General features: G+C 66.6%; 48 protein-coding genes and 1 pseudogene. 17 read left to right on the top strand and 32 right to left on the bottom strand.

From position 1 onward, the window contains the following. Positions 1-52 precede the first annotated feature (52 nt). Entirely contained in the window at positions 53-1,105 is a 1,053-nt protein-coding gene (locus D472_RS0113310; protein ID WP_239642966.1) for a tripartite tricarboxylate transporter substrate binding protein, read from the bottom strand. Between the two features lie 164 nt (positions 1,106-1,269). Here D472_RS0113310 and D472_RS0113300 point away from each other — a divergent pair, with 164 nt between their 5' ends. Together D472_RS0113300 and D472_RS0113295 are read left to right on the top strand one after the other, a co-directional pair. After that, positions 1,270-2,904, top strand: a complete 1,635-nt coding sequence (locus tag D472_RS0113300; RefSeq protein WP_017604978.1) for a sensor histidine kinase — start codon at positions 1,270-1,272, stop codon at positions 2,902-2,904. Continuing rightward, positions 2,882-3,670 carry a response regulator gene (locus D472_RS0113295; RefSeq protein WP_017604977.1) on the top strand — a complete coding sequence of 263 codons (789 nt, stop codon included), beginning with the start codon at positions 2,882-2,884 and terminating at the stop codon, positions 3,668-3,670. The genes D472_RS0113300 and D472_RS0113295 overlap by 23 nt, the downstream gene beginning before the upstream one ends. 204 nt (positions 3,671-3,874) lie before the next feature. On the opposite strand, the gene D472_RS25510 is transcribed toward D472_RS0113295, so the two are convergent. Both D472_RS25510 and D472_RS27160 read right to left on the bottom strand, forming a co-directional pair. Continuing rightward, positions 3,875-4,120 (bottom strand): hypothetical protein, encoded by a 246-nt coding sequence (locus D472_RS25510; RefSeq protein ID WP_033303765.1) that lies wholly within the window; start codon positions 4,118-4,120, stop codon positions 3,875-3,877. Between the two features lie 118 nt (positions 4,121-4,238). Further along, entirely contained in the window at positions 4,239-4,796 is a 558-nt protein-coding gene (locus D472_RS27160; RefSeq protein WP_017604974.1) for an HNH endonuclease signature motif containing protein, read from the bottom strand. 355 nt (positions 4,797-5,151) lie between these two features. On the opposite strand from D472_RS27160, the gene D472_RS0113275 reads away from it, so the two are divergent. Together D472_RS0113275 and fxsT are read left to right on the top strand one after the other, a co-directional pair. Beyond that, positions 5,152-7,038: a S1 family peptidase gene (locus tag D472_RS0113275; RefSeq protein WP_017604973.1), complete on the top strand. Its 1,887-nt coding sequence runs from the start codon at positions 5,152-5,154 to the stop codon at positions 7,036-7,038. A 320-nt stretch (positions 7,039-7,358) separates the two neighbouring features. Further along, positions 7,359-11,009 (top strand): FxSxx-COOH system tetratricopeptide repeat protein, encoded by a 3,651-nt coding sequence (gene fxsT / locus D472_RS0113270; RefSeq protein WP_161625106.1) that lies wholly within the window; start codon positions 7,359-7,361, stop codon positions 11,007-11,009. On the opposite strand, the gene D472_RS29520 is transcribed toward fxsT, so the two are convergent. Further along, positions 10,946-11,281, bottom strand: coding sequence for a DUF397 domain-containing protein (locus D472_RS29520; protein ID WP_083903468.1), 336 nt, complete (start codon positions 11,279-11,281; stop codon positions 10,946-10,948). The genes fxsT and D472_RS29520 overlap by 64 nt on opposite strands. Before the next feature lie 130 nt (positions 11,282-11,411). Here D472_RS29520 and D472_RS0113265 point away from each other — a divergent pair, with 130 nt between their 5' ends. After that, complete coding sequence (locus D472_RS0113265; RefSeq protein ID WP_026117657.1) at positions 11,412-11,732, top strand: CU044_2847 family protein; 321 nt, start codon at positions 11,412-11,414, stop codon at positions 11,730-11,732. A 431-nt stretch (positions 11,733-12,163) separates the two neighbouring features. Here the strand turns inward: D472_RS0113265 and D472_RS28180 are convergent, their stop codons facing one another. The 9 genes and pseudogenes from D472_RS28180 to D472_RS0113215 form a co-directional block, all read right to left on the bottom strand. After that, entirely contained in the window at positions 12,164-12,310 is a 147-nt protein-coding gene (locus D472_RS28180; protein WP_017604970.1) for an SAM-dependent methyltransferase, read from the bottom strand. Positions 12,311-12,398: 88 nt separating this feature from the next. Continuing rightward, a complete protein-coding gene (locus D472_RS28430; RefSeq protein WP_161625104.1) occupies positions 12,399-12,557 on the bottom strand; it encodes a hypothetical protein in 159 nt (52 codons plus the stop codon). Between the two features lie 454 nt (positions 12,558-13,011). Next, entirely contained in the window at positions 13,012-13,536 is a 525-nt protein-coding gene (locus tag D472_RS0113250; RefSeq protein WP_017604968.1) for a hypothetical protein, read from the bottom strand. A gap of 2 nt (positions 13,537-13,538) precedes the next feature. Then, positions 13,539-14,369 carry a hypothetical protein gene (locus D472_RS0113245; protein WP_152447949.1) on the bottom strand — a complete coding sequence of 277 codons (831 nt, stop codon included), beginning with the start codon at positions 14,367-14,369 and terminating at the stop codon, positions 13,539-13,541. Positions 14,370-14,770: 401 nt separating this feature from the next. Next, positions 14,771-15,286, bottom strand: a complete 516-nt coding sequence (locus D472_RS25495) for a hypothetical protein (protein ID WP_033303741.1) — start codon at positions 15,284-15,286, stop codon at positions 14,771-14,773. A gap of 289 nt (positions 15,287-15,575) precedes the next feature. Then, positions 15,576-16,378 (bottom strand): annotated as a pseudogene (locus D472_RS28175) (IS5 family transposase). A 163-nt stretch (positions 16,379-16,541) separates the two neighbouring features. After that, positions 16,542-17,798, bottom strand: a complete 1,257-nt coding sequence (gene fmdA / locus D472_RS0113225) for a formamidase (RefSeq protein WP_017604963.1) — start codon at positions 17,796-17,798, stop codon at positions 16,542-16,544. 27 nt (positions 17,799-17,825) lie between these two features. Next, positions 17,826-18,116, bottom strand: a complete 291-nt coding sequence (locus D472_RS0113220; protein WP_026117656.1) for an FmdB family zinc ribbon protein — start codon at positions 18,114-18,116, stop codon at positions 17,826-17,828. A gap of 211 nt (positions 18,117-18,327) precedes the next feature. Next, positions 18,328-19,440: a DUF4185 domain-containing protein gene (locus D472_RS0113215; RefSeq protein WP_017604961.1), complete on the bottom strand. Its 1,113-nt coding sequence runs from the start codon at positions 19,438-19,440 to the stop codon at positions 18,328-18,330. Positions 19,441-20,071: 631 nt separating this feature from the next. Here D472_RS0113215 and D472_RS0113210 point away from each other — a divergent pair. Then, on the top strand, positions 20,072-20,893 hold the full coding sequence (locus D472_RS0113210) for an alpha/beta hydrolase (RefSeq protein WP_275040600.1): 822 nt from the start codon (positions 20,072-20,074) through the stop codon (positions 20,891-20,893). Between the two features lie 68 nt (positions 20,894-20,961). Here D472_RS0113210 and D472_RS0113205 read toward each other — a convergent pair whose 3' ends face one another. The 4 genes from D472_RS0113205 to D472_RS0113190 form a co-directional block, all read right to left on the bottom strand. Beyond that, positions 20,962-21,177 carry a hypothetical protein gene (locus tag D472_RS0113205; RefSeq protein ID WP_017604959.1) on the bottom strand — a complete coding sequence of 72 codons (216 nt, stop codon included), beginning with the start codon at positions 21,175-21,177 and terminating at the stop codon, positions 20,962-20,964. A gap of 300 nt (positions 21,178-21,477) precedes the next feature. Continuing rightward, positions 21,478-22,296 carry a metallophosphoesterase family protein gene (locus tag D472_RS0113200; RefSeq protein WP_017604958.1) on the bottom strand — a complete coding sequence of 273 codons (819 nt, stop codon included), beginning with the start codon at positions 22,294-22,296 and terminating at the stop codon, positions 21,478-21,480. A 94-nt stretch (positions 22,297-22,390) separates the two neighbouring features. After that, positions 22,391-23,113 (bottom strand): HNH endonuclease family protein, encoded by a 723-nt coding sequence (locus tag D472_RS0113195; protein ID WP_017604957.1) that lies wholly within the window; start codon positions 23,111-23,113, stop codon positions 22,391-22,393. 306 nt (positions 23,114-23,419) lie between these two features. After that, positions 23,420-24,556: an AI-2E family transporter gene (locus tag D472_RS0113190; protein WP_083903469.1), complete on the bottom strand. Its 1,137-nt coding sequence runs from the start codon at positions 24,554-24,556 to the stop codon at positions 23,420-23,422. 406 nt (positions 24,557-24,962) lie between these two features. Between D472_RS0113190 and D472_RS0113185 the strand changes: the two genes are divergently transcribed. Further along, positions 24,963-27,242 (top strand): catalase, encoded by a 2,280-nt coding sequence (locus tag D472_RS0113185; protein ID WP_017604955.1) that lies wholly within the window; start codon positions 24,963-24,965, stop codon positions 27,240-27,242. A 101-nt stretch (positions 27,243-27,343) separates the two neighbouring features. On the opposite strand, the gene D472_RS25485 is transcribed toward D472_RS0113185, so the two are convergent. From D472_RS25485 to D472_RS0113150, 7 genes are all read right to left on the bottom strand, one after another. Beyond that, positions 27,344-28,288, bottom strand: a complete 945-nt coding sequence (locus D472_RS25485; protein ID WP_017604954.1) for an ABC transporter permease — start codon at positions 28,286-28,288, stop codon at positions 27,344-27,346. Beyond that, positions 28,285-29,211, bottom strand: coding sequence for an ABC transporter permease (locus D472_RS0113175; RefSeq protein WP_017604953.1), 927 nt, complete (start codon positions 29,209-29,211; stop codon positions 28,285-28,287). Before D472_RS0113175 ends, D472_RS25485 begins: the two co-directional genes overlap by 4 nt. 4 nt (positions 29,212-29,215) lie before the next feature. Next, complete coding sequence (locus D472_RS0113170) at positions 29,216-29,497, bottom strand: hypothetical protein (protein WP_033303736.1); 282 nt, start codon at positions 29,495-29,497, stop codon at positions 29,216-29,218. Between the two features lie 2 nt (positions 29,498-29,499). Further along, entirely contained in the window at positions 29,500-30,606 is a 1,107-nt protein-coding gene (locus D472_RS25480; protein ID WP_017604951.1) for an ABC transporter ATP-binding protein, read from the bottom strand. Then, positions 30,603-31,616, bottom strand: a complete 1,014-nt coding sequence (locus tag D472_RS25475; protein WP_017604950.1) for an ABC transporter ATP-binding protein — start codon at positions 31,614-31,616, stop codon at positions 30,603-30,605. Before D472_RS25475 ends, D472_RS25480 begins: the two co-directional genes overlap by 4 nt. Then, a complete protein-coding gene (locus D472_RS27155; protein WP_017604949.1) occupies positions 31,613-32,695 on the bottom strand; it encodes a class I SAM-dependent methyltransferase in 1,083 nt (360 codons plus the stop codon). The genes D472_RS25475 and D472_RS27155 overlap by 4 nt, the downstream gene beginning before the upstream one ends. A 79-nt stretch (positions 32,696-32,774) precedes the next feature. Further along, a complete protein-coding gene (locus D472_RS0113150) occupies positions 32,775-34,337 on the bottom strand; it encodes an ABC transporter substrate-binding protein (RefSeq protein ID WP_017604948.1) in 1,563 nt (520 codons plus the stop codon). Between the two features lie 344 nt (positions 34,338-34,681). On the opposite strand from D472_RS0113150, the gene D472_RS27150 reads away from it, so the two are divergent. Both D472_RS27150 and D472_RS0113140 read left to right on the top strand, forming a co-directional pair. Further along, positions 34,682-35,737 (top strand): class I SAM-dependent methyltransferase, encoded by a 1,056-nt coding sequence (locus tag D472_RS27150; protein ID WP_051045996.1) that lies wholly within the window; start codon positions 34,682-34,684, stop codon positions 35,735-35,737. Positions 35,738-35,791: 54 nt separating this feature from the next. Beyond that, complete coding sequence (locus D472_RS0113140) at positions 35,792-36,073, top strand: hypothetical protein (RefSeq protein WP_017604946.1); 282 nt, start codon at positions 35,792-35,794, stop codon at positions 36,071-36,073. A gap of 157 nt (positions 36,074-36,230) precedes the next feature. On the opposite strand, the gene D472_RS0113135 is transcribed toward D472_RS0113140, so the two are convergent. The 6 genes from D472_RS0113135 to D472_RS0113110 form a co-directional block, all read right to left on the bottom strand. Continuing rightward, positions 36,231-37,040 (bottom strand): IclR family transcriptional regulator, encoded by an 810-nt coding sequence (locus tag D472_RS0113135; RefSeq protein WP_017604945.1) that lies wholly within the window; start codon positions 37,038-37,040, stop codon positions 36,231-36,233. A gap of 365 nt (positions 37,041-37,405) precedes the next feature. After that, entirely contained in the window at positions 37,406-39,091 is a 1,686-nt protein-coding gene (locus tag D472_RS0113130) for a carbon-nitrogen hydrolase family protein (protein ID WP_017604944.1), read from the bottom strand. A gap of 37 nt (positions 39,092-39,128) precedes the next feature. Then, positions 39,129-39,872, bottom strand: a complete 744-nt coding sequence (locus tag D472_RS0113125; RefSeq protein ID WP_017604943.1) for a maleate cis-trans isomerase family protein — start codon at positions 39,870-39,872, stop codon at positions 39,129-39,131. Further along, positions 39,869-40,780, bottom strand: a complete 912-nt coding sequence (locus D472_RS25460; protein ID WP_017604942.1) for an isocitrate lyase/PEP mutase family protein — start codon at positions 40,778-40,780, stop codon at positions 39,869-39,871. Before D472_RS25460 ends, D472_RS0113125 begins: the two co-directional genes overlap by 4 nt. After that, complete coding sequence (locus D472_RS0113115) at positions 40,777-41,433, bottom strand: isochorismatase family protein (RefSeq protein WP_017604941.1); 657 nt, start codon at positions 41,431-41,433, stop codon at positions 40,777-40,779. Before D472_RS0113115 ends, D472_RS25460 begins: the two co-directional genes overlap by 4 nt. Next, on the bottom strand, positions 41,430-41,723 hold the full coding sequence (locus tag D472_RS0113110; RefSeq protein WP_017604940.1) for a Dabb family protein: 294 nt from the start codon (positions 41,721-41,723) through the stop codon (positions 41,430-41,432). Before D472_RS0113110 ends, D472_RS0113115 begins: the two co-directional genes overlap by 4 nt. A 140-nt stretch (positions 41,724-41,863) precedes the next feature. Here D472_RS0113110 and D472_RS0113105 point away from each other — a divergent pair, with 140 nt between their 5' ends. Together D472_RS0113105 and D472_RS0113100 are read left to right on the top strand one after the other, a co-directional pair. Continuing rightward, positions 41,864-42,634 (top strand): IclR family transcriptional regulator, encoded by a 771-nt coding sequence (locus D472_RS0113105; protein ID WP_152447948.1) that lies wholly within the window; start codon positions 41,864-41,866, stop codon positions 42,632-42,634. A gap of 82 nt (positions 42,635-42,716) precedes the next feature. Continuing rightward, positions 42,717-43,952: an FAD-dependent oxidoreductase gene (locus D472_RS0113100; RefSeq protein ID WP_017604938.1), complete on the top strand. Its 1,236-nt coding sequence runs from the start codon at positions 42,717-42,719 to the stop codon at positions 43,950-43,952. Positions 43,953-44,150: 198 nt separating this feature from the next. Here D472_RS0113100 and D472_RS0113095 read toward each other — a convergent pair whose 3' ends face one another. Both D472_RS0113095 and D472_RS25455 read right to left on the bottom strand, forming a co-directional pair. Beyond that, positions 44,151-45,614 carry a dihydroorotase gene (locus D472_RS0113095; protein ID WP_017604937.1) on the bottom strand — a complete coding sequence of 488 codons (1,464 nt, stop codon included), beginning with the start codon at positions 45,612-45,614 and terminating at the stop codon, positions 44,151-44,153. 12 nt (positions 45,615-45,626) lie between these two features. Further along, complete coding sequence (locus tag D472_RS25455; RefSeq protein ID WP_193373464.1) at positions 45,627-47,039, bottom strand: FAD-dependent oxidoreductase; 1,413 nt, start codon at positions 47,037-47,039, stop codon at positions 45,627-45,629. A gap of 419 nt (positions 47,040-47,458) precedes the next feature. Here D472_RS25455 and D472_RS0113085 point away from each other — a divergent pair, with 419 nt between their 5' ends. The 6 genes from D472_RS0113085 (at position 47,459) to D472_RS0113060 (ending at position 53,042) form a co-directional block, all read left to right on the top strand. Next, positions 47,459-48,688 (top strand): CaiB/BaiF CoA transferase family protein, encoded by a 1,230-nt coding sequence (locus D472_RS0113085; RefSeq protein WP_017604935.1) that lies wholly within the window; start codon positions 47,459-47,461, stop codon positions 48,686-48,688. Next, a complete protein-coding gene (locus D472_RS25450; protein WP_017604934.1) occupies positions 48,685-49,545 on the top strand; it encodes an HpcH/HpaI aldolase/citrate lyase family protein in 861 nt (286 codons plus the stop codon). Before D472_RS0113085 ends, D472_RS25450 begins: the two co-directional genes overlap by 4 nt. After that, a complete protein-coding gene (locus tag D472_RS0113075; RefSeq protein ID WP_017604933.1) occupies positions 49,542-50,354 on the top strand; it encodes a cyclase family protein in 813 nt (270 codons plus the stop codon). Before D472_RS25450 ends, D472_RS0113075 begins: the two co-directional genes overlap by 4 nt. Beyond that, positions 50,351-51,760, top strand: a complete 1,410-nt coding sequence (locus D472_RS25445; RefSeq protein ID WP_017604932.1) for an MmgE/PrpD family protein — start codon at positions 50,351-50,353, stop codon at positions 51,758-51,760. Before D472_RS0113075 ends, D472_RS25445 begins: the two co-directional genes overlap by 4 nt. 162 nt (positions 51,761-51,922) lie before the next feature. Beyond that, the gene (locus tag D472_RS0113065; protein ID WP_017604931.1) at positions 51,923-52,279 is read left to right on the top strand and encodes a cupin domain-containing protein; all 357 of its coding nucleotides are present in this window, start codon (positions 51,923-51,925) and stop codon (positions 52,277-52,279) included. A gap of 79 nt (positions 52,280-52,358) precedes the next feature. Continuing rightward, on the top strand, positions 52,359-53,042 hold the full coding sequence (locus D472_RS0113060; protein WP_026117652.1) for a DUF1028 domain-containing protein: 684 nt from the start codon (positions 52,359-52,361) through the stop codon (positions 53,040-53,042). Positions 53,043-53,150 lie beyond the last annotated feature (108 nt).

The following is a 53,150-nucleotide window of genomic DNA, read 5'->3' as shown; positions in this document are numbered from 1 at the left end:
CCCCCCCCCCCCGCCGAGCCCGCTTCATGCGGGGGCGTGGTGTTCTCCGTGCTCACTGGAGACCGACCTCGGAGAGGATCTCGGCGAACTCGTCGTGCTTCTCGTCGAGGAAGGCACCGAAGTCCGCACTGTCCTGGTAGGCGTCGGTCCAGCCGAAGGAGGCCGATTCCTCCTGCCAGGCCTGCGATTCCATCAACTCGGCGAACAGCTCCTCGTAGTAGGCGACCTGGGCCTCCTCCAGTCCGGCGGGGGCCATCACACCGCGCCAGATGTCGAAGGTGAAGTCGACGTCCTGCTCGAGGAGGGTGGGCACCTCGGGGTAGGCCTCGATCGTCTCGGAGGAGGAGACCGCCAGTGCGCGCAGATCACCGGAGGCCAGCATGCCTCCGGCCTCGCCGGCGCCCGTGACCGCGGCGTCCACGTGCCCGCCCAGCAGGGCGGTCATGGCCTCTCCGCCACCGTCGAAGGGGATGTAGCCGGCGTCGGAGGGGTCGGCGCCGCCCCCGCTCAGGGCACCGGCCAGGGCGACGTGGTCCATGCTGCCGGGACCGGATCCGCCGCCGACGCTGATGTCGCCCGGATTCTCGTTCACCTCGGCGACCAGGTCGTCGAAGGTCTCCATGTCGGAGTCGGCACGCACCAGGTACACCATGTAGTCGGTGGCGAGCCGGGCGATCGGCGTGAAGTCGGTGTGGTCGTGGTCGGAGTCACCGGCCATCGGCACCAGCAGGATGGGCGGGCTCGTCACGAACAGCTTGTGCGGGTCGGCCTCGTGGCCCGCGATGTAGGCCCAGCCGATCGCGCCGCCCGCGCCGGGCTTGTTGACGACCTGGACGGACTGGTCCACCAACTCCTCGCTCTCCAGCAGACGGGCGCTGGTACGGGCCAGGGTGCCCCAGCCGCCGCCGGTCGCGGCGGGCGCGGTGATCTCGATCGGCCGGTCGGGCTCCCAGGCGCCGTCGGCACTGGCGCTGTCGCCGGATCCGCAGGCCGAGAGCAACAGGGGCAGTACCGCCGCGCCCGCGGCCAACCGCAGAGCACGAGCGCGTGACATCCCGGTATCAGGTGTGGACGTCATGGGGGAGGCGAGTGTGATACGGCGCATAGTGTCTCCGTAGGGAAGGCACCGGTGGATTCCGGAGGTCGTGTGATGCGCCACACAGGCAAACAGAAGGAGACACCGGTGAGAAGCGTTGTGGTGTTTGTGCGGGCAATGGAGGTAATGAAGGTTGTGTTCGTAGTGGTCACGATGGGCACAATGGTCCGGCCATGAGGCCCGGAGGCCGCCGGCTCACCCTCGCCGGACAGTTCTTCGCCCTTCAACTCGGGATCATCGTCACCGTGCTGGTGATGGTCGCCGGGGTCTCCCTCGCCCAGTCCGACGCACGCCTGCGCCAGACCGAGGGACAGCGCATGCTCTCGGTCGCGGAGAGCACCGCGGCCAGGGACACGGTGCGGGTCGGCCTGCACGACCCGGGCCGGCGCGAGGTCCTGGCCCTGCTCGCCGAGGAGGCGCGCGCCCTGTCCGGGGCCGACCTGGTGGTGGTCCACGACCAGGAGGGCCGACCCCTCACCCTGGACCCCGGCCCCGTCGAGGACGACGAAGCGAGGTGGGACACGCCGGGCGTCACCACCGCCCTGGACGGGCGCTCATGGACGGGGGTCAGCGAGGCCGACGGCCGGCGCACGGTCTCGGCCGCCGTGCCGGTCATCGGAGAGGGAGGGGCGGTCCTGGGCGTGGTCGTCGCGGGGATGGACTACCCCCGAACCGGCGAGCTGCTGGTGCTGTCCACCCCGAACCTGATGGTCTACCTGGGGATCGCCAGCGTGCTCGGGGTGGCCGGCTCCCTGCTGCTCTCACGCCGGGTCAAACGCCAGACCCTGGGACTCGAACCCGACCAGATCACCCGCCTGGTGAAGCACCGTGAAGCCATGCTGTACGGACTCAAGGAGGGTGTGCTCGGGCTCGACGCCGACCACCGCGTCACCCTGGTCAACGACGCGGCCGTGCGGCTGCTCGGCCTGCCGCCCCACAGCGTGGGCTCGAACCTGGCCGACCTCGGCGTGCCCGATGGACTCAGGGACGTCCTCCTGGGCCGGGTACGCGGCAGCGACACCGTCGTGGCGACCAAGGACCGGCTGGTGGCACTCAACCGGATGCCCTTGGAAGCCGAGGGCCGTCCGGCCGGTTCCGTCACCACCATGCGCGACCGCACCGACCTGATGGAACTCCAACACGAGCTGGACACGACCAGGACCACCACCGAGACACTGCGCGCCCAGGCCCACGAGTTCGCCAATCGGCTGCACGTCATCTCCGGTCTGCTGGAACTGCGCGAGTACGGTGAGGCGGCCCGGTACGTCAGTCAGATCGGCGGCGCACGCGCCCAACTGAGCGCGGAGGTCACCGAACGGATCGGTGACCCCTCTTTGGCCGCCCTGCTCATCGCCAAGGCGAGCCTGGCCGCCGAACAGGGAGCGCGGTTGCGGATCGCGTCCGGCGCCCGGCTGGGTCAGGTGTCCGAGGAACTGGCCGCCGACCTGGTCACGGTGGTCGCCAACCTGGTGGACAATGCGCTGGACGCGGCCACCCAGGCCCAAGGGCCGGACCAGCGGGCCTGGGTGGAGGTGGACGTGGCCGGTGGTGACGGAGAGCCCGTGCGTGTGACCGTACGTGATTCCGGGCCGGGCGTACCGAGCGAACTCGCCGACGAGGTATTCCAGCACGGCTACACCACGAAGGAGGACGCCGGGCGCAAACGCGGCCTGGGGTTGGCGATCGTCAGTCTGGTGTGCGCACGCTGCGGTGGAGAGGCGACGGTCGCGGGGTCGGAGTTCAGCGCCGTCCTGTACGACCGGCACGACGAGGAGGAGGACGGGCATGAGCACGCGCCGAACCGGTGAGTGGGACGAGCGGACACGCGAGGTGGACGGGGAACCGACGGTCCGAACGCTCATCGTCGACGACGACTTCATGGTGGCGCGGGTCCACCGGGCACTGGTGGAGCGACTGCCCGGGTTCATCGTGGTGGGGGAGGCCCGAAACGGAGCAGAGGCCCTGGACATGGTCGCCAGGCTCCGCCCCGACCTGATGCTCCTCGACATCTACCTGCCCGACATGAACGGTATCGACGTGTTGCGCCGGCTGCGCGGCCCCGACGCGGGCGCGGACCTGCCCGAGGTCGACGTCCTGGTCATCACCGCGGCCCGGGACGGCGCCACGGTCCGCCAGGCGCTGCGCGGCGGGGCCGTGCAGTACCTCATCAAGCCGTTCGAGCCCGCCGAGCTCGTCGATCGGCTCCAAGGGTACGCACGACTACGCCGGGACCTGCAGGCCGAGGGCCCGCCCGACCAAGAGGCCGTCGACCGGGCGTTCGGCTCGGCGCGCCCGACCGAGCGCGGTGGTCTCCGCGCCATGCCCAAGGGGCTCACCCCGCAGACGGCCGACCTGGTCCGAAAAGCGCTCGTGCGGGTCGCGTTCGAGGACATGTCGGCGGCCGAATGCGCGACCGAGACGGGCGTGTCCCGGGTCAGCGCCCGCCGTTACCTGGAGTACTTCGTCGATCAGGGCCACGCGGAGGTACGGCTGCGGTACGGGACCGCGGGCCGCCCCGAGCGCCGATACCGGTGGTCGGGCGATCGATCCGGGGGAGGGGCTCCGGTCCGCTGAGGTGTCCGACCGAGTGGAAGGCCGGCGTCGCGATGAGTATTCTTCTCCTCGATGGCTTCGTCCAGACCGAGCACCTTTTCCATCTCCTGCTTGATCGGGTGAGTCGCCGCTGCCTCGATCTGAAGTCCCATGGCGCCTGAAACCACTGGCCGCTTACGACGAAACCAGGTTCACCGGTCACCGGCACCTTGGCCGGGACAGGGGTCAGGCACGCGAGCAGTGCTTGCACCGTTGGATCGCCACCCGTGAGGTATCGCCGTGGGTGGCCCTGAGAGGATGTGCTTCGCTGATGCGCAACCACTGTTCGGGACCGACTCGCGGGACCCACCCCCAACCCGTGTGTTCTCCGGAGCGGATCATCGTGTCGTCGTTGTGTTGGCAACCGGGTCGATGGGCCTTCTTGCTGGAGCCGATCAGAACGGTGTCGGGGCCGAACGAGGGAGTGTCCATGGTGGGCACGGTGCCACACGGTTCGGACGACGACAATCCCCGTCGACGGTCTTCGAGGTGGTCGGTGCGTTGACCGAGAGCTGCCACCCCACAGCGGGTCCGGCTTGGGCGGGCACCGCTAGCGTGACCGGTCGTGAACGATTCTGTACCCCCTCATGACTACGCGGCATGGATCAGGGACTACGCCAACCTCGTGAACCGGGTGCTCGCCCCAGTTCTCGAAGACCGGTCGGACTCGGCGGACGAAGGCACCGGCCTTGGGCCCCTGCTGCCGGAAGGCGGTCCCGGGGTCCAGACCGACGTTTTCGGCGGCCCGGAGCACTTCGTCCTCACCGGGGAGCATGGCCAGGCGGGGGACGTTGGCGAAGTCCACGTGCTGGTAGCGGATGTTCCATGAGCTACCGGACGCACGGAGGGATCGGGCCCAGGCCTCATGCCGTTCCTTGAGGGACGACAGTAGTTCGATGGAGTAAACGGCTCCGGAGTTCTTATCGGCCCTGCTGTGGCAAGAGGGACAGAGGAGCATCAGGTTCTCGACCGCGTTGCGCCGTTCGACGGGCATGGAGGGAACCGCCCGTGGTCCGTCGTCTGCCAAAGCGACGATATGCGCCACCTCGGCCGTGGGAAGATCCCCTCGTGTGCTCGTGTCCAACTCGCAACGACACAGGTGACACATGCCGTTGGAAAGTCGCCACGACTCCCTCTTCACCGGGTCGGCGACCCCGGGGTTCTTTCGGGTACTTATTCGTGCACGTCGTCTCGTTCGAAGTTCGACGGGATCCTAGCCGGTGTCGAGGACATCGGATTCCGTGGTGAGGGCCGAAACCGGGTTTCGGTGAAGCTTTCCGTGGCCGAAAGTGGCCACGCTGAGAAGGGCGAGGTGAGGGGGAACGAAGTTCGCCCCCGAGGGCTGGGCCGTGACGTTAAGCCGGGGGGACATATGGGAAGAAATCGAGTGGAAAACCCAGGGATGATTCCGAACCATATGCCCTCGAAAGGCCCCGTGTGACAAGAGAACCCCCGGTGATCGCATGAGCCCGATGGAACCTCCGCCCTGGCAGTTCCAGGTTCTGGGGACCTCCCCCTACGGCGAGGAGAGGGTGCTCGGAGGTGCCGTCCTGCTCGGCTCGGGCCTGGCGGTCACCTGTGCGCACGTGGTGGCCGGCGCCTTGGGCCATCCCCGGGAGGAGCGGTTCGATCCGCCGCGGGACAGACGAGTCCGACTGCGTTCCATCCTGGGCGGTGAGCACGAGATGTCGGTCAGCACCGACCTTTGGTCGAGCGGACCGGACAGCCGAGACCTGGCGGTGCTGCGTTCCAAGGCCCCGGATCTGGCCGGTGTGGAACTGCCGATGCTCTTCGATGGGGACGAACCGTTGCCCCGGGCCCCGCTCAGCGTGCTGGGCTACCCGGAACTGACCGGGTCCATGTGGGCGTCGGCGGTGTACCGAGGACGAGCGGGTCCCTCCTCGTGGTCGAGCCAGGCGGACATCGTTCCGGGAAGCCGCGTGCGGATCACCGAAGGCTACAGCGGCTGCGCGGTGCGCGCCGAATCCGGTGAGGTGGTGGGGATCATGCAGCAGAACCACCGATACGCGTGGGGCGTCGCGGGCGAACCATCCGACACGGCGTTCTTCCTCCCCCTGACCGCGATGCGAGGTCTGCGGGACACCGAGGATGGGGACGAGGTACCCGTCTCCATCCACCGGCTCATCGACGAGTCGATGTGTGGAGTGGACACCTATCAGTGCCTCCACGACTTTCTCGACCCGGTGTCATTGGGCGAGGTCTCCGCCGAGGAGTTCCTGACCCGACGCGAACTCGACCGCGTACGAGAGCGGCTGCACCGTGACACCAGTGCGTGGAGCCTGCTCATGGCGCTGTGGGAACTTCTGCCCCGACACGGGGAGCCGGCACCGGCCCTGGCCTGGGTGCACCATGTCCAGCGAACGCTTCGTCACCGGCGCCCGGTGCCTCCCTCGGTGTGGAGCTGGATCGTGCGGACCGCCGTTCGGGACCTGGGGCCTTCCTGGGAGGAACGGCTGGGAGGGGACCGACGTCGACGCCTGGAATCGGGTGAAGGCAGACAGAGCCCAATGGCGTGGGACGGGTCCCAGGACGCGAGGGCGGTGAACCGTCCACGGGTCGTGGCGATCTTCCACTTGGAACAGGTGGCTCGTGGATATCGGATGACCTTCGGGATCGCTCGCTGGACGGGGGAGGGGTACGAACTCAGACCTCAGGAGTCACAGGTGGTGTCGGAGGAGGCGATCTGTGACCGGATCAGCGCCCTTGTTCTGGCCGCGCGATCCAGGGGACTGTTCACCGTGCAGGAGGGGCCGGTCGGCTTGCGCCTGCTGATCCCCCGAAGCCTGGTGAACCTGCGCTTGGGGCGCACCCCGGTCAGCCGAGGGGTGCTGGCCTATCCGCCTCGGCTGGCGGTCAACTACGAGATCGTCTACCACGTGAGTGAGCGGGTCCGTGCCGCGGACTACCTCGACGCGGACCCTTCCTTGTGGAAACGCAGGTCACATCACCAGTCACTGGCCCCGCAGGTGCGGCACCGCAACGTACTCATGTCCTGGGAGGTTCCGTTGGAGGAGGTGGCGGACCGTCTGGGGGACGAGCATGTGACCGTGTGCGCGGTGGACTCCGATCACCAGGATCACACTCATGTTTTCGACGCGATTCTTCACCAAGGGGTGCCGACCATCGTCCATGGGCCACAAGAGGCGGTTCGTGAGTTGGTCGAGGAGTTGCTCCTCAAGGAGCCCGAAGCGCGTGTGGACGTGGGTTCTCTGGCCGGCTACCTGCGAGAAAGGTCGATTCTCCGGGCCGACACCAGGGACATATCACTCATTAACGATGGGTATGGAGATGATCTTCTGGAAAGGGTGTTGAGTATGGGTGAACTGTGACTCCAGGGCGACCAGATTTTATTTGTTTTAATATGGACATTTTCAGCGGTTCGATTTAGGTTATTAGCGCCGCTGGTGGCTTCCAAGAGTTGTAAGGTAAGCAGAGAAAAGTGTCCGGAGTGATACACGCCGTCGAGACGAGAGAGTTCATGGATGATCCGGTCCAGGGATACGTGGAGGCCCTGACAGATCTGAGACAGGGCCACCCCGGTCTCGTCGTCGTGCTTGATTCCGCTCCACTCATGGAAATCCACCACCACATCACCGGACCTCTGTTCGATTTGGTTCGTGACCTGGGTATTTCGGCCAGGCGGATCGACATGGGAGTGACAGAAGGTGATCGGGAGGAGCGGCTTCCTGGAGAGAACGATGAGGAGTTCGAAGGGCCACTGCTGATCATCAGTGACGTGCGAGGCCGTGCCTGGTCGGCTCCCGGGTTTCAGGAGCGGCTCCGTTCGCTGGCCCAGCGGGTTCCGATCGCGCTCTTGCACGTGTTCGGTTCCTCCCACCGGAACCTGAGCGTCATCGCCACCGAACCGATGCGGGTGGTGGCCGGTGAACGAGGCGAGACCACGATGCTTTCTTGGGAATCAGCACGTGCCGGAGAGACCGATCGTCCTCCTGTCGACGAAGCGGCGCATATCCCGATCTTGGAACCCTCCTTTGACCAACTCGCCGAATGGGCACGGGTCTTGTCCGGTCGCCTACGGACCTGGCAAGCCGACGTGTGGTCGCTGGACACCGCACCGCCTCCGCCGGAAGGGCATCCCGCATCGCTCACCCCCGCGGAGCGGGTCGATCGTTTCCTGTCCGCCTCTTCCTACGGAGCCCGCGAACTCGCGGTACGGCTGGCACAAGCGCCGGTGAACCTCGCCGTGGCCGAGGTGGTGCAGCGCACCATCCCCCGGCCAACCCCGCAGGTCTCCGCGTTCGCGGCCGGTGCCGAGGTCGCCGAAGTGCTGGGGGGAGCGTTGATGACGGGGGAAGCACCGAAGGCTCCGCTGAACGATCCTCGACGCGCATCGCTCGAATTCCGCCCCGGAGTGCGCAGGGAACTCTTGGAACGACTCGGGGCCATCGGCACCATGCGTTCGGTCTTCCACGCCTTGGGCATCGAGTTCAAGGACGTGTCGAACGTCTACGAGTGGCTGTCTCGGATCGAGACGGGGCTGCCCCGGATCCACGAACTCGACGACGCGGAGATCGAACTCGCCCGCGCGATCGTTCCCGCGCTCACGGAGATGCCCGGTGAGTACCGACGACTCGCGGTCCGTCTGAGCCAGGTGCTGGAAGGCGAGGATTCCTACTTTCCCCAGGCCCGGACCTTCGATCCAACCGCTGCGCAAGAGGAAGTGGATTTCGCCGTGACCACATACAACGCGCCCCAGCCACCGGACACGGAACAGAGGGTGTCCGTACGGTCCGTTCCCACGGTTTCGAAGGGCGTGCGACGACGCCCTTCCCGACGAGGGCTCGCCTTCCTCGGGGGCGTGCCACAGCAGAACCTCAACTTCACGGGCCGGGACGAGATCCTCGACGAGATCCATGAAACGCTCTTCGACCACCCGGGGACCACGTTCCTGCTCGCGGGAAGCACCGGCATCGGCAAGACCCAGATCGCGATGGAGTACGCCCACCGCTTCCGCGAGGACTACGACCTCGTATGGTGGTTCCAGGCGAACACCAGCGCGGAAATCCACCAGGCCTACCTGCGCCTGGCGCAACGTCTGGGAATCGAGGGCGCGGCCGGTAGCCCCGAACTCACCATCCAGGCGGTCAACGACGCATTGGACAACGAACCAGGGATCGGCGACTGGTTGTTGATCTTCGATGACGTGCCGGACCTGGACACACTGACGCCCGAACTGCTCCCGCTCGGTGGCGCGGGCAGGATCCTGCTCACCTCGCGGGACCAAGGATGGATTCACAGTGGCCGCGGCGGTGGTCGGATCATTCCGCAACTGACCATGGCGGAAAGTGTCGCGCTCCTGCGCAAGATCTGCCCCCACCGGCTGGAGGAGGACCGCGCCACGGCCGAACTGATCGCGGAGCGCCTCCAACATCTGCCGTTGGCGCTGGCTCAGATGGGGGCGTATCTGCGCGACTCACTGATGGGGACGGATGAGTTCCTGAACCAGTTGCGCGACAAGTTCGACCAACTCGTCGGTCACGTCGAAGCCGACGACCAGTACCCGTTGCCTCTCGCCGCGGCGTGGAGCATACAACTGGAGGACCTGCAACGAAGCACCGGAGCCCAACGCGAGACCAAGCGCTTGGTGCTGGAGTTCATCAAGCTCTGTTCGTTCTTCGCACCGCGCCCCCTGTCACGGGCGATCTTCCACCGTGCGCGAGGGCTCAGCCACAACCCGGATCTGTCACGGGTCCTGGGCGACGACATGATGCTGTCGAAGGTGCTGCGTTATGCCCATCGGCACAGCCTGGCCGAGTTCGACCTCCAGGACAACACCTTCCAGCTGCACGCGACGTTCCAGAGCGTGGTGCAGCATTCCATGAACGTCGAGGAACGCTCGCTCCAGCGCGCTTTGGCCCATCGCCTCCTGGCCCAGAGCGATCCCGTCGGGCCCAAGCAGGCCCAGAACCGCGCCGAGTACCTTCTACTGCTTTCCCACGTGATGGGATCGGGCGCTTGGCGAAGCAAGGACGCGCAGGTTCGCGGGCTGGTGATCAATCTGGCCGAGTTCCTGACCGAGACGGGCGACTACCGCACCGCGCTGACCCTCACACGTCACGCCCATGACGAATGGAGTGACAACCCGACTCACCGCTTTCGGGTGTGGAAGGTGCACGCCAGGTGTTTGCGACTCATCGGTGACAACGAGACCTGCCTGGTCGAGGCCGACCGTATGTACCAGGAACAGGCGGCTCTGGAGGGGCGGGACAGTGAGGAGGCGATGGACGCACGGACCGCCCGAGGGATCGCCCTGAGTAATTTGGGAGATTTCGAGGAAGCCGAGGCTATTTTCACGGAAGTTTACGAATACCGTCGGGAACGCTTCGGTGAGAATGATGAAGGGACCCTCCAAGCCGCGCACGACTTGGCCACCATCCTGCAACGACGCAGCCGCTTCGGTGAGGCGTTGGAAGTCGATCTGACGAACGCTGAACGCCGCAAGTACGCCTTGGGTGAGAATCACATCGACACCCTACGTAGTCGAATGTCCGCGGGTTTGACCCTGTTGGCCTTGGGCCGGTTGATCGAAGCAAGGGAAACACTGGAGGACTGTGTCAGGCGACTCGAGGCCATCGGCGCGGACGATGGTCCCAATGCTGTGGACATACCGTTGATGTTGGCGGTGATCTATCGGCGTCAAGGCGAATATGAAAAGTCCTTGGAATGCTCAGAAAAGGCGATGGACGACTATCGCCGATTCCATCTCTATGATTCCGCAGCATTTTTGTTCTGTCGTTCCATTCACATGGTGAGCATGGTCTTCAATGGGCGTGTAGGTGAAGCGGAAAGGGAAGCTGAGAAGGTGCTTTCCGTGGTCGATTCCCGTTATCGCGCCTACCATCCGTTCCCGTCGGTCACCCGAGTGAACGCCGCCATCATTCTCCGTGCCGCGGGTAAATTCAACCAGGCGCTGGAGCTGGACCGACAGGCGCTCGCCGCGTTGCGTGATTCCTACGGTGATGCGAGGGTCACCACCCTGCCAGTGCTCATCAACCTCGGAAACGACCTGTTCGGCCTCGGGCGAGTGCGGGAGGCTCGGGAGCAGGACCGAAAAGCCGAGGAGAGGTGTCGTGAGAATTTGGCTTCGGATCACGTATTTTTGATGATGGCTCGTCGAAACCACCTGATCAGTCGCCGGGCTCTGGGTGAGGACGTGGAACAGGAATGGGACCTCTTCCGGCAGGAGTGCGCCGATGTCTACGGAGCCGAACATGGTTACGTGGTGACCATGGATGAGTTTCGCAGGCTCGATTGTGATCTCATGCCTGTGGCCCGTTGACCAGAGCGGTGTGACTGGAGAAAAGCGAGCCATTCGTTTCGAGTGAACTCCAGCACGACGGTGTCGGGGTGGTGCGAATCCCGAAACCCTATGGAGGGGGTTCGATCCAATCGAACCTCACAACAGTCATGTGCAGGACCGGACCAACTCGATTTATTCCAAGACCTTGATTCTGGTGCGTATGTGTCAGGAAGTGGAGTGTGAGGTGGGTGGGGACGGAATGCCTGTGGGGAAGGAACCTTGTCGGTGATCTCCGATCGGGGCACGGCCATCCCTTCCGTGTCAGTTCGGTGTTCGACTAATATCGACTCCGGATGATGTGTACCACTTTACAGTCCGGGCGTTCCGGTCTGTTTGTCAAGTCCTTTCCGGAATCAGTTGAGTGGGGTTCTTGTGCAGAACGTGGTCGACTTTGTGATCGATGACGACGTGTCGATCACGATCGAAGCGACTCCAGTGCACCGGGTCGGGGTATCCGGGGTGTCACGTGACGGTGTTCGCCCCGAGAGGGACAGGGGTTTCAAAGCGATCGCCTCCCGAATCCGAAAAATCGCGGAGGCCGTCACCAAGCAGATGGACGAACTGTCCAAGGGGCGGGGCAGACCTGATGAGACCAAGGTCGAGTTCGGGATCACCGTGAGTACGGAGGCCGATGTCATCGTGGCCAAAGGGAGCGGGGAGGGCTCCTTCAAGGTGACGATGGTCTGGCGGGACAAAGACTGATCCGTGCCGGATTCGGCCCTCTCGACCTTGAGGGATGGAGCCCGCGCCTCTTTCGGTGGCTCGGACCCCATCGGTTCCAGTGCAACTGGTCGACGTCTCCTGCTGCGGGTCTGGGGCCGTCTTCGAGGCCCATGACCATCGCCATCGGATACACCGCGTTCACACGGGTGTCTCTACCTGCCCACTCGTTGGCGACCGTGCGTGAGGCGCCCAGAGGGGCCTCTACGTCTTGAAAAGGGGGCAAGGTGGTCTCGAGGGCCGCCCCCCGAGTGCTGAATCCTCGCAGCCTGCGCGTTGAGCCGGGAGGCCGGTGGTGCGGATGGTCGGATGGGATGAGTGCGGGCGGAGCCGGCGCCCTTCTCCCATGGCTGCTTGACGAACACGTACGTCCGCCCTTTGGGGCGGGCGCCGAGGTCGCTGGGACCTGGGCGCTACAAGGAACAGGAGACGACACCGGGCTCCAACAGGTCCCAACCGTCGAAGAAACCGGTGACCTGCTCCGGGGAGCGCGGGTGATAGGTGGCGGGACCCGAAGCGTTCCACTGCTCCACGGTGCTTTGCGCCCGCTCTTCGGCCACGGCGCTGGTCCTCTCCGTGGGATGGGTACCGCTACGACAACGTGGTCATCGCTTCCTTCTGGTCACGCATGCGGGTCGAACTGCTGGATCAACGCAGGTGACGGACCCGGCCGGGGGCGGTCAACGCGATCTTCGAGTACTTGGAGACCTTCCATGACCGCCGGTGCGGGCACTCAGCGATCGGCCGGCTGACACTCATGGAGTTCGAGAACAAGAAAGCGAGCACCGTGGCCTGAGAATTCGACAACACGTCTCCATCGAACTCAGTACGTGCCAGATCCTCCACCACACCTGGCACGAAACGACTATCTGGATACCCGCCTGAGTCCATATGCGCTGCCATGGGCCGGACCCGTTCACAGTCGCACGGCCAGCGTCACGTGGAGGACACCCGCCTGATCCCCGAGGGACGGCCACTGCGAGCTGCTCAGAACTCGATACCGTGGTCATCACCGTTGTCTCGGGAACCCCGGCTCAGGTTCGGTGTGCTCGCAGTGTTCTGTGAGCGCTTGCCGGATGGGATGCTCCCGACTTGGTCCAAACGCGCAAGCCTGAAGGTGTTGGACGAGGGCCGGCCGCTTTGGACGAGTTCGTTTTCGTGGTTCATGGTGTTCGTCCGCCTTAGGCGGTGGTGGTGTGGTGAGGGTTTCCAGGCCGGTCGGTCGGTGGTTTCGCGACTTCGATGAGAAGGATGAAAAGGTTCACGGGATCAGCCCGAACAACAGGCTTGTGAGGGAGTACAGGATCGCCAGTACCAAGGCTGCGCGTAGGACCAGTGCCGAGATGTCGAACACCCGGTCGACCCTGCGGAACCTGCGATTTATTTCCTGGATGTGCTGCCTCTTATCTGCAAGTCGAATTTCCAGCTCCCGTTGCTGATCTTCGAACCGCTTCTCCTCTTTTTCATAAACTTTAAGAAACTCAGAGATTCGTTCCTGGGCCTGTTGCGGGCTTACCTTGGTCTTGAGCTGTTCCGGATACTCGCTGTTGGGAAAGTATCCATAGATATTTTTTTCGCAGCTCCGAATCGCGTTCAGTCGGCGCTGGAATGATTCGCTGTAAATTTTCAGCTCCTGTTCTTTTCGTTCGCGAATCAGCCCAGTGGTGACCAGTTCTGCTGTTGCGTGAATGCGGCGGTTGCGTGCTTCGATGTGGATCGAATGCAATGTCAAAAGCGTTGGAACCGCAAACAAAACGAGAATGATATTGAAAATCATTTCAAGCATATCTATTCGACTATTTCCATTTCTTCACGACTGGTCTTCGGGGGATTGTTTTGTGCTTTTCTGGCGAGCTCGAAGAGTCGCTCGCTCGAAGACCTGAATTTGATTTCTGTCTGGCTTTCGTGGATTGCTCCCTGCGTGGCTCCGGTCTTCTCGTCGGTTTCTGAGCGGATCTCTTGAGGTGCTTCCTCTGATGCGATCTCGTGCTCAGGGTGGTATACGGTAATAATTTCTTTGAGTGCCTCCTTGTAAAGGGCTTCAGGGAAGCGGCTCTGCTGCAGGAGTCGAGATCCTGTGCTGTTGCTGGTGATGGTCAGATCGCTTTTCTTCGCGTCGAGAAGAAGAACCGTTTTGTCGATTATTTCCTTGACCTTGTGGGACTTCGTGATGTAGGCGTTGTCCTGCTGGATCGCCCGGCGTATCGCCTGTTCCTCGGTGGGTGTCAGTGAGGGGAGGTTGATTATCTCGTACGTTCCGTCGCTCAGCTCTCGGGTGTTTCCCGCATCGAGGAGTACCTCGTGTTTCAACTTGACTCTGGCCAGCTGGAAATCAATCCTCTCCCTGGCTGCTCTCAGGGATTCGGATAGGTATTCCGCCTTCTCCACATAGCGTTCAGCCTTTTTTGTTTTCTCTTTGGTCAGCGATGTCCGAATCTCCTCGATCTCGATCAAGTAATGGATCGGGTCTTCGAGGGATTTTTCGATTTTTTCTCTTGCTTTCAGCTCTGCAAGTTTCACTTGCCGCTGATCGTTCTCGTATCTTCTTTTGAACAGCTGTCTTGTCTGCCATGCGGCATAAAGGCCGACTGTGCCTACTATGACGGCTACTGCTAGCATTGTTTCAGTGAACTCCCCTGAGGACTTCCAGGTCTGTTAGATTCGCTCTTGCCGCCGGGCTGTGTATTTCTCCAGATGTTGGGTAGCAGTTTTTTCCGAACTCTCTCTGATTTTCAGAAAGGCACTGGTCGTGGAGTCTGGAGAGATTCGACCTTTCTCTTTCTCCAATCTGTTTACTGCAACAGTGAGCGCGTTGATCCTCCCTCTGAGCGACCCATCGGCGTCTGCGATCCCGTGACGAATCTCCTGAATCCTGTCCAGGTCTCGTTCGAGGCTGTGAACTTCGACCATGTCAGGGATGAAGATCTCCGACCTATTTATTTTCTTCCGATGGATCGTGTGCATGAGGCTCAGGGCCGCTGAAGCAGCAATAATGAGTAGAATGATAGATGATTGGATTGTCATTTCATCCACCCGTCGTTTGTGGGTCCACTACTCTTGGTGTGTCCGCTTTCGGTGAACTTTGATACGGCCCGGGAAAGGGCGGATCTGACACCCTTGGTATTCTTTTCTTGCTCCTTGCCGGGAACGATGTCCTTATGTCGCTCCTTGCTCTCTTGCTCTAAAGATGCTGCGGCCTTTTCGAAAAGATCTTGGATTTCTCGTTCTTGGGATGGGGGCTTTGCTTCGGCGAATTTTTCAATTCTATTGAGTTTGGCCTCGATGTCGCTTAGTTCCTCCTCTGTTTCTTTTAATTGAATGTCATCTTCTTTTTTGATCGATCTGGATATGAATACAACGTCTTCCAATTTTTCTCTGATGCTTCTGTTGGGTCCATCGAGTGCCAGGATCTCGGACTCGATTTGTTTCTGCTTTTCTCTCTCTGATTTTCTGCCGTAATATCCGGCCACGATGGCGCCCAATGCGGTGATCCCGACAGCGGCCATGCGGACGATGTTCGTGGCTTCTTGTGACATGGGTTTCCATGATGCTCTGGTGGGGGTTCGTCTAGGTGAAACAGAATCTTATTTGTGTACTGTAAGGGGTGGGGACTGTCCATATCTGTGAAGCAGGGTGGGGTAAGCGGATTTCAGAAGGAGAGGAAAGTGCCAAGGAACTTTTTATCAGGGTTCTGTGAGGGTGGACAACAGCCGGGGTGGCCGGTTCCGGTCAGAGGCTTGAAACTATGGCCAATTCCTCTGCTGGTAGGGCGAGTGCTCGGGAGCTTTGGCGGCGCGCGCACCGAGCATGTGCTATGAGTTCATCTCAAAAGCCATCAGTATGCTTGGCCAGGTGTTTATAGCAGATGAGGATGCAGGCGGTGCCGGGCATGGCCAGGAAGGTGGAGGCCTTGCGCTCCCAGCGCACGTTCAATCTGCGGTAGGAGTCCAGCCAGGTGATGGAGCGTTCGAGCTTGTACCGGTGCCGTCCCAGCCGTTGTGAGGACTCGATGCCGGGACGGGCCAAGCGCACCCCGATGCCGCGCTCGCGCAGCCGATGGTGCTGTTCCCGGGAGTGGTAGGCCTTGTCGCCGTGGAGCTTGGCCGGACGCCGCCGGGGACCTCGCCGCGATCGCGCCGCCGGGACGCCCCGGACCAGGGGCTTGAGCGCTTCGATGTCGTTGACGTTGGCCCGCCGAGACCGCGCAGGTCAGCGGGAAGCCCTGGTCATCGCACAGCAGGTGGGGCTTGGAGCCGCCTTTGCCACGATCAGTGGGGTTCGGCCCGGTGGTCCGTCCCTTTCTTGGCGCGGATCGCCTGGGAGTCGACGGTGGCGCGGGACCAGTCCAGCAGGGCGCGTCTGCCCAGACCATCCAGGAGGGTGCGGTGAATCGTGGGCCACAGGCCCATCTCGGTCCAGGTCTGAAACCAGCGGTGAGCGGTGGCACGGGTAAGGCCGCATAAGCGGTCGGCCTTCTCCCGGAAAAACCCTGACGCCTGGACGAACAGCATCGTGGTCGACACGGCTCTTCGGTCCAGGCGGGGCCGACCGGTCTTCGGGGCGGGAGGCAGTAGTGGTTGGACGATCTCCCAGAGTCCGTCGGCAACACATCGCTCACAGCACGTGATCATGCCAGGCTCAGGAGCACCTCTTAGCGCTTTTGAGATGGGCTCTTACGAAGTGTCGGAGCGAGCCACGGGAATCGCTGCCGTGGGGCGGGCAAGGTCGCGGCGTTCCACGCGGGGTGCTTGGCCGCTTCACCATCACATCGCGGTGAAGCGCCCAAGGTTTCTAGGAATCGGCGGCCTTGGGCGCGCCGATCCCTGGATCGATCCGTACGGGTCCCGACTTGGACGGCCGCACGTCGAACTCGAAGATCGCGGTCGGAAGGTAGACCGTGGCACACGCGTTCGGGATGTCCACCACGCTGGAGAAACGTCCTTCGATCGGTGCCGCGCCCAGGAGCAGGTAGGCCTGTTCGGGGCTGTAACCGAACTTGGTCAGGTAGTCGATCGCGTTCAGGCAGGCGCGCTGGTAGGCCAGTTGCGAGTCCAGGTAGCGCTGTTCACCCTCCTGCGTGACCGAAATTCCGGAGAAGGCCAGCCATTCGGAGTACTGGGGCGGGGTCTTGCCCGGCATGAAGATGGCGTTCCCGCTCACCCCGTACGTGTGCATACCGCCCTTGATCAGGTCGATGTGCAGATCGATGAAGCCGCCCATCTCGATCCCGCCGCAGAACGTGATCTCCCCGTCCCCCTGGGAGAAGTGCAGGTCACCGACGGAGAAGTTCGCCCCGGGAACGAAGACCGGATAGAACACGCGGGTTCCTCGGGTGAGGTTCTTGATGTCCTGGTTGCCACCGTTCTCCCGGGGCGGGGCCGTCCGAGCCGCCTCCGCCGCCACCCGGTCGAACTCCTCACCGCTCAAAGTCCCCAGGACGGCGTCCTGCGGTTCGGGCGGCAGCGCCAACGGCGGCAGGCGGTCGGGGTCGGTCGCGATCAGGTCGCCTTCCCTGCTGTTCCACCGGGAGAGCAACTCCGCCGAAGGGGCCGTGGCCATCAGACCGGGGTGGGTGATGCCGGTGAAGGCCACCCCTGGGACGTGCCGAGAGGTGGCCACCTCGCCGTGGAAGTCCCATACCGCCTTGTAGGCGTCCGGGAACCGGTCGACGAGGAAGGAACCGCCGTTGTGCTTGGCGAAGATACCCGTGTAGCCCCAACCCTGGCCGGCCAATGGACCGGAGTCCTCCTGGGGGATGGGCCCCACGTCCAAGACGTCGACCATCAACAGGTCACCCGGTTCGGCGCCCTCGATCCCCACGGGACCCGACAGGGCGTGCACCTTGGACATCGGAGCGTTGAGGATGTCCTGTGCGGAGTCGTCGTTCTTGATCGCGCCGTCGAACCATTCCCGACAGTGCATACGAAAGGTGGAGCCGGGTCTGACCCGAACAGCCGCAGGAATGTCGGGGTGATATCGGTTGTGACCGAGGATTTCCTGGTCGGTGAACGGCCTGGAGGAGTCGAGCGGAAACAGGAGTTCGGGCATCGGCGATCGCCTTTCGAGCGAGTGACCTCAAAGTCTTGGAAGTCGTTGGTGGGCCGGATCGTGCGTGTAGCGTTGCCGGGTCGATGCGCTCGAAGAAGGCGGGATCGACTTCACCACGTTCGGTTCGTCCGCGCTGCGTTCGGCGTTCTCGAACGCTTGTGTCATGGCGCGAGGTGAACGAACGACCATCGGGGCGCAGAACACCCGACGGGCCTGGCCACCGCAGTCGGGGCACTCCAGGGTCGGCGGGGCCGTCCCGATCGCCGCTTCGATCTCCAGGCGGCCGTGTTCGTCACACCTGAACCGATACGTGGCCATGACGGTCCCCATTCACCGGTGGAAGTTTGGAAGATCCTCGTCATCCGGAGTGGCGCTTACCAGCGAGATGGCACGAACCGAATGTGATCATAGTGATTCGGAGTGTAATGAAAGCTGGTCGGTGAGCCCAGCAGGCGCCCACGTGTGTTGTGGGACGGCACCCCGGGGGCCATCGGGGTGCCGCGCGATCTCCCTTGCGCCGTGGACGTACTCAGGCGCCGAACCCTCGAATCCGGTGCTGCATGACCCGGTAGGGCCAACCATGGTCGGTGTTCCACTGGCTGACGCTCAAATGCAGATCGTTCAGCGTGGAGCCGGGAATGACGCAGCCGCCATAGAGCTGGGCCACGTGGGAGTCGTCCTCGTGACCCCAGGACCCGCCGTGGATCAGGGTCCGGCGATGCGCCGTGTACAGGTTCGAGGTGGGGGTGTCCATGATGATGCCGTCGATACGGTAATCGCCTGCGTTGAACCAGGTCAGGATCCACTTTCCGTCCAGCGGGCGCAGGCAGAGTTCGCCGAAGGCGCCTTCGAGGATCGGGGTGGGCGCCTTGCCCCACCCCCAGGCGCCGTCGCGGTACCCCCAGGGTTCGTAGGCGGCCGGGTCGGCGATGGCCCCGGCAGGCACCCGGTGCAGGATGAGCGGCCTGCTGCGGGTGAAGGAAGTGGAATAGACGTAGACGAAACCGTCGTTCCCCTCAGCCCAGCTGAGCAGCTGGAACAGGCCGCCGTGCAGGTCGGGGGCGAACTTCGCGCCGGTGTGGACCCAGGTGGCACCGGAGTCGTCCGAGCGCCAGATCTCCGTCCAGACCACGTTGCCCAGACCGTTGTTGACCATGGCGTGCAGGTACATGCTGCCGCCGATGGTGATCACGTCGGAGGGCAGGACGGTGGTGAACACCGGGTTGTCGTGGTCGTAGTGCCACAGCTGATGGGCGGCCTGGCCACCCACGGCGCCCGACCACTCCACCCCGCTGTTCAAATCGGTGGTGGTGGAGTACAGGGCGGTGGGGGAGCGCCACCACCCGCCTCCGACCCGGGCGCTTTCGAAGCTGTCACCGAAGACGAAGAGCATCCGGCCGTCGGGGGCGAGAACCGGGATGCCCAGGTCGGTGGCCTCCATCCGGAAACGGGTGGTCAGGCCGGGGCCGGTGAGGTCGGCGACCTTGATGACCTCAAGGGCCCGTTGGGATCGTGCGTCGTCGGCTCCGGCCGGTGCGGCCGAACCGAGTAGGAAGCCGGAGCCGAGGAGGGCGCCGGCGCAGGTGCGAAGGAAGGTGGACCGGTTCGTCTGCGGGGGGCGGGGATCGTGGGGGTCGATCAAGGTCGCTCCTAGGTGGCGGGTCGGGGTTCAGGATCGACGGCCCCAGAGCCCGGTGTCGACCACACGACACGGGCGGTGGTGAGGGCGCTCCCGCCACCGGGTGGGTGGCTTCGGAGCGGAATCGGGCCGGAGCGCGAGTGCCGTCGTCCGATGCCTGAGGGGTCCGACCGGTTTCGATGTCACTTCGGGGTAGGGCGCTGGGGTGTGCCGATGCGTAGGAAATTAACTACTTGGTTCCCCTAAGGGGAAGAAAATTAACATACCTGTTACCCGTTCCCCTGGTGCGTGGGCCGCGGAGTCCTGTTTCACTGAGGCGGTGGCCACGACGAGGTGGCCATTCCTCGCCATGAACGCCGTGCTGTCTTCGCGGCCCGGACCAAGAGCGAGAGTACGGCACGGCCTTTCGGTGAGCGACCCCCATCACCCCCAGGAGACATACGTGAGCCTCTACTCCCCGAGCCGGCGTGACCTTCTCCGGAACGTCGGCGGTCTCTCCCTCGGCCTGACTGCCGCTTCCGGCGGCCTCCTCGCGGCGACCTCCCCGGCCCACGCCGCCCCGGCTCCTCAGGGCCCGCCCGCTCCGAGTCACGCCGGATTGAACCTGGTACACAGCGACGAGGGAGACCCTCGCATGTGGTACTACCGCTTCGAAACCCCTGAGATCGGCTGGAACCCCGGCGTCAACGTCCTCGTTCCCGAGGGATACCGCGATGACGGGCGCACCTACCCCGTCCTCTACCTGCTCCACGGAGGCGGTCCCGGTTCGGACTTCATCAGCTGGGACCGCGCCGGAATCCGCGAACTCTCCGCGGGTAAGCAGATCATCATCGTGATGCCCGACGGCGGACCCTGCGGTTGGTACAGCAACCCGGTCAGCAACAATGCCGGCCCCCGTAACTGGGAGACCTTCCACATGGACCAGGTCGTCCCGTGGGTCGACGCGAACTTCCGTACGCACGCCGAGTTCGCCGGGCGCGCCGTGGCGGGCTTTTCGATGGGCGGTTTCGGGGCGCTCAAGTACGCGGCCAAGTACTACGGCCACTTCGCCTCGGTGAGTTCCTACTCGGGGCCGGCCAGTATGCGCCGTGACTTCGGTCTGGTCACCCACTGGGCGAACTTCACCTCCTCGGTCTTCGAACTCGCCGGTGGCATGGTCTATGGAGCCCCGTGGGACCAGGCCCGGGTGAGTGCCGACAACGCGGTGGAGAACATCGAGCGCTATCGCGGCAAGCGCGTCTTCCTCGTCGCGGGCAACAGCCCCGATCCGTTCGACCTGTTCGATCGGATGAACGAGGAGCAGGTGCTCGCCGGGCAGCGCGAGTTCCGTGCGGCTTTGGACGGCGCCGGCATCCCGCACGAGTCGCACGAGCCCGGCGGCGGTCACTTCATCCGCCCCGATCTGGTGCGCGACGACATCGACGGCGTCATCGCCCACCTGCGTGCGGCGGGGTAGGAAGAACGCTTCACCCCGGACACGGAAAGGCCCGGCGAGAGCGTGCTCGCCGGGCCCGGGGACCGCGGTTACTTCTTCTCCTCCAGCCGCAGGGCGACGCCCAGGGCGAAGAAGGTGGGAGCCCACTGTCCGACGAAGATGCCCCACCGGTCGGCCCGGTCCATGCCCGCGCTCTCCTTCTTCTTGGACAGGAGCCAACTCGCAAAGGCCAGGCCGATGCTCGCGGTACCGGCGCTGTAGGCCATCTCGGAGGTGACGCCCATTTCGGACAACTTCGCGATCATGATGCTCCCTCGATCTCGAGTGACGTTCGTTGGACCACTGCCCGAGGGGGCTTCAATGTAGGGGTGAGAATGGGCAAAGCGTGGTCATTCGATGGCGTGAGGGCCTCGATTCTCACCGTTTGCTTGATCAGGGGGCTCGAAACCGGCTGAATCAATGGTGACAAATCACCAGAATCAGGGAGAAAGGGGAAACACGTGCGATGAGTTCCACGCTCAGCGAACACGCACGTGAACCAAAGGTGGGCAAGGCACGTTCTCTTGGCCCGCTCCCCATCGATCGTCGCGGGCACGGTCGGCCCCCTACGGCAGGATCGGGCTCGGTATCCGTGGTGGTACGGGACGCGGTTCCCACTCGCGGGGGTACCCCAGGGAGACCTCGATGTGGGGCACGCCATCGACGGTGATCGTCCGAGGAATGTGCAGGTGACCGTAGACGACCGCGCGGGCACGGTAGCGCACGTGCCAGTCGGCGGTCGCCTCGGTGCCGCACCACTGGGCGAACTCGGGATGGCGTAGCACACGCGTGGGTTCTCGCAGCAGCGGATAGTGGTTGACCAACACCGTGGGCAGCGCGGGATCCAACTCGTCCAATCGGGCGCGCGTGTACTCCACACGGGCGCGGCACCAGGCGTCCCGGCTCGGATACGGGTCGGGATGCAGTAGGTATTCGTCGGTGCACACCACACCACTGGCGTGGGCGATGGCCAGGGCCTCCTGCTTGGTGCGGGCACCTTCGGGTCGGAAGGTGTGGTCGTAGCCGACGAACAACGGTGCCACCACCACCGGACCCTGGGGCCCTTCCCACAGGGGATAGGGGTCCTCGGGGGTGTGCACGCCCAGTGCGCGCAACTTTCGTACCAGAAGTCGGTAGCGGGCCTCACCCCGCTCTTGCGCCGGGTCCCGTGGCAGGGTCCATAGGTCGTGGTTGCCAGGAACCCACACCACGGTGGCGAAGCGTGAGGCCAACAGGCGCATCGTGTCGACGACCTCGTGCACGGTGTCGGCGACGTCTCCCGCCACGAGCAGCCAGTCCTCCTCCGAGGCGGGCCGTAACCGTTCGATCGACTCTCGGTTGGCCTCGTATCGCACGTGCAGGTCACTGATGCCGAAAAGCCCCACGGGGCCGCCTTTCCGCTCGAAGGTGCGCGGTGGCCACGGTATCGGGCGACGTGGACCGGTGGCCCGGGGCGTACCCGCCCCGGGCCACCGAGGATCAGCAACGAGTGTTGATGGTGTTCTGGATGGAGGACTTCTCGGCGCTGGTCACCGACAGGTCGTAACGGTGTTTGACGTTGACCCAGGCCTTGACGTAGTCGCAGTGGATCGCGGTCCGGGGTGGCATCCACTGGGAGGGGTCGCGATCGCCCTTGGAACGGTTGGTGGAGGCGGTCACCGCCCACAACTGAGGGGCGTTGACATCGTTGGCGAAGTTGCGACGTTGGGTCGTGGACCAGGTGTTGGCACCGGAACGCCACGCGTCGTAGAGCGGCACCATGTGGTCGATGTCGAACTCCGAGGCGTTGCCGGTCCACACGCCGTCGTACTCGCTGGACCATCGGCCCGACGTGGCCCGGCACTGGCCATCGACCGTGACCGTGTGGCCGTCGCGACGCAGGACGTGCTCGCGGGCGTCACAGGAAGGGCTGGAGACGACCACCCAGTGTGGGAACAGGCTTCGGTCGTAGCCGGAACCGCTGTTCTTGGCGCGGACGGTCAGCCCGTTCAATTGGCTCTGGGCGGCCGAGGTGGAGGGGATACCGGGTGGCAGGACGTGGTGGGCGAGTGCGGGAGTGGCCCATCCCAGGACGGCGATGAGGACGGTGGCGGTGAGGGCGGCCAGGGGGCCGACCACCGTTCGAGGCACACGGGGGGTGGGAGAGGGGGACGCGGGCAACGTGTCTCCTTGGGGGAGTGACAGGTCGGACCCTGACACCATGGCGGACCCTTGGGGGACGGGGCCAGACCCGGGAAGGTGAAATTTTCACCGGCGCCGGGTGGCGATGGGATGAGGGGACCTCGGCGGCTCCGTTCGGACGGCCGACGTCGGGCTCGATCCCGCCAACACAGCAGGAGTGGGTCAAGGGCCGGGCGGTGAACTCGGTCGTCATGGTCTTCGGCCTCCCAGCGTGGTCCTTCTCGATGACGCCCTCCTCATCGGCCGGAACGCGTTCGGGTCCCTTGAGGGGAATCGAGTTCCGCGCCCACCATCGACCCCGGGCCGCCGACCACACCGGCGGGCCGCTCACGACCTCGGCCTCTCGCCCTCTCGCGGTGCCTCATCCGTTGCTTCGGATTCGACGTCACCGGGGGCCGCGACCGGCTTCTGCTCGGCGGACAGCAACGGGTGTTCTGCGACCTCGTAACGACGGATGTAGACGCCCAGGAACGCTTGCAGACTCGCGCCGATCGGTAGTGCGAGCAGCGCACCGGGAGCCCCGAGGATGGCCACGCCCGCCAGCACCGCACCGAAGGCCACCGCAGGATGCATGTCCAGGGTCTTGGCGGTGATGCGCGGCTGCAACAGGTAGTTCTCGAATTGCTGGTAGACGATGACGAACAGCAGCACCCACACGGCCGGCCACACGCCCTCCAACAGTGCCACCAGCACGGGGACCGCGCCGCCGATGTAGGTGCCCACGGTCGGGATGAACTGGGAGAGCACCCCGATCCACAGCGCCAGCGCGAACGCGAAGGGGATGTCCAACAGGATCAGCACCACGTAGTGCGCGGCCCCGCAGATCAACGCCAAAAGAGCACGGGAGTACAGGTAGCCGCCGGTCTTGGCCACGGCGATCTCCCAGGCCCGCAGAACCTCGCTCTGGGTGCGCGGAGGAAGGACCGAACAGATCACCCGACGAAAACGCGGGCCGTCAGCGCACAGATAGAAGGTGAACAGCGCGATCGTCAACGCGTTGAAGAGCAACACCAAAAGGGTCGTCCCGGCGCCCCAGACGTTGTTGGCGATGCCCGTGGCGTACTGCTCGACGAGCCCGCTGACGCTGGAGATCTCGTTGAGCAGCGTGGTGGGGGAGTAGGAGGTGTCGAAGGTGGCGTTGACCCATCCCAGCGCGGCCCGGACCATCGCGGGGATCTCGGAGACGAAGGCCAGGACCTGACCCACCAGCATGGACCCGAGCAGGCTGAAGAACACCACGGCCGACGTCAGCACCACGAGCATCACCGCTCCGGTGGCGGGACCGCGCGGCCAACGGTGTCGGTGGAGCCAGTTGACCGCCGGTTCCAGTGCCAAGGCCAGGAACAGGGAGATCAGCAACAGCATGATGAGGTTCTGCAGCTTGAGGAACAGCCACAGGGCGACGCCGAAGGCCGTGATGATCCACAGGGCCAGCATCAGGGCACGGGGCAGCCAGCGCGGCATACCGCCGCCCCGGTCGTGGCCCGGGGCCGGGGTCGGTGTGGTGCTCGTGGGCAAGCCGGTTCTTCCTCACTGTGAACGGGGCGTGGCGCGACCCTCACCGGGTGGCGAAAAAGGAGATGGAAAGCGTGTGCGCCTCACCGGACGATAGCGCCCCCTCGGTGATGGATCGTCCCCTGCGCGGGGCGCGAGTCAGCGGAAAAAGCCTTCCACGCGGCGCGAGAGAGGGTTCTTGTTCGAGATCGGAACCCTGCGCAAAGAACGGGTATAGCTTCGCGTGATCTTCGGGGCCACTGATTCAACCGATCGACCATCGGGTAGCGCAGGCCGTGCGGCCCACCCTACGTGGTGGCCCATGGCTGTGCGTAACGCCGGTACGTGCTCGAATCCACGCCAGTGAAGGGAAGTCATGGCGAAAGAGTCGAATCCGATCAAGGCAGCGGTCGACAAGGTCACGGAGGCGGTCACGGACGGGGGTGACCCCGCGGCGAAGATTCCCGGGCGCCCGAACAAGCAGCCTCCACCCCTGGAGGAGCCGACCGAGCCCCGAGGACCGCTTCCACCCAAGCCCGACCAGACCGCACCGGAGTCGTACTCGGCCACGGGCCGCCCGGTGGACGGGCTCGCCCGAGCGCGTTCTCAGGACGGCGCCTACCTGACCAACGCTCAGGGCACGAGACTGCCGGACTCCGATCACTCGCTCAAGGCGGGCCCCCGGGGCCCGGTGCTCCTGCAGGACCACCACCTGCGGGAAAAGATCACGCACTTCGACCACGAGCGGATCCCCGAACGCGTGGTCCACGCGCGCGGTGCCGGAGCCCACGGCGTGTTCAAGGCCTATGGGACGGCCGAGAGCGTCACCAAGGCGGCCTTCCTACGCAAGGACGTGGAGACCCCGGTGTTCACCCGTTTCTCCACGGTCGTGGGCTCGCGGGGCTCCATGGACACCGCCCGCGACACCCGCGGCTTCGCCACCAAGTTCTACACCTCCGAAGGCGTCTACGACCTGGTCGCCAACAACATCCCGGTGTTCTTCATCCAGGACGCCATCAAGTTCCCCGACGTCGTGCACTCGGTCAAACCGCACCCGGACCGGGAGATCCCCCAGGCACAGAGCGCGCACGACACCTTCTGGGACTTCGTGTCCCTGCACACCGAGGCGATGCATCACACGATCTGGTTCATGGCCGATCGAGGCATCCCGCGCTCCTACCGGACCATGGAGGGCTTCGGCGTCCACACCTGGCGTCTGGTCAACGACCGGGGTGAGACCACCCTGGCCAAGTTCCACTGGAAGCCCAAAGCCGGCGTGCACTCCTTGGTGTGGGAGGAGGCACAGATCATCGGCGGCGCGGATCCTGACTTCCACCGTCGGGACCTGGCCGACGCGATCGAGGCGGGTGCCTACCCGGAGTGGGAACTGGGGATCCAGACCTTTCCCGACACCCCCGATCAGACCTTCGAGGGCATCGACCTGCTGGACTCGACCAAGATCGTCCCCGAGGAGTTGGCGCCGGTCCAGCCGATCGGTCTGCTCACCCTCGACGCCAACCCGTCCAACTACTTCGCCGAGACCGAGCAGGTCGCCTTCCACCCCGGCCACCTGGTGCCCGGCATCGACGTCACGGACGACCCGCTGTTGGCCGGACGCCTGTTCTCCTACATCGACACCCAGCTCATCCGGCTCGGTGGGCCCAACTTTCCGCAACTGCCCATCAACCGGCCGCACGCACCGGTCAACGACATGCTGCGCGACGGCATGCACCAGACGGCCGTGCACAAGGGCGTGGCCCCGTACAAGCCCAACAGTCTGGATGGAGGCTGCCCCTTCTTCGCAGGAGCCGAAGAAGGCGGCTACGTCGAGGTCCCCGCACGGGTAGCGGAATCGAAGAAGGTGCGTCAGGCGCCGGAGTCGTTCGCGGACCACTTCAGTCAGCCCCGACTCTTCTGGCTCAGCCTGTCACCGGTCGAGCGCGAGCACACCATCGCCGCCTTCACCTTCGAACTGGGTCGGTGCTACGAGAACGCGATCAAGGAACGGACCCTGCGGGCGCTCGCCGAGGTCGACCCCTACCTGTGTGAACAGGTGGCCAAGGGGCTCGGACTGCCGGCGCCCGAGTCCCCCGGCACGCTCTCGGATCCCCCGCCCAGCCCGGCGCTCTCCCAGGTGGGCAAGAAGTGGCCGACCCAGGGGCGGATCATCGGCATCGTCGCCGACGACGACTCCGACCTGGCCACGGTCCGCGCTCTTCGGGACAAGGTCTTCGAGGGCGGCATGGTGCCGTTCGTCATCGCCCCCGCCGGGGGCGAACTCGGTGCCGACGGGGAGGACCCCGTCACCGTGCAGCGCACCTTCACCACCGGTCGGTCCGTCGAGGTCGACGCACTGATCGTGGTGGGAATCCCCGGCCAGGCCGATGACGCCTACCCGAGCCGTGACGCCAAGGCATGGAACGGGGGAGCCGCCGGTGGCGTCGACCCGCGTGCCTTGCTCATGCTCACCGAGGCCTACCGGCACGCAAAGGCGCTGGGTGCCCTGGGTGAGGGCCGGCAGGTGTTCGACGTCGCGGGCATCCCGATCGACGCGCCCGGCGTCGTGGCCGGTGACGACGGTGAAGGAGTCCTGGAGAGCATCACCGAACTGCTCGCCTACCACCGGGTCTGGGAACGCTTCCCCGTCCAGGCCTGATGGGGAGCGCCGGCTCCTCCGGCGGGCCCGACCCTTGGGATCGGGCCCGCCGAACCGTTGTGCCGGTGCCTCTACGCGGTCGAGGGCACGGACGGGGGACCTCAGGTCAGTTCCGGGTCGTGCTCGCTCATGGAGCCGAGCGCCGGGTTGAAGGCATCGCGCAAGGCGTCGCCTAGCAGGTTGAACGCGATGACGACCAGGGTGATCCCCATCCCGGGGAAGACCGCCGCCCACCAGGACAGACGCAGGGTCTTCTGGGCGTCGGCGAGCATGCTCCCCAAGGAGAACCCGGGTGGCTGCACACCCAGACCCAACAGACTCAGGGAACTCTCGACCAGGATCAGCGTTCCCACACTCGTGGACCACAAGATGATCACCGGTCCCAGGACGTTGGGGGTGATGTGGCGGACCAGCACCCTGACGGGGGAGGCGCCCGTGGTGCGGGCCGCGGTGACGAAGTCCAGCCGCTTGGTCCGCCCGACCAGGGACACGATGGTCCGCGCGTAGTTGGTCCATCCCCAAAAGGCCAGTACCGCCATCAACAGGACGACGCTGGGACCGGCGAACGCGGCCAGGGCGATGCCGACGGCCGCGAAGGGGACCGCGAACTGGATGTCGGCGACGCGCATGAGGAATCCGCCGACGAAACGTTCGTAGTAGCCGGCCAAGAGCCCCAGTGTCAGACCGATGAGCGCGGTCGCGGTGGCGGTCAGGAAGCCGATGAGCAGGCTCAGCCGCAGTCCCACGAGGATACGGCTGAACACGTCGCGTCCCAGGGGGTCGCTTCCGAGCAGGTGACCGCCCTCGCCGCCCATCCAGGATGGGGGTTGGTTGGTCTGGCCCAACACCTGGGCCGTGGGGTTGTGGGTGACCAGTTGATCGGCCAGACAGGCGATCAGGACCAACGCCGCGATCATCACGAGGGAGATCTTGCCGGTGGGGGAGGCCCACACCCGGCCCATGATCTCCCTGGACCGGGAGGCGCTGCGCGGCGCGGGCGCCTGTTGGGACCCGGTGGAGCCTGGTGTGGTTTTCGCGCCGTTCACTGTGCCACCTTCGTCCGTAGCCGCGGGTCGACCGTTCTGACGATGGTGTCCATGAGGATGTTCACCAGGGTGATCAGGACCGCGAGGCTGAACACGCTCGCTTGGATCACCGGGAAATCCCTGTTGGACACGCTTCCGACGAGAAGGGCGCCCAATCCGTTGTAGTTCATCAGGGGTTCGAGGATGAGCAGGGCGCTGAACATCAAGGAGAACTGGATGCCCAGCCACGCGAGGATGGGGGGCAAGGCGGTGGGCAAGGCGTGCAGGAGTAGCACCCGGGCCGGGTGAATGCCCTTGGAACGGGCCGTGGCCACGTGCCCCTCGGTGAAGGAGTCCAGTAGTTGGCCTCGGGTCAGTCGGCTCAGCGTCGCCAGCCCGTAGATGGTCAACACGGTCCAAGGGATGACCAGGGCGGAGAAGTCGGCGTTGCCGGTGGCGGGAAGTACCTGCATGTTGATCGCGAAGACCAGCACGAGCAGCATCGCCAACCAGAAATAGGGCACGCCGTCGAACAGGAACGTCAGGACCATCAGGGCACGCCCGGAGAGTCGGGAGGGACGCAGCGCCGCGTAGACACCGATGGACAGCGCGCCCACCAGTGAGAAGAGCAGTGGAGGTAGCACGACCCACAGACTCGGGGCCAACCGCTCGAACACCATCTGGGTCGCGGGCAGTCCGAACATGAACGATTGCCCGAAGTCGAGCGTGAAGTTGGCCAGGATCGTGTTCACGTACTGCACGATCAAGGGTTGGTCCAGACCGTGTCTGACACGGATGGCCTCGACGACCTCGTCACTGGCGTCGGCGGGGGCCAACAGGGTCGCGGCGTCTCCGGACAGTCGCACCAGGACGAACAGCAGTGTGGACACGCCGATCGCGACGAAGACGATCAGGCCCAGGCGTCGGGCCAGGTAGGCGAGCATGCTCCTATCCCTCGCTCTCGCCGGCGCGTGAGGCGGACTCGAAGATCCGGGTCAAGAAGCGTTGGCGTTCCTCGGCGAGCCGCTCGGCGAACTCACCCTGGGGTTGGGTCTGTTCGATGTCCTGCCTGCTGAGGCCACCGCGCTCTTGGAGGAGCTGTTCGATGACGGCGAGCCGGTCCCGGGTCACCCACAGCTCAGAGGCCAGTTCCATGGTGATGGCGAAGAGCGCGTCCATGTGCTCGGGGCGGGTCAGGTACACGGCGTCGTCTTTGGCGAATCCGGGCATGGTCACTTCTCCTCGCTGGTGTGCGGCACGGAGCCGACGGAGACCGGTCGCGCCTGCCTGGTGGCGGGTTCGTCGGTGAAGGTCACACCGACCGGTTCGGGACGTACACCCGAGGCCGACCGGTCCAGCTTCAGTTCGCCGGGATGGTGGCAGGCCACGGAACGGCCCGGAGCGACCTCCCGCAAAGGCGGCGTCTGGGTGGCGCAGTGCTCGCGCGCGATCGGGCATCGGGTACGGAACACGCATCCGCTCGGTGGCGTCATCGGGGAGGGGATGTCCCCACGTGGAACGATGCGGTGTTCGCGTTCTTGGTGCATCGACGCCAGCACGGTGGAATAGGGGTGCAGCGGCTCGGTGAACAAGGACTCGGCCGGGGAGACCTCCATGAGTCTGCCCAGGTACATCACCGCGACGCGATGGCTGATGTGGCGGACCAGGGCCAGGTCGTGCGTGATGAACAGGTAGGCCAACCCGAGTTCCCGCTGGAGGTCGCCCAAGAGGTTGACGATCTGGGCCTGTACCGACACGTCCAGGGAGGCGGTCGGTTCGTCGGCGATGATCAGTGAGGGGTCGGTGATCAGGGCACGGGCGATACCGATGCGCTGGCGTTGCCCACCGGAGAGTTCCTGGGGATAGCGCTGGGCCATGGAAGCGTCCAGGCCGACCAGTTCCATCATCTCGCCGACCCGGGTACGGCGTTCGGCGGCGTTGCCGATGCCGTGCACCACCAGTGGTTCGGCCAGGGCCTCACCCAGACGCAGATAGGGGTTGAGTGAGGTCGAAGGGTTCTGGAAGACCATGGCCATGCGGCGTCGCACGTCGCGACGCAGGCGGTTTCCAGAGCTCGTGGTGATGTCTCGACCCTCGAACTCGACCGTGCCCGAGGTGGGTCGGTAGAGCCGGATGAGGGTACGCCCGACGGTGGTCTTGCCGCTACCGGACTCGCCCACCAGGCCCAGGGTCTGGCCCCGGCCGATCTCCAAGGACACCCCGTCGACGGCCCGCAGGACTTTGCGGGAACGGCCGAAGCCGCCCATGGAGAAGTGTTTGGCCAGGTCGTGGGCCCTGAGGACGGGCTCACCGGCGGCCGTGGTGTTCTCAGTGCTCATCCCGAGGTCCTTTCCATCGATCCCGCACTCGCGGCGGTGACGCGCACGCACGAGGAGCGTCGTTCCGGCGCGTGGGCCACCGACACCGGAGTGAGCGGGGCGGTCTCGCACACCTGGCGCCGGTGCTCGCAGCGCGGCGCGAAGGGGCACCCGGTGATGACGGTGAGCGGTGAGGGCGGCCTGCCCTCGATGGCGCGCAACCGCTCACCCGGGTGCCGGCCCGGAGCGGCCTGCAACAGCGACCAGGTGTAGGGGTGCTCGGGGCGGGCCATGACCTGTTCGGTGGGGCCTTCCTCGGAGACCGCGCCGGCGTACATCACGACCAGCTCATCGGCGATGTCGGTGATGACGTCGAGGTCGTGGGTGGCCACCACGATGGAGATCCCCAGGTCGCGGTTGAGTTCTTGGAGCAGTTCGAGGATCTGTGCCTGGGTGGTGACGTCGAGCGCGGTGGTGGGTTCATCGCACAGCAGCAGCGAGGGGGAGGCCACCAGCGCCATCGCGATCACGATGCGCTGGAGTTGACCACCGGAGACCTCGTGCGGGTAGGAGCGCAACCGTGCGTGCGGGTCGGGGATGCCCACACGGGAGAGCGTGTCGCCGGCCAGGTCGAGCGCGGCCTTTCTGCTCAAGGAACGGTCCGCGGCGCGGGCCGACTCCACGAGTTGACCTCCGATGGAGTGCATGGGGTGCAGGGCCCGCCACGGGTCCTGGAACACCATGCGGGCGGTGCGCGCACGGAAGTCGCGTAGCCGACGCCCACGTAGCGGAACGATGTTTTGACCATCGACGAGGATCTCGCCGCTGACCCGCGCTCCGGGAGCCAGCAGCCGGAGCACGGCCAACAACGCGGTGGACTTGCCCGACCCCGACTCTCCCGCCAAGGCGACGATCCGGCCGCGTTCGACGGAGAAGGAGACGTCCCGCAGGATCCGGGCCTCACCGCCCGCGGTGCGCAGCCCTACGCTCACCTGGTTCAGACGGAGGATGTCGTCCGTTTCGGGATTCACTCTCGCTCCTGTTCGGGCTTGCGGGCCAGGGTGACCCAGGGGTAGGACTCCTTGCCCAGGGCTTCTTGACGTACGTCGGTGAATCCCGCCTCGCGGGCGACCTCGGCCAGGTCGATGGTGGCGGCGGTGCGCCACCAGGGCTCGTGGCCGTTCTCCGCGTCCCAGTCGTCGTACCAGGCCTGGTAGGGACTGCGCAGCCGGTAAGGGGCCACGTCGGAGAAGACGAGGTCGCCGCCGGGGCGCAGTAGGCGCAGTGCTTCGGCGAAGACCCCGCGAATGGCGTGCGGCGGCATTTCGTGGAGCAGGATGAAGGAGGCCACGAGGTCGAAGCCCTCCGAAGGGAGGCCGGTGTCCTCGGCGGGGGCCCGGTGCAGGTCCCACTCCAGGCCGGCCTCGGCGGCGCGCCGCTGGGCATAGCGCAGTTCCGACGTGGACAGGTCCACACCGGTGATACGGGCCTCGGGGTAGGTCTGGGCGAGTTTCATGGTGAACTGTCCGGTTCCACAGCCCAGGTCGCAGATGTCGGCGTAGTCCTGGCGAGGGGCGAGACGGGCCACGGCGGCGCGTTGGCCGAAGATGTCGCCGGGGAAGGAGGGGACGAGTAGGTAGCGATACACCAGTTCGTGGTGGATGAATCCCATGTGCTCGTGGCCGTCCCACCCACCGGTGGTCCCGTGGAACTCATAGCGCCAATAACGTGGGACCGCTTCGTCCCCGCGATCGGTGATGTCCCCGGCCGCGGGTGCGGTGGCCTTGGGCGTGAGGTCCTCGGCGCGTTCGTCGAAGGCATCGATGGCGCGGGGGGTCAGGACGGAACGGTTCCACCTAAGGGCCGCGCCGATCAGACCCGGATCGGCGTCCTGGGCCAGTTCCTCGTCGACCTCGGCGCGCAACCGGGCGATGTCTTCGGTGCCCGAGGACAGTGCGGACCCCTCCTCCAGGCGCGTGCGCAGGCGTGCCTGAACCGGACGCAGTCCGGCACGCATGGCCTGTAGGAACTGCATCTCGGACCGGCCGCGCTGCGCCAGTTCGACGTCGGCCCGCATTCCGTCGGGAACGGTGGGCTGTGCGGTGGTCATGGTTACTCCTCGGACTCGTGCTCGGGTGTGAAGGGAGCCGGGGCACGTGGGTGTGTCCACGCGCCCCGGCCCTTCGGGGTCAGCTGCTCCTGGTCGCTTCGTCCAGCAGCAGGACCAGTCCGTCCCCGTAGTCGACACCCGAGATGTCGGCGTGACTGGCCGAGACCGCGGGCCGACCGTAGGTGTAGAGGACGTAGCCCTGTTCGCGGACGTATTCGGAGGCCTCGATGAGGGCCGCCTCGCGCACCTGGGGGTCCATCTCGTTGCGCTGGGCCTCGTACAGGGCGTCCCACTCCTCGTCCTCGACGAAGGGGCGCTCACCGGTGGAGATGAAGGAGTAGGGGCGTCCGGCGTCGAAGATCCCGCTGTAGGAGGAACCTCGGTAGAAGATGTCGGCGTCGGTCCCATTGCGGAACTCCTCCACCCACACACCGATCTCGTTGGCTTCGATGGTGGTGGTGAAGCCGACCTCGTCGAGTTGGTTGCCGATGGACTCCAACAGGGAGGTGTCCCGGGCCTGGCCGGAGAGGGTGATCTCGACACCGACCGCGTCGGCCTCCTCCAGGAGCTCGCGTGCCTTGTCGGGGTCGTGAGGAGGCCGTTCGATGTCGGGGGAGTAACCGAAGACGCCCTCCGCGGCGACCTGGCCGTCCTCGATGGTGCCGGCCCCGTGGGCCAGGGCGTCGATCATGGCGGGCGCGTCGATGGCGGCGATCGCGGCCTGGCGGACGCGGATGTCGTCGAAGGGTTCCTGCACGGTGTTGAGCTGGAACATGTTCTGCAGGCCGCTGAACTCGTTGTGCACGACGATGTCGTCGCGTCCCCCCAGGATCTCGATGGCGTCGGGGGACAGTTCGTGGGCGATGTCGATCTCGCCGGACTCCAACGCCGAGGACAGGGCACCGGTGTCGGTGATGTAGCGAACGTGGATGTTCTCGGTGGCGGGGGCCTGACCCCAGAAACCGTCGTAGGCCTGGTACTCGACCCCGCTCGAGGGGTCGAAGGAGGTGATCTCGTAGGGGCCCGATCCCACGGGGTCGGCGCTGAACCCGTCGGCGCCGCCGACCTCCTCCCAGTGGTCCTTGGGCACGATGAAGATCTGGCCGATGTGGGACAGCAGTAGTGGATCGGGCTCGTGCGTCTGGATCTCGACGGTCCCGCCCTCTCCTTCGCGCACCTCGGCGACCGTGCTGATGTAGGAGGCGTTCGCGAACTGCTGCTCCATGGTCTCGTTGAAGCTGAAGACGACGTCCTCGGTGGTGACAGGTTCGCCGTTGTGGAACGTGGCGTCCTCCCGCAGGGTGAAACGCCACAGGGTGTCCTCGACCTGTTCCCAGTCCGTGGCCAGGCGCGGCTGGGGCTCCTCGTCACCCCGCATCTGCCGGACCAGCGCGTCGAAGGCGTTGAACTGGAAGGTGGCGTACTGCTTGTTCAGCGGGTTGATGGCGTCTTCGGTGACGGTGGTGCCCACGGTGATGGGGGCGCCCTCCTCCTCGCCGCCGGAGGATCCGGGGGCGCCGCAGGCGGTGAGCAGCAGGGTCGCCGCCGTGATGCTCGCGGTGGCCGTGAAGATCGTGCCCCTTCGGGGGGTGCGGGGCCGGGACGGTGCCGGACCGTTCGCGTGAACCGGGTGTCCGATCATGGTTTCTCCTCGTTCGCGCCGTGAAGACGCGTATGAGTGATGTGGCTGAGCCAGGGTCCGGACGGTCGTCTCGGGCGGGGTCGGCGGGACCGGGACACCTGGTTCGTGAAGCCGGAAGAGGCCGGCTCGAAATGAGTCACGCACAGTGACGGGAGTTCGCGTGGTCTGGCGTGAACAGTAACTGTTTCCCTGGTTGGAAAGCTGTTCCAGTAATAATGGACACAAGGCGCGTCATGCGTCAAGAGGGAAAAATGACTATTGACACATCATCGGCGGTGGTTAGGGTGTAAGAACCATCTTTTCTGGAATGAAGTTCCAGTTAGTGGAACATGAGAGGATCGCTGATGGACGTTCCCATCCGTCACCGGGGCCGCGCAGGGATGGAGTTCCTGGGTTCACTCCAGGGCTACTCCGGCGGCGTACTCCAAAAGCGGGCCGCCGCCGCGTACGCGGAGGCCGTCCCCGAGCCCCCGACCAAGATCAACGAGCGCCGTGACTCCGTCCACCGGGCGCTCGACGACGACAGTGCCTGGCGCTTCGATCGACTCTTCACCCGCTACGTGGCCGAGGAGATCTACGTGCGGGCCATCCCCGCCGCGGAGGAGGTGCGTCCGGCCATCGAGGAGTGGCTGGAGGTGACCGACGCTCCGGGCAGCCTCACGCTCGACCCCGACCTCAAGCCCCCCAAGTACTGGGAGAACGGCTTCCACCTCACCCCTGGAGGCTGGGACGGTCACGACCTGATGGGCGTCATCACCCAGGACTTCGGCTACCACTACGTCCTCAAGCCCGGAGGCGTGGGCGCGGTGCGCACCGGAGAGGACCTCAACGACCAGCGCACCCTGCTGGCCATGGAGGCGCCCCGGCGCGACTACCGCCGGATCCTGGAACCGGGCATCGGCACCGGCCGCTTCGCCCTCTCCCTCAGCAAGGTCTTCCCCGACGCCCAGATCACGGGCGTGGAGCTGTCCACCCAGATGCTGCGCTACGCGCACGCCACCGCGGCGGAAGAGGGGCTGAACTGGGAGCTGATCCAGGCCGCCGCAGAAGACACCGGGCTGCCCGACGCCTCCGTGGACCTGGTGGCCGCCTACATCCTGTTCCACGAGACGCCGCCCAAGGCCACCGAGGCGATCCTGCGCGAGATGTTCCGGGTCCTGGAGCCGGGGGGCGACATCGTCATCGGTGACGTGGCCCCCTACGAGCACCAGGAGGCGTTCCGCGCGGTCGTCCTGGACTGGGAGACCGAGAACCGTGGTGAGCCCTACTGGCGCTCGGCCCTGCAACTCGACGTGCCCGGTCTGCTCAAGGAGATCGGCTTCACCGACGTCGAGGCCTACGGGGTCGGTCCGGGCAACTATCCCTGGGCCAACCGGGCTCGTAAGCCCGAACAGGCCTGACCTGGCAAGGGGCCGACGCCCCGACGGCACCCGGACACGAAAGAGGACGTCCCGATGAGTAAGACCGACAACTACCTGGGCTCCAAGCGGCTGGACGACATCGCCCGGATGGTGACCGAGCTGGCCTCGGAGGTGTGGATCCTGCGCGACCGCAACCTGGTCCTGGAACACCTGCTGGCCGAGAAGGGCACGATCGACCTGGACAAGCTCGAAGAGCTGCACCCCCAAGGGGAGCTGCGCGAGAGGATCCACGCCGAACGCACGGCGTTCGTGCGGCGTGTCTTCGGCGCGGTCCTGGACCAGGACACTCGCGTGGAGGCCGCGCTCGACCGCTGAGCCGATTCCGCGCCAGGAGCGGCGGTGCACCCGAAGGACGATTCGGGGGCACCGCCGCTTCGGCGTCCGGCGTGTGCCGCCCGGTGCGCGTGCACCGCGTAGGAGTGCGTGCCCCTGAGGGAAGGGGCACGCACCAAAGAGGGAAGGGGGCGGTGGGTCAGCGGGCTCCCATACGGCGGGAGAGCTTGCGCGAGACCTCCAAGAGCGCGTCTGAGCAGGCTTCCGCCTCTTCCAGGAAGCGCTCACGAGGCCCGCAGACGCTGATGACCGCGATGGGCTCGCCCCGGTGGTCCAGGATGGGGGCCGCGGTGGAGGCGGCGCCGGCCTGACGTTCACCGAAGGACGTCGCGTAACCGGCTTCGCGGATGCGTTCCAACTCCCGGCGCAGCTCGTAGGTGTCGACCATGGTCGCCCCGGTCAACGATCCGAGCGGTTCGCGCTCCAGGTAGGCCTCGCGCTCGTCCTCGGGCAAGAACGCCAGGAACGCCTTGGAGGAACTTCCCGCGTGCAGGGGATAGCGGACCCCCAAGGACACGGTCATGATCACCTCGCGTTGCGGGGTGACCTGGTCTATGTAGATGCGCGCGTCGCCGGTGCGCACGGACAAGGTGGTGGTCTCGCCGGTCAAGCGGGACAGGGAACGCAGGTCCGAGCCGACGATCTGGCGGATGTCCACCCGTTCCTGGTAGGCGGCGCCCAGCCGCATGGCGGTGGTGCCCAGGGAGTAGCGGCGGCTCTCCTCGTCCAGGTGGATCAGGTGCCGTGAGCGAAGTGAGGCCAGGATGCGATGGACGGCGGCCTTGGAGGTGTTCAGTTTCTCGGCGATCTCGGTGACCCCCAGGGTGGGAGAGTCCGACTCGGTGAACAGCACCAGGATGTCGGCGGCGCGCTCGACGGTGGCCACGGTCTGGCTACCGGAGGAGCTGCGGCCGGGTGGTGACTTCTCCGAGGTGGTAGGGGTGGACATGGCGGGCTCCTCGCGAATACGGGTGGACGTCCCACGGCTGGTCGAGGTGGAACGCGGACGGTGCCGACGCACCACGGGTGTTCCTGTGAGGGGAACGCCGTCATGGATCCGCCGGGGGATGGGCAAAGTCTATCCCGTAACGCGATTTCAGTAAATGGAACAGGTGGGAGCGCTCTCCCGGTGGGTCGAAGGTGCGAACCGCCCTGCGGGGGAAGATGGAGGCCGAGGAGAAACCCTTTTTTCCCAAAAAGTGCCCGAACCTTGACCGGCCGACGAAAACGACCGACGGCCATCACACGGGGTAATGGCCGTCGGTCGTTTCCCCGCTTTGGGGACCGTCCTCGGAAAGGGGCGGCCTTCGAGGATCAGTCGAGGAACATTCCGTACAACTCGGGCGATCGAGTCGCCACCGGGTCCAGGTGGTGGCCCATCATCTTGCCGTGGGACTCCCGCAGGTCCAGGTCCACCAGGAGTTGTTCTTCGAAGCCGTGCCGTGACCAGTGACCGGTCGGGTAACGCATCAACGCGATGGGCTGGTTCGGGGCGAACTCGTCGGAACGCACCACCTGGCTGCCGACCTCGGCCGGACTGTCCAAACGAGTGCACGAGACCAGGTGCACCCGGTTCTCCTCGGTGCGCTCGGTGGCCGCCACGTGCGCGGCCTCGGGCACCCGCCAGTCGGTCGGATGGGCGATGACCTCGGCGCCGTCCAAGGTCAGCAACCGCGCCACCTCGGGCACCCACACCTCGTCGTCGATCATGAGGCCGATCGCGCCGATCTCGGTGTGGGCCACGTCGATGCGGTCACCGGGGGTGGCCCATTCCCGCTCGGCGGGGGTCAGGTGGGTCTTGCGATAGGTGTGGGCCACGTTCCCGGCACCGTCCAGGAGGTAGGCGGTGGAGTGGTAGGCGCCCTCGGACTCCTCGACCAGGTGGGCCACCACCCAGACCTTCGCCTCGGCGCAGGCCTTGGCCAGGCGCTCCAGGACCCGTGCGGACAGCGCGGCCGCGGCGGCCGGGTCGGCGGCCTCCTCACCGGGGCGGAAACAGAAGAAGGAGGGCAGCACGCCCAGGTCCGCGCCGCGTTGCCCGGCGTAGGCGATCTGGGCCAGCGCGCGGGTGATCGTCCACTCGGTGTTGGGGAAGTGACTGACCTGGAGCGTGGCCACCCGCAACGGCCGAGACGGCATGTCCTTGGGCGCGGGACCGCACATGGAGGCCACCGGCAACGACTCCAATGGCGCGGTCAGGGGACCATAGAGGTCGGTGCGACGCCGAGCGAAGACGTCGCCCACCTCGGGCATGACCTTGTCGTCGGCCTCGGAGGGGTCGATGTCGGCGACGATGATCCCCGGTTCGAGTTCACCGGCGTCGGCCAGACGGGTTCCGTCCGGTGCCACGATCTGGCTGCCGCCCATCCAGGGCCAGGCGTCGGCGGGCCCGCCCACGGTGTTGGCGGCCACGTGGAAGACCCGGTTCTCGATCGCGCGCAGCGGAACGTGCACGCGGTACTCGTCCGGGCCTCGCGAGTTCAGCGAGTTGCACAGGATCTGGGCCCCCGACAGGGCCAGCGCCCGTGGGGTGTCGGGCACGATGCCGTCGGCGCACAGCAACAATCCGAGCCGGCCGATGTCGGTGTCGAAGACCTCGTAGGGCTCGTCGCCGGGGACGAAGAGGGTGTACTCGTAGTCCCACAGCACGTGTTTGCGGTGCACACCGATGATTTGTCCATCGGGCCCGATCAGGACCGAGCAGATGTACACGTCGGGGGCCCGTTCACCGCGCAGGTCCACTCCCACGGCCAGGTACGCCCCCAGCCTGCGGGCGGTCCGGCGCAGTCCGGTGACGAAGGCGCCATCGAGGGTCTCGGACAGCTCCCAGCACTGCTCACGGTCGGCGTAGTCGCGCATCCGGTTGCTGTTCTCGGGCAGTACCACGAGTCGGGCGCCGGCGGCGACGGCGCGTTCGACGTACTCGTCGCAGAGTCGGAGGTTGGCGGCCACGTCCGTGCCGGAGAAGAACTGTGCCGCCGCCACACGCTGAAGGGTCATCGTTTCGCTTTCCTAGAGAGGATCGGTGGGTGGTGACTCAAAAGTCGCGCAGGAGGCGACCGGCCCCCTCGACGGGATCGGTGATCCCACGGGTACGCAGGGCGTGCCATACCGTGGCCGAGTTGATCGGGATGACGGGCTTGTCGAGCTCACGTTCCAGGCGATCGGCGACGCCGACCACCGGCAGGTTCGTACCCGCCTGGACCAGCGCGTCCACGCCTTCCAGGTCCACCGCCCGGAACGCCGCCTCCACATCGTGGGGCGCGACCTCGGCGATGGCCGTGGCCGAGGGGCACTTGAGCCCGTGGACGGCCGCGACGTCGTAGCCGATCTCGGTGAAGAAACGTCGGACCTCCTCGTCGGCGACGCTCTGGTAGGGCGTGATGACACCGATGCGGCGGGCACCCACGGCCTTCAGTGCGGCGTCGCAGGCCGCGGCGCCTGAGGTGACCTCCAGGCCGGAGACCTCTCGAACCCACTGCTCGAAACGTTCGTTGCCCTCGGCCCCGCCCCAGAAGGTCTCCGCGGACATCCCCATGATCAGGTGGTCCGGCTCGCAGGTCAGTACGGACTCGATCGCCTTCTCGATCTGGAGGCGCAGGCTCTCCAGGAAGCGTTCGAACACCTCGTCGTCGTCGAGCCGGCCGTTCTCGATGAGGATACGGCCGGCGTGGTAGGAGACGCCTTCGGGGCGGATGCGGTTGTACTCGTCCTCGACGACGGTGTTGGTCGAGGGAACGATGACGCCGAACGCGGCGCGGTGGGCGAGAACGGTGGTCATGTCGACTCCTGATCGTGGCTGAGGAGACCGGGCCGGTCGGGTGAGAAGCGTTCCTCCAACGAGGCGCATTCGGCCAGGCCCAGTAGGTCGTTGAGTTCGCTCCAGGGCATGCGGGCGGTGCCGGCGGCCGTACCGGTGCTACGGAGGGTGCGCAGGGTGGTACGCATGGCCTGGGCCGCGGCCAGCAGGGGAGCCACCGGTGACAGGACCACCCGGGCGCCCAGGTCGGCGTAGGTGTGGGCGGGGGCCGGATCGGCCGTGCCGCTCTCGGAGGCGTTGAGCACCAGGGGGACGTGGCCCGCGGCCTCGCGTACCCGCTCGGCGGTTTCGGGGTCGAGGGTCCCCTCGACGAAGACCGCGTCGGCCCCCCGCGCGGCGAAGGCGGCGACCCTGCGGACCGCCTCCTCGGGCCCGGCCACCGAGAGCGCGTCGGTGCGGGCGATCACGACGATGTCGTCGCGGGCCTCGACGGCGGCCTCGACCCGGGCCACCGCCTCGGGCAGGGACACCACGGCCTTGCCCGCCATGTGTCCGCAGCGCTTGGGCAGGACCTGGTCCTCGATGTGCAGGGCCGCGGCCCCGGCCAGTTCGTAGCGTCGAAGGGTGCGCGCGGTCTGGAGCGGCCCCCCGTATCCGGCGTCGGCGTCGACGATGAGCGGCACCGAGACCGCCTCGAAGATCCGGTGCAGGGCCTGGACCATGTCGGTGGCGCCGACGAAGCCGAGGTCGGGCAGGCCCAACGCCACGGCCGAAACGGCGGCCCCGGACAGGTGCGCGACCTCGAAGCCGGCCTCTTGGACCAGGCGCGCCGAGAGCGTGTCGAAGCACCCGGGGGCCAGGAGGGGTTCGGTGCCGGCGGGGCCTTGGAGCAGGGCGCGCAGGCGTGAGCCCGGAGCGTCGGAGCTCATCGCTTCCCCAACCACGCGATGCTCTGCTCGGTGGTGAGCAACTCGGCGTACTTGGCGTCCAGGTCGAACAGGTTGGCCCGGTGCGGTTCGGGGTCACGGTCGCCCACCCCGTCGGTGACCACGATCGGAGCGAACCCGTGGCACAACGCGTCCAACGCGGTGGCGCGCACGCAACCGCTGGTGCTGGTGCCGGTCACCATCACGCCGTCCACGCCCAGCGACCGCAGGGTCGAGGCCAGCGGCGTGCCGAAGAAGGCGCTGGGGTACTGCTTGGTCAGGGTGATGTCCTCGGGCCGGGGACGCAGGGGTTCGGGCGGGGCGCCGTAGTGCGGGTCGGCGCTTTGGGTGAAGAGCCGCAGGGCCGGGACCTTGCGGTAGAACAGGCCGCCGTCGAGTCCGTCGTCGCGGTAGCCCACGTAGGTGAAGACCACCGGCAGGCCGGCCGAGCGGGTGGCCTCGGCCAGGTCGGCGACCCGGTCGACGATGTCCTCGACCCCGGCGTAGAGCGGGGAGCGAGGGTCGAGGTAGGCGTTGACCAGGTCGATCACGAGCAGGGCCGGCCGGCTGGGCGGCTCCAGCTCTCCGAAGAAGCCCGCCCCGGTGTAGTCCGCCGTCGCGTCGTCACGGTCGTGGGAGTAGGAGTTCTCGGTCATGCCGCCACCTGGATCGCGGTGCGCCGGGCCAGGATCGGGCGCAGCACGTTCTCGATCAGCGCGCGGTGCTCGGGATGTTCCTGGTAGGCGCGCCAGGCGGCGGCGTCGACGAAGTCCATGGTGACCATCAGGTCGGCGTTGCCCTCGGCCAGGCCGGCGTCCATTCGCGCGGTCAACGCATGGATCTGGGGGACGTGGTCGCCGAGACGGTGGAAGCCCTGGAGGGCGGCTTCGCGCTGGGCGCTGGTGGCTTCGGGCTTCCAGCCCAGGAGCAGAACGTGACGGATCACTGTGTCTTCCTCGGATCGGGGAGCGGGCCAGGGCCCGCGTCCACTTGGATTGCAGTGATTACCACATTGTGAGAGCATGATTTTTAATAGTTGATAGAAGATAAGCCGACCAGGGAATCCTCGTCAAGGGAGTGGGCGTAGTGGCGGAGCGTCGTAGCGGTGCGGAGAGTTCACGAAAGGTGCTGGGGGTGTTGCTGGCCTTCGACGAGAAGCGGCACACCTTGACCACGGCCCAACTCGCCGAGGCGATCGACGCCCCGCTGAGCTCGACGTACCGCTATCTGTCGGTGCTGCGCGACAGTGGCCTGCTGGAGGAGTCCGAGGTCACGGGCGGCTACCGGCTGACCTTCCGGGCCATGGGCATGGCCCGTGCCGCGCGCGCCGCGTGGGGAGGCGTGGAGCGTCTGGCGCGTCCGGTTCTGGAGCGGCTCGCGCTGGAGACGGGGGAGACCGCTCTGCTGGTCAAGCGGAGCCACACGGCCGCGGTGTGCGTGGACCGGGCCGAGTCGCGGCGCCCGGTTCGGTTGCAGTTCGACCCGGGCCAGCCGATGGCCCTGCATCGGGGATCGGCCGCGCGGGTCCTGCTGTCGGGCATGCCCGAGCGTGAGCGCGCCGACTACCTCGCGCGGCTGGCCGAGGAGGCGCCCCACCGGCCAAGGACCGATCCAGGTCCTCCGACGGAGGAGGAGATCGCGCTGGTGGCACACCAGGGATGGACACAGAGCTTCGAGGAGGTCGACGAGGGGATCTGGGGGGTCTCGGCGGCGGTACGCGAACAGGGGGTCCTGGTGGCCTCCATCGGTGTGGCCGGACCGCTGTTCCGCCTGGACGAGGAGGCGCGGGAGCGCGTCATCACCCTGGTGCGCGAGGGCGCGGAGGAGGTGAGCGGCGCGATCGACCGCCTTTTTTGACTCCGAAGGAGTGCAGGGATTAACCTATCACCAGGTGAAAAGCGATTCCCGCATTGTGAGAGCACACAGGAAAGGGAATCGAGTGGGCACCGACTCAGCCAACTCCAGTGCGCCCCGGCCCCATGCGCCCCGCCCCAACGCCAAGGACGTTCCCGTCCTGGTCATCGGCCTGGGCCCGGTCGGCGCGACCGCCGCGCTCATCCTGGCCCAAGCGGGATGCCGGGTCACCGTCCTGGAAGCGGACGCCTGCCTGGAACGCGACCTCACCGAATCACGCGCCTCCACCTTCCATCCGCCCACCTTGCGGATGTTGCAGGACCTGGGGGTGGGGGAGGAACTACACCGCACCGGCCTGATCTCACGCACCTACCAGTACCGGGACCGCCACGAGGGACTGGTGGCCGAGTTCGACCTGTCCGTCCTGGAGGCGGACACGGCCTTTCCCTACCGGTTGCAGAGCGAACAGCAGAACCTGGTCGACATCATCCACCGCAGGCTCGAAGCGATGCCCAACGTCGAGGTGGTCTTGGGGGCGCGGGTGGAAGCGGCGTACCAGGACAATGGCCAGGCCGTGGTCCGAACCGGCGGAGAGCGGCCGCGCGAGTGGCGTGCTCCCTGGGCCGTGGCCGCCGACGGCGCGAGCAGTACCGTCCGCAAGGGTCTGGCCGTGGACTTTCCCGGCATGACCTACCCCGAGCGCTTCCTCATCGTCTCCATCGAGGACGACCTGAACGCGCTCATCCCCGGCATCTGCGAGGTCAACTACGTCTCCGACCCCGAAGAATGGCTGGTCCTGCTACGCACCCCCAGACACTGGCGGGTGCTCTTCCCGGTCCCCGAAGAGGCCGACGCCGATGCCGTGACCGACCCCGACGCCATCCAAAGGCGCCTGCTGGACCTGGCCCCCAACCCCGGCGGGTACACGGTGGCCCACACCTCGCTCTACCACGTGCACCAACGGGTGGCCACCGACTTCCGACACGGGCCCTTCCTGCTGGCCGGGGACGCCGCGCACCTGAACAACCCGCTCGGCGGAATGGGGATGAACAGCGGCATCCACGACGCGGTGGACGCGGCCGGGGCCATCCTGAGCGCGATCGACCAGGACACCGAACCACTCGAGGGCTACTCCGACCGCCGTCGCGACGTGGCGCTCAACCTGGTGCGCGCGGCCACCCACCGCAACTGGGAGAACCTCCAGCAAAAGTCGGCGGACCAGCGCAGACGGAACCACGAGGAGCTGAGCGGCATCGCCGCGGACCCGGTCCGATCCCGAGAGTACCTACGGGTGAGTTCGATGCTCACCACCCGCGCTTGAGGCCGGGCCCGAGAAAGGTCTTGGGCCCCGCTCCGAAGCCGTGCCCCCTTCGCGTCGGTGTCCGCCCTCGCGAAGGGGGCACGGCCCTTTTCCGGGCACCTCACACCCGTGCCCGGGACCGAGGGGCCGTCCAGGACGTGCGTCGGGCCCGGTCGCGCGGCTCCCCCGTGGAGCGCGCGACCGGGCCTCGGCCGTGTTTCAGGCGCGTCTGACGTAGACGCCTCGGGGCTCGCCCACGACCTTGCCGTTCTCCACGATCCGGGAACCGCGCAGGAACACGTCGGTGACGGCGCCGTTGATCTCCAGGCCCTCAAGGGGGGAGTACTCCTGAAGGGACTCCGAGTCCTCCGGCTTCACGGTCCAAGTGAGGTCGGGGTCCAACAAAGCGATGTCGGCGTCGTAACCGGGGGCGATGGTGCCCTTGTCCCGGAGGCCGTAGCGCTGGGCCGGATTCCACGAGACCAGGCGCGCGATGGCGGCCTCGGACAGGCCGCGACGGCGCCCCTCGGAGAACAGACCGGGAAGCAGGTACTCGGCGCCCCCGAAGCCGGACTTGGAGAGGAAGACGTCGTCGGGGTCCTCGCCGAACTTCATCTCCTCCTTGCAGCAGGCGTGGTCGCTGACGACCCAGTCGATGTCGCCGGCCAGCACGTGCTCCCACAGGGCCTCGACGTCGGCGCGCGGACGCAGTGGCGGGTTGACCTTGCCGCCGACGGGGTCGCCGGTGTCGATGTCGGTCACCAGGTGGGCCAGGGTCACCTCGCGCCGAAAGTCGATGTGGGGGAAGGCCTTGGCCATGGTCATGGCCGATTCCATGGCCTTGGCCGAGGTCAGGTGCAGCAGGTTGATGGTGGGCAGGTCCGTGGCGTGCGCCAGGTAGGAGGCGATGGCGATGGCCAGGCCCTCGGAGTGCGGGGGACGGGAGGCGCTGTAGGCGGCCAGGCCGGTCAGCTCGCCCTCCTCCTGCACCATCTTGGTGTAGGCGGACATGATCTCGGCCGTCTCACAGTGCAGGGAAAGCGAGAGCCGGTCGGCGATCTCGGGGTGGCGTTCCCGCACGCCCTGAAGAGCACGCATGACGAACTCGAAGTGGGCCAGGTCGTAGCGCTCCCCGGGCGGCGTCATCAGGAACGAGGCCTGGTCGTCCGAACGCCCGTGCAGTCCGTAGCCACCGTAGAACATGAAGATCTTGAACGAGGTGACACCGAACTTGTCGACCAGTAGGTCGAGTTCCTCCAGGTGGCTGCTCTGCATCGGCGCGATGTGGTACGCGTAGTCGATGTGCGCGCGGCCCTGGGACAGGGACAGCACCTCGGGGAAGAAGTCGGCGTAGGAGCCGCCCTTGTTCAGGTAGTACTGGCCGGTGCGCATGTAGGTCAGGCCCGCGGTCACACCGCCTTGGGCGGCGGCGCGGCTCTCGTTGCGCACGTCCACGTTGAGGGGGTTGTAGATCCCCCAGTGCTGGTGGGCGTCCACCGCGCCGGGAAAGGCCAGGCGTCCGCGACCGTCGATGATCTCCGGTGCCAGGGAGGTGTCCAGGTCGGGGGCCACCTGCGCCACCTGGCCCTGGGCCACGGCGATGTCACCGTGCTCCACCGTGTCGGTGTCCGGGCGCACCACCTTGACGTTCTTGATGATCGTGTCGAATTCGTACTCGGACACGTTGATCCCCTCTCAGGACTTGTGCTGAGCCGGGGAGAGACCCCGGCAGTGATCTGCCGCGAGCACGGCCAGGCCGAGCGCGGGAAGGAGGCCGTTGCCGGCCAGGTAGCCGCCCGCCCCGTGACCGGAGATGCCGATGGCGGCCCCGCCGGAGGCGTACAACCCGGTGATGGGGGAGTCGTCCTTTCGTAGTACTCGGGCGTGGCCGTCCACGACCAGGCCGCCCTGGGTATGGAAGAGCGCGGGCTCGACTCGCACCGCCCGGTAGGGAGGACGCAGTGGGGCCTCCCAGTTCGAGCGCCCGAACTCGTCGGAAACGTCGCCCTTCGCGCTGTGGGCGGCCCGTTCCAGGGTGTCGGTGAGCGCCTCGACGGGAAGCCCGCACGCCTGGGCGAGCTCGGTCGGATCCTGTGCGGTCAGGACCACGCCCTGTGCGACGGTGTCGCGGTAGTCGCCGAAGGCCAGGCACAGTTCGTGCACGCGTTGGTCGAAGACGATCCAGCCGCCCGAGCCGGGTCGGGCCGCCAGGGCCGCCGCGTATTCGGAGTAGCCCACCGTCTCGTCCCCGAAACGGAGACCTCGGGTGTCGACCAGCACGCCACCGTGCATGATCGTGGCCCAACCGACGAGGGTTCCGGCCCCGCGCGCCAAGGCCGCGTGGCCCTGGTAGGCGTCCAGGTAGCCGGTGGCCGCGCCGAGTTCGGCGCCGATGCGCAGGGCGTCACCGCGCGAGTGTTCGCCGCCGTGGTAGACGGCGTCGGCGATCTCGGGCATCAGCTCTCGGACCGCGTGGCTGTCGGCCCCGTAACCGTTGCACGCCAGTAGCAGCGCCCGGGTGGGGATCTCCTCCGTGGACCCGTCGGGGTACTCGGCGATGGCCGAGCACACCCGCCCCTGGTGGGTGCGCACCGTGGTCAACCGGGCCGGCACGAGGAAGTCGATGTTGGGATGCTGCCGCGCCCGGGTGATCAGGTGGTCCAACATCTCCGCCCCGGTTCGGGAGGGGACGGTGTGGCAGCGCGTCACAGAGTGTCCCGGATAGGAGATGTCAGGGGCCAGTTCCACGGGCAGGTCCAGGCCCTCGGCGAGCCAGGTGACCAGTTCGGCGCTGAAGTCGGTCAGGGCCTCGGACAGCACGGCGTCGGCCTGCCCACCGGTCTTGGCCATCACGTCGGAGAGGAAGAGCTCCGGGGAGTCCTCAAGGCCCGCCTCCCGCTGCCAGCGGGTCCCGGCCCCGGGGATCATCGCGGTGGACATGGAGGTGTTGTTGCCGCGCCGGAAGTTCTCACTGGCCTCGATGACTAGAACCTCCAGCCCGGCCTCGGCGGCGCGCAACGCGCCCGCGAGCCCTCCACCGGCGCCGGCCACCACCAGGTCCACGGCCGCCTCCTGCGGGGGTGGTCCGGGCTCACCGCTCGGGCTCATGGTCGCACCCCCACGAGCGGGTCCGTGCTCAGCGTCGGCGCATTCGCGGACGCCGACACACCGAGGAATTTTCGCATGCCTCTACCTCCGACCCCTGATCGGATCGATGTTTCACCTATGGGAACACTCCCGTGCTTGTTGAAGATGTCATCCTACGGTGGCGAGAGTCAAGAGTTGCCGAAAGATGGCTGGCGGATGTGCTTGTTTGCGGACGATCCGGTTTCGGTAGGGGTATTGCGAGCCTCCGGCAGAAATGGAATCATGTTTCTGTGAGTGAAACATGGGGTGTTCTCTTCGGTCCCTGAACCGGAGCCCCCACAGGCTCCACGGCAGGCTCCAGCCTCACGCCCTTCCCTGGCCGACGCCGAGGACCCCGCCCCACGCCGGATCTCCCGGCGCCCACAGAAAGGACCACCCAGGTGGACAGTTCCGACACCGGCCACGCCGAATCGACCCCGCCTCCCGCCCCGGGGGCATTGCACGACCTCGTGGTGCTGGACATCGCCACCTTGTTCGCCGGTCCCATGGCGGCCACCATGCTCGGCGACTTCGGTGCCGAGGTGGTCAAGATCGAACATCCCGACCGGGGAGACCCGGTGCGCACCCACGGCGCGGCCAAGGACGGCCACGGTCTGTGGTGGAAGATGCTCGCCCGCAACAAGAAGTCGGTCGATCTCTACCTCGGCTCGGAGGAAGGCCGCGAAGCCTTCAAGAAGATGGTCGCCGGAGCCGACGTGGTCATCGAGAACTTCCGCCCTGGAACCCTGGAACGCTGGGGCCTGGGCTACGACGTGCTCCGCGAGATCAACCCGCGACTCGTCCTGGCCCGCGTCACCGGGTTCGGCCAGTTCGGCCCGCACGCCAAACGCCCGGGGTTCGGCACCCTGGCCGAGGCCATGAGCGGATTCGCCGCCATCACCGGAGAACCCGGCGGGCCCCCGACCTTGCCGCCCTTCGGGCTCGCCGACGGCATCGCCGCGCTCACCACGGCCTACTCGATCATGACCGCGCTGCACGCCCGCACCCACACCGGGCGCGGACAGGTGATCGACCTGGCCATCACCGAACCGATCCTCACCGTCCTGGGGCCCCAACCCACCGTCTACGATCAGCTCGGCACGGTTCAGGAGCGCCTGGGCAACCGCTCCTCCAACAACGCGCCCCGCAACACCTACCGCACCGCCGACGGCGGCTGGGTGGCCATCTCCACCAGCGCCCAGACCATCGCCGAACGCGTGATGCGTCTGGTGGGACGGCCCGACCTGATCGAACAACCCTGGTTCGCCTCCGGCGCCGAGCGCGCCGAGCACGCCGACGAACTCGACGCTGCCGTCGGCGACTGGATCGGCCGGCGCGATCGTGACGAGGTGGTCGCCGCCTTCGAGGAGGCCCAGGCGGCGGTCGCTCCCATCTACGACGTGCGCGACGTGTTCGACGACCCCCAGTTCCAGGCACTGGACACCATCACCACCGTCGAGGACCCGGACCTTGGTCCACTACGGATGCAGAACGTGCTCTTTCGCCTCTCGGAGACACCGGGTGAGATCCGCACCACGGGCCCGGCCCAGGGCGCCCACACGGCCGAGGTGCTCTCCCGGTTCGGGGTCGACACCGAAACGATCGAACGCCTCACCGGAGAAGGGCGATGAACACCACGCGGGCACCGCGCAGCTGGCTCTACGTCCCGGCCACCCGCCCCGACCGGGTGGAGAAGGCATTGGCGAGCCGAGCCGAAGCGGTCATCGTCGACCTGGAGGACAGCGTGCCCGCCGGTGCGAAGGTGGAGGCCCGAAAGGCCGTGCTCGACCTGGCCGCGCGAGTCACCCGACCCTTCCACGTGCGGGTCAACGACCTGACCGGCCCCTGGGGGCTGGACGACCTACGGGCCCTGGCCCGGGTTCCGGTGGCGGGTGTGCGACTACCCAAGACCGAATCGGCCGACCAGGTAGGTCAAGCCGTGGACGCACTCCAGCGAACCGAAGAGCCGGTGCCGATCCACGTACTGCTGGAGAGTGCCCTGGGGGTGGAGAACGCCTTCGCCATCGCCATGGCGCACCCGACCGTCGCAGGCATCTCCCTGGGCGAAGCCGACCTGCGTGCGAGCCTGCGGGTCAGCGACGACGGAGCCCTGGACTGGGCGCGCTCACGGGTGGTCAACGCCTCCCGTGCGGCAGGGCTGCCCAGCCCCGCGCAGAGCGTCTACACCGACGTGGCCGACGAAGAGGGACTGCGCGCCTCCAGCGAACGCGGCCGAGCCATGGGCTTCTTCGGCCGGGCCCTCATCCACCCCCGGCAGATTCCGGCGGTGCACGCCGCCTACACGCCCAGCGCACGAGAGCGACGTGAGGCGGCCGACCTCCTGGCCGGTCTGGAAGCCGCCCATACCCACGGGAGCAGCGCCTTCTTGACCACCGACGGACGCTTCGTCGACCCCGCCGTCGTACAGGCGGCCCGCGCCGTCCTGGCCACCGACCCCATCCCCGAGAACGAGGAAGAGACCCCATGACAGACCCACTCCTGGCCGCGGTCCGAGGTGGAGTCCGCACCATCGACCTGGCCCAGCCGCTGTTCACCGGCATGCCCTCCTCGCCCAACCACCCGGGCTTTCGGATGACCCTGATCCGCCGACACGGCGACATGGTGCGACCCGACGGCGGATCGGCCGCCAACGAACTCATCATCACCGGCGGCCACGTCGGCACCCACGTGGACGCCCTTTCCCACGTATCCCACCTGGGATGCCTCAACGGCGGGATCGACGCCGCCGAGGCCACCGTCAACGGACGCTTCGTCCACCACGGCATCGACCAGATGGAACCGCTCATCCGTCGTGGCGTCCTGCTGGACGTGGCGGCGGCCCACGGGGTCGAATGCCTGGAACCCGGCTACGCGGTGAGCGCCGAGGACCTGGAGAAGGCCGCCGCCCACGGCGGCGCCGAACCGGGCCCGGGCGACGTCGCCCTGATCCGCACCGGCTGGGCCACCCGCTTCGACGAGGCCGCCGCCTACCTGGGCCAGTCCGACGGGGTCCCCGGCCCCGACGAGGAGGCCGGCCAGTGGTTGGCCGAGCGCCGGATCGCGGCGGCCGGAGCCGACACCACGGCCTTCGAGCACATCCCGGCGGGCAAGGGCCACAGTGTCCTTCCCGTACACCGGATCCTGCTGGTGGAGAACGGTATCCACATCATCGAGCACATGAGGTTGGAAGACCTCTCACGAGAGCGAGTGGGGGAATTCGTGTTCGTCATGGCCCCGTTGAAGATCATCGGCGGCACCGGCTCGCCGGTGCGCCCCTTGGCGGTGATGAGCGCATGAGCGGAGTGATCGTCACGGCGGCCCGCCTCGCGCACGCCGCCTACACCGAAGGGCTCCGGGAGGAGTTGCGCACCGACGTCTCCCGCCGGGTCCTGGACCTGCTGGGCAACAGCCTGGCCGCGGTCGAACAGGAACCCGCCCGCATCGCCGAGGCGGTGGCCGCCGAATGGGCGGGTACCACGGCCGCCACGGCCTTCGGGAGTGGTGCGCGTTATCCCGCCTCCTCCGCGGCCCTGGTCAACGGGACCCTGGCCCACGCGCTGGACTTCGATGACACCCACCTGCCCTCGGTCCTGCACCCCTCGGCCCCGGTCCTGCCCGCGGCCCTGGCCACGGCGCAGGCGCACGGCCGCTCGGGCGCTCAACTGCTGGACGCCGCCGGTCTGGGCATCGAACTCGCCGTCCGCCTGGGCATGGCCGGATACGACGAAGAACTCGGCAACTCGATCTTCTTCGAACGCGGCCTGCACGCCACGGCCATCTGCGGAGCGGTGGGGGCCGCGATGGCCTCCGCGCTGCTCCAAGGGTTGGACGCGGCCGGGGTCGCGCACGCGGCCGGGGTCGCGGCCAGCATGGGCTCGGGCATCATCGAGGCCAACCGGACCGGAGGCACCATCAAGCGGGTGCACTGCGGGTGGGCCGCGCACGCCGGTGTCAGCGCCGCTGACCTGGTCCGGCACGGTCTGACCGGCCCACCGACCGTCGTGGAGGGACGATTCGGTTTCTTGGAGGCGTTCTGCGGTGACGCGAGCCGTGCCCAGGACGTCGTCGAAGGATTCACCACCGAGTGGGAACTGCCGGGGATCTTCTTCAAGCCCTACCCCTGCAACCACTTCACCCAGGCGGGCATCGACGCCGCGCTGAAGCTGCGCGCCGAAGGGTTGAGGGCGCAGGAGATCACCGAACTGGAACTGGGCGTGCCCACGGCGGTGCTGCGCACCATCGGTGAACCCGCAGAGGAGAAGGCCAGGCCGCGCTCGGGTTACCACGCGGCCTTCAGCGGCCCCTACACGGTGGCAGCGGCGCTGCTGGGTGGTGGCGGTCTGGGCCTGTTCCACGAGGACTTCACCGACGAGGCCGCCGCCGACCCGGCTCGGCTGGCCTTGGCCGCCAAGGTCAGATGCGTGCCCGACCCCGAGTGCGATCGGATCTTCCCCCGCCAATTCCCCGCGCTCCTCACCGCGACACTGCGGGATGGAAGCCGAAGGCGAGTGCGGGTCTCGGTCAACCGGGGAGGCCCGGACAACCCCCTGTCCGCCGAGGAGTTGGCGACCAAGTTCCGTCTCAACGCGCGCCGCAGGGTCGCGGACCCGGACCGGATCGTGGAACTGGTGTGGGGTTTGGCCGAGGCACCGTCGGTCGACGCACTGTGCACGGCGGTGGCCCCTGCCGGTGACCGTCGTTAGAACCCAAGGGGTCAGGACCAAGGGCCGCGCGGCGTGCGCGGCCCTTTGGTCGATCTTCGGTCGAGGTAACGGCTCGCTCTGGTGGGGCGATGGGGACCTGACGGTCGGGATGGGAGAAGCTGGGAACCCGGAACCGCGATGACATCGAAGGAGAGAACAGCCATGGCACGTGACACCTCACCGGCCACCCTGATCAGTGCGGGTATCGAGCAGCTGACCGAGGCGACCCCGGTCAAGGAAGGGCGGGTCGCTTCGAAGACCCTGTTCTCAGGGCAGGACGTGCGTGTCGTGCACTTGGCCTTGGACACCGAACTCACCGAGCATCGTGCGCCCTCCCCGATCGTAGTGCAGGTGATCGAGGGGAAGGTGCGCTTCGACGTGGAGGAACAGCGGCACACGATGGGTGTGGGCGGTTTGATCCACGTGGCCGCCGGCGTCCCACACGCCGTCGCCCCGGTCGAGGGGCCGGCCAGGATCCTCATCCATCTGATGGCCCCCTCCGCCCACGAGACCAAGTAGGGGAGCGGTAGGTCACCGACGGGCCGATACGATCCCGGGAAGGCGTGGACGCGCCGACGGTACGGAAAGAGTGATGTGGTTGTACGCGGGCACCTTCACGATCGTCGCCCATGACCCCGAGAACCGAACGTGCGGTGTGGCGCTGGCCAGCCGGATGCCGGCGATCGGGGCGCTGACGGTATTCGCGCACGCGGAACTCGGGGCCGTGGCCACTCAGGCGCTGATCAACCCGCTGTTGGGCGTGGACGTGTTGGAGCGGCTGCGCTCCCAGAGCGCGGCCGAGGCACTGAAGGAGGTCCTGGCCCAAGACCCCGAACCCGACTCACGCCAGGTGGCCGTGGTGGACGGTCGGGGACGATCCGCCGCCCACACCGGCTCCATGACCCATCCCTGGTGCGGCCATCGAGTGGGGGAGGGCTACGCGGTGGCCGGGAACATCCTGACCGGTGCCGACACCCTCGACGCGATGGTCCGGAGTTGGGAGGCCGAACCCGAACGGCCCTTCGACGAGCGGTTGCTGAGCGCGTTGGAGGCGGGCCAGGCCGCGGGGGGTGATCGTAGGGGCAAGCAGAGCGCCGCCCTGTACGTGCACACCGGTCACCCCTACCCCTATCTGGACCTGCGGGTGGACGAACACCCCGATCCGGTCGCCGAACTGCGGCGGGTACACGGGGTGGCCCGGCGGGAGTTGCTGCCGTTCGTGGAGGCGTTGCCGACCCGGGACAACCCTCGGGGTGCCTTCGAGCGCCTGCACCCCGAGTGAGTCGGGCACGCGCGTGAGCTCAGCCCTGTCCCCGTGATCTTGCTCGCGGCGCTGGTCTGGGCGTTCTCGACTTTCATGGTTTTTGGGGGTGTGTCCGCTTTATGGGAT

This window comes from Nocardiopsis alkaliphila YIM 80379, assembly GCF_000341005.1.
Taxonomy (GTDB): domain Bacteria; phylum Actinomycetota; class Actinomycetes; order Streptosporangiales; family Streptosporangiaceae; genus Nocardiopsis; species Nocardiopsis alkaliphila.
This window is presented reverse-complemented; position numbering and strand designations above follow the sequence as displayed.

Excerpts from the sequence above, each read along its gene's own strand:
- D472_RS0113310 (WP_239642966.1), bottom strand. The coding sequence starts at position 1,105 with ATGCGCCGTATCACACTCGCCTCCCCCATGACGTCCACACCTGATACC.
- D472_RS0113300 (WP_017604978.1), top strand. The coding sequence starts at position 1,270 with ATGAGGCCCGGAGGCCGCCGGCTCACCCTCGCCGGACAGTTCTTCGCC.
- D472_RS0113295 (WP_017604977.1), top strand. The coding sequence starts at position 2,882 with ATGAGCACGCGCCGAACCGGTGAGTGGGACGAGCGGACACGCGAGGTG.
- D472_RS25510 (WP_033303765.1), bottom strand. The coding sequence starts at position 4,120 with ATGGACACTCCCTCGTTCGGCCCCGACACCGTTCTGATCGGCTCCAGC.
- D472_RS27160 (WP_017604974.1), bottom strand. The coding sequence starts at position 4,796 with ATGTGTCACCTGTGTCGTTGCGAGTTGGACACGAGCACACGAGGGGAT.
- D472_RS0113275 (WP_017604973.1), top strand. The coding sequence starts at position 5,152 with ATGAGCCCGATGGAACCTCCGCCCTGGCAGTTCCAGGTTCTGGGGACC.
- fxsT (WP_161625106.1), top strand. The coding sequence starts at position 7,359 with ATGGGAGTGACAGAAGGTGATCGGGAGGAGCGGCTTCCTGGAGAGAAC.
- D472_RS29520 (WP_083903468.1), bottom strand. The coding sequence starts at position 11,281 with ATGGCCGTGCCCCGATCGGAGATCACCGACAAGGTTCCTTCCCCACAG.
- D472_RS0113250 (WP_017604968.1), bottom strand. The coding sequence starts at position 13,536 with ATGCTTGAAATGATTTTCAATATCATTCTCGTTTTGTTTGCGGTTCCA.
- D472_RS0113245 (WP_152447949.1), bottom strand. The coding sequence starts at position 14,369 with ATGCTAGCAGTAGCCGTCATAGTAGGCACAGTCGGCCTTTATGCCGCA.
- D472_RS25495 (WP_033303741.1), bottom strand. The coding sequence starts at position 15,286 with ATGTCACAAGAAGCCACGAACATCGTCCGCATGGCCGCTGTCGGGATC.
- fmdA (WP_017604963.1), bottom strand. The coding sequence starts at position 17,798 with ATGCCCGAACTCCTGTTTCCGCTCGACTCCTCCAGGCCGTTCACCGAC.
- D472_RS0113220 (WP_026117656.1), bottom strand. The coding sequence starts at position 18,116 with ATGGCCACGTATCGGTTCAGGTGTGACGAACACGGCCGCCTGGAGATC.
- D472_RS0113210 (WP_275040600.1), top strand. The coding sequence starts at position 20,072 with ATGTGGTACTACCGCTTCGAAACCCCTGAGATCGGCTGGAACCCCGGC.
- D472_RS0113205 (WP_017604959.1), bottom strand. The coding sequence starts at position 21,177 with ATGATCGCGAAGTTGTCCGAAATGGGCGTCACCTCCGAGATGGCCTAC.
- D472_RS0113195 (WP_017604957.1), bottom strand. The coding sequence starts at position 23,113 with ATGGTGTCAGGGTCCGACCTGTCACTCCCCCAAGGAGACACGTTGCCC.
- D472_RS0113190 (WP_083903469.1), bottom strand. The coding sequence starts at position 24,556 with ATGCCGCGCTGGCTGCCCCGTGCCCTGATGCTGGCCCTGTGGATCATC.
- D472_RS0113185 (WP_017604955.1), top strand. The coding sequence starts at position 24,963 with ATGGCGAAAGAGTCGAATCCGATCAAGGCAGCGGTCGACAAGGTCACG.
- D472_RS0113175 (WP_017604953.1), bottom strand. The coding sequence starts at position 29,211 with ATGCTCGCCTACCTGGCCCGACGCCTGGGCCTGATCGTCTTCGTCGCG.
- D472_RS0113170 (WP_033303736.1), bottom strand. The coding sequence starts at position 29,497 with ATGCCCGGATTCGCCAAAGACGACGCCGTGTACCTGACCCGCCCCGAG.
- D472_RS25480 (WP_017604951.1), bottom strand. The coding sequence starts at position 30,606 with ATGAGCACTGAGAACACCACGGCCGCCGGTGAGCCCGTCCTCAGGGCC.
- D472_RS27155 (WP_017604949.1), bottom strand. The coding sequence starts at position 32,695 with ATGACCACCGCACAGCCCACCGTTCCCGACGGAATGCGGGCCGACGTC.
- D472_RS0113150 (WP_017604948.1), bottom strand. The coding sequence starts at position 34,337 with ATGATCGGACACCCGGTTCACGCGAACGGTCCGGCACCGTCCCGGCCC.
- D472_RS27150 (WP_051045996.1), top strand. The coding sequence starts at position 34,682 with ATGGACGTTCCCATCCGTCACCGGGGCCGCGCAGGGATGGAGTTCCTG.
- D472_RS0113140 (WP_017604946.1), top strand. The coding sequence starts at position 35,792 with ATGAGTAAGACCGACAACTACCTGGGCTCCAAGCGGCTGGACGACATC.
- D472_RS0113135 (WP_017604945.1), bottom strand. The coding sequence starts at position 37,040 with ATGTCCACCCCTACCACCTCGGAGAAGTCACCACCCGGCCGCAGCTCC.
- D472_RS0113130 (WP_017604944.1), bottom strand. The coding sequence starts at position 39,091 with ATGACCCTTCAGCGTGTGGCGGCGGCACAGTTCTTCTCCGGCACGGAC.
- D472_RS0113125 (WP_017604943.1), bottom strand. The coding sequence starts at position 39,872 with ATGACCACCGTTCTCGCCCACCGCGCCGCGTTCGGCGTCATCGTTCCC.
- D472_RS25460 (WP_017604942.1), bottom strand. The coding sequence starts at position 40,780 with ATGAGCTCCGACGCTCCGGGCTCACGCCTGCGCGCCCTGCTCCAAGGC.
- D472_RS0113115 (WP_017604941.1), bottom strand. The coding sequence starts at position 41,433 with ATGACCGAGAACTCCTACTCCCACGACCGTGACGACGCGACGGCGGAC.
- D472_RS25455 (WP_193373464.1), bottom strand. The coding sequence starts at position 47,039 with ATGAGCCCGAGCGGTGAGCCCGGACCACCCCCGCAGGAGGCGGCCGTG.
- D472_RS25450 (WP_017604934.1), top strand. The coding sequence starts at position 48,685 with ATGAACACCACGCGGGCACCGCGCAGCTGGCTCTACGTCCCGGCCACC.
- D472_RS0113075 (WP_017604933.1), top strand. The coding sequence starts at position 49,542 with ATGACAGACCCACTCCTGGCCGCGGTCCGAGGTGGAGTCCGCACCATC.
- D472_RS25445 (WP_017604932.1), top strand. The coding sequence starts at position 50,351 with ATGAGCGGAGTGATCGTCACGGCGGCCCGCCTCGCGCACGCCGCCTAC.
- D472_RS0113065 (WP_017604931.1), top strand. The coding sequence starts at position 51,923 with ATGGCACGTGACACCTCACCGGCCACCCTGATCAGTGCGGGTATCGAG.